Annotated in this window: 52 protein-coding genes, 1 tRNA gene, 1 pseudogene and 1 riboswitch; of the genes and pseudogenes, 29 read left to right on the top strand and 25 right to left on the bottom strand. The window is 64.6% G+C overall.

Features of this window, described 5'->3' with window-relative positions; all coding sequences use genetic code 11:
• The first annotated feature begins 146 nt into the window (after positions 1 to 146).
• Both ACVIGB_RS28410 and ACVIGB_RS28405 read left to right on the top strand, forming a co-directional pair.
• A complete protein-coding gene (locus ACVIGB_RS28410; RefSeq protein ID WP_456720158.1) occupies positions 147 to 500 on the top strand; it encodes a DUF3307 domain-containing protein in 354 nt (117 codons plus the stop codon).
• A gap of 271 nt (positions 501 to 771) precedes the next feature.
• The gene (locus ACVIGB_RS28405; RefSeq protein ID WP_092119531.1) at positions 772 to 1,179 is read left to right on the top strand and encodes a hypothetical protein; all 408 of its coding nucleotides are present in this window, start codon (positions 772 to 774) and stop codon (positions 1,177 to 1,179) included.
• A 7-nt stretch (positions 1,180 to 1,186) separates the two neighbouring features.
• Here the strand turns inward: ACVIGB_RS28405 and ACVIGB_RS28400 are convergent, their stop codons facing one another.
• Together ACVIGB_RS28400 and ACVIGB_RS28395 are read right to left on the bottom strand one after the other, a co-directional pair.
• Entirely contained in the window at positions 1,187 to 1,522 is a 336-nt protein-coding gene (locus ACVIGB_RS28400) for a YkgJ family cysteine cluster protein (RefSeq protein WP_092119528.1), read from the bottom strand.
• Positions 1,522 to 2,220 (bottom strand): helix-turn-helix transcriptional regulator, encoded by a 699-nt coding sequence (locus ACVIGB_RS28395; RefSeq protein WP_028336549.1) that lies wholly within the window; start codon positions 2,218 to 2,220, stop codon positions 1,522 to 1,524. Before ACVIGB_RS28395 ends, ACVIGB_RS28400 begins: the two co-directional genes overlap by 1 nt.
• A gap of 193 nt (positions 2,221 to 2,413) precedes the next feature.
• On the opposite strand from ACVIGB_RS28395, the gene ACVIGB_RS28390 reads away from it, so the two are divergent.
• Together ACVIGB_RS28390 and ACVIGB_RS28385 are read left to right on the top strand one after the other, a co-directional pair.
• Positions 2,414 to 2,647, top strand: coding sequence for a hypothetical protein (locus ACVIGB_RS28390; protein WP_092119522.1), 234 nt, complete (start codon positions 2,414 to 2,416; stop codon positions 2,645 to 2,647).
• Between the two features lie 64 nt (positions 2,648 to 2,711).
• Complete coding sequence (locus ACVIGB_RS28385) at positions 2,712 to 3,443, top strand: glutathione S-transferase family protein (RefSeq protein ID WP_092119519.1); 732 nt, start codon at positions 2,712 to 2,714, stop codon at positions 3,441 to 3,443.
• On the opposite strand, the gene ACVIGB_RS28380 is transcribed toward ACVIGB_RS28385, so the two are convergent.
• On the bottom strand, positions 3,440 to 4,075 hold the full coding sequence (locus ACVIGB_RS28380; protein WP_456720159.1) for a pyridoxamine 5'-phosphate oxidase family protein: 636 nt from the start codon (positions 4,073 to 4,075) through the stop codon (positions 3,440 to 3,442). The genes ACVIGB_RS28385 and ACVIGB_RS28380 overlap by 4 nt on opposite strands.
• A gap of 119 nt (positions 4,076 to 4,194) precedes the next feature.
• Between ACVIGB_RS28380 and ACVIGB_RS28375 the strand changes: the two genes are divergently transcribed.
• On the top strand, positions 4,195 to 5,088 hold the full coding sequence (locus tag ACVIGB_RS28375; RefSeq protein ID WP_456720160.1) for a LysR family transcriptional regulator: 894 nt from the start codon (positions 4,195 to 4,197) through the stop codon (positions 5,086 to 5,088).
• A gap of 10 nt (positions 5,089 to 5,098) precedes the next feature.
• On the opposite strand, the gene ACVIGB_RS28370 is transcribed toward ACVIGB_RS28375, so the two are convergent.
• Together ACVIGB_RS28370 and pobA are read right to left on the bottom strand one after the other, a co-directional pair.
• Entirely contained in the window at positions 5,099 to 5,566 is a 468-nt protein-coding gene (locus tag ACVIGB_RS28370) for a PaaI family thioesterase (RefSeq protein ID WP_456720161.1), read from the bottom strand.
• A gap of 287 nt (positions 5,567 to 5,853) precedes the next feature.
• Entirely contained in the window at positions 5,854 to 7,023 is a 1,170-nt protein-coding gene (gene pobA, locus ACVIGB_RS28365; RefSeq protein WP_456720162.1) for a 4-hydroxybenzoate 3-monooxygenase, read from the bottom strand.
• A gap of 268 nt (positions 7,024 to 7,291) precedes the next feature.
• Here pobA and ACVIGB_RS28360 point away from each other — a divergent pair, with 268 nt between their 5' ends.
• The 9 genes from ACVIGB_RS28360 to ACVIGB_RS28320 all read left to right on the top strand — a co-directional run bounded on the left by ACVIGB_RS28360 (position 7,292) and on the right by ACVIGB_RS28320 (position 16,472).
• Positions 7,292 to 8,317 (top strand): TRAP transporter substrate-binding protein, encoded by a 1,026-nt coding sequence (locus ACVIGB_RS28360; protein WP_092126278.1) that lies wholly within the window; start codon positions 7,292 to 7,294, stop codon positions 8,315 to 8,317.
• Between the two features lie 182 nt (positions 8,318 to 8,499).
• Positions 8,500 to 9,009: a TRAP transporter small permease gene (locus tag ACVIGB_RS28355; RefSeq protein ID WP_092126276.1), complete on the top strand. Its 510-nt coding sequence runs from the start codon at positions 8,500 to 8,502 to the stop codon at positions 9,007 to 9,009.
• An 18-nt stretch (positions 9,010 to 9,027) separates the two neighbouring features.
• Entirely contained in the window at positions 9,028 to 10,332 is a 1,305-nt protein-coding gene (locus ACVIGB_RS28350; protein WP_456725058.1) for a TRAP transporter large permease, read from the top strand.
• A gap of 66 nt (positions 10,333 to 10,398) precedes the next feature.
• Positions 10,399 to 10,860: a DUF3237 domain-containing protein gene (locus ACVIGB_RS28345; protein WP_456720163.1), complete on the top strand. Its 462-nt coding sequence runs from the start codon at positions 10,399 to 10,401 to the stop codon at positions 10,858 to 10,860.
• Between the two features lie 429 nt (positions 10,861 to 11,289).
• Complete coding sequence (locus ACVIGB_RS28340; RefSeq protein WP_092119504.1) at positions 11,290 to 12,084, top strand: crotonase/enoyl-CoA hydratase family protein; 795 nt, start codon at positions 11,290 to 11,292, stop codon at positions 12,082 to 12,084.
• Positions 12,081 to 13,952: a feruloyl-CoA synthase gene (locus ACVIGB_RS28335; protein ID WP_456720164.1), complete on the top strand. Its 1,872-nt coding sequence runs from the start codon at positions 12,081 to 12,083 to the stop codon at positions 13,950 to 13,952. The genes ACVIGB_RS28340 and ACVIGB_RS28335 overlap by 4 nt, the downstream gene beginning before the upstream one ends.
• Before the next feature lie 20 nt (positions 13,953 to 13,972).
• Complete coding sequence (locus tag ACVIGB_RS28330; RefSeq protein ID WP_456720165.1) at positions 13,973 to 14,734, top strand: SDR family NAD(P)-dependent oxidoreductase; 762 nt, start codon at positions 13,973 to 13,975, stop codon at positions 14,732 to 14,734.
• 63 nt (positions 14,735 to 14,797) lie between these two features.
• Complete coding sequence (locus ACVIGB_RS28325) at positions 14,798 to 15,217, top strand: acyl-CoA thioesterase (RefSeq protein WP_092119496.1); 420 nt, start codon at positions 14,798 to 14,800, stop codon at positions 15,215 to 15,217.
• 103 nt (positions 15,218 to 15,320) lie between these two features.
• A complete protein-coding gene (locus ACVIGB_RS28320; protein WP_456720166.1) occupies positions 15,321 to 16,472 on the top strand; it encodes an ABC transporter substrate-binding protein in 1,152 nt (383 codons plus the stop codon).
• Positions 16,473 to 16,547: 75 nt separating this feature from the next.
• On the opposite strand, the gene ACVIGB_RS28315 is transcribed toward ACVIGB_RS28320, so the two are convergent.
• Genes ACVIGB_RS28315 through ACVIGB_RS28305 form a run of 3 tightly spaced genes read right to left on the bottom strand, consistent with a single transcriptional unit; the run spans position 16,548 to position 20,091 of the window.
• Positions 16,548 to 17,279, bottom strand: a complete 732-nt coding sequence (locus ACVIGB_RS28315) for an ABC transporter ATP-binding protein (protein ID WP_456720167.1) — start codon at positions 17,277 to 17,279, stop codon at positions 16,548 to 16,550.
• Entirely contained in the window at positions 17,276 to 19,045 is a 1,770-nt protein-coding gene (locus tag ACVIGB_RS28310; RefSeq protein ID WP_456720168.1) for a branched-chain amino acid ABC transporter ATP-binding protein/permease, read from the bottom strand. The genes ACVIGB_RS28315 and ACVIGB_RS28310 overlap by 4 nt, the downstream gene beginning before the upstream one ends.
• Positions 19,046 to 19,050: 5 nt before the next feature.
• Complete coding sequence (locus ACVIGB_RS28305) at positions 19,051 to 20,091, bottom strand: branched-chain amino acid ABC transporter permease (RefSeq protein WP_456720169.1); 1,041 nt, start codon at positions 20,089 to 20,091, stop codon at positions 19,051 to 19,053.
• A 180-nt stretch (positions 20,092 to 20,271) separates the two neighbouring features.
• Here ACVIGB_RS28305 and ACVIGB_RS28300 point away from each other — a divergent pair, with 180 nt between their 5' ends.
• Positions 20,272 to 20,790, top strand: coding sequence for a MarR family winged helix-turn-helix transcriptional regulator (locus tag ACVIGB_RS28300; protein ID WP_097676731.1), 519 nt, complete (start codon positions 20,272 to 20,274; stop codon positions 20,788 to 20,790).
• A 108-nt stretch (positions 20,791 to 20,898) separates the two neighbouring features.
• On the opposite strand, the gene ACVIGB_RS28295 is transcribed toward ACVIGB_RS28300, so the two are convergent.
• The 11 genes from ACVIGB_RS28295 to ACVIGB_RS28245 form a co-directional block, all read right to left on the bottom strand.
• Positions 20,899 to 22,182: a glycerate kinase type-2 family protein gene (locus ACVIGB_RS28295; RefSeq protein ID WP_456720170.1), complete on the bottom strand. Its 1,284-nt coding sequence runs from the start codon at positions 22,180 to 22,182 to the stop codon at positions 20,899 to 20,901.
• A 206-nt stretch (positions 22,183 to 22,388) separates the two neighbouring features.
• Positions 22,389 to 23,621 carry an ABC transporter substrate-binding protein gene (locus ACVIGB_RS28290; protein WP_456720171.1) on the bottom strand — a complete coding sequence of 411 codons (1,233 nt, stop codon included), beginning with the start codon at positions 23,619 to 23,621 and terminating at the stop codon, positions 22,389 to 22,391.
• Between the two features lie 186 nt (positions 23,622 to 23,807).
• The gene (locus ACVIGB_RS28285; protein WP_456720172.1) at positions 23,808 to 25,034 is read right to left on the bottom strand and encodes an ABC transporter substrate-binding protein; all 1,227 of its coding nucleotides are present in this window, start codon (positions 25,032 to 25,034) and stop codon (positions 23,808 to 23,810) included.
• A gap of 160 nt (positions 25,035 to 25,194) precedes the next feature.
• On the bottom strand, positions 25,195 to 26,424 hold the full coding sequence (locus tag ACVIGB_RS28280; RefSeq protein ID WP_092119469.1) for an ABC transporter substrate-binding protein: 1,230 nt from the start codon (positions 26,422 to 26,424) through the stop codon (positions 25,195 to 25,197).
• A 226-nt stretch (positions 26,425 to 26,650) separates the two neighbouring features.
• On the bottom strand, positions 26,651 to 27,877 hold the full coding sequence (locus ACVIGB_RS28275; protein ID WP_456720173.1) for an ABC transporter substrate-binding protein: 1,227 nt from the start codon (positions 27,875 to 27,877) through the stop codon (positions 26,651 to 26,653).
• 118 nt (positions 27,878 to 27,995) lie between these two features.
• Positions 27,996 to 29,225 (bottom strand): ABC transporter substrate-binding protein, encoded by a 1,230-nt coding sequence (locus tag ACVIGB_RS28270; RefSeq protein WP_092119463.1) that lies wholly within the window; start codon positions 29,223 to 29,225, stop codon positions 27,996 to 27,998.
• A gap of 29 nt (positions 29,226 to 29,254) precedes the next feature.
• Complete coding sequence (locus ACVIGB_RS28265; protein WP_092119460.1) at positions 29,255 to 30,271, bottom strand: branched-chain amino acid ABC transporter permease; 1,017 nt, start codon at positions 30,269 to 30,271, stop codon at positions 29,255 to 29,257.
• A 2-nt stretch (positions 30,272 to 30,273) separates the two neighbouring features.
• Positions 30,274 to 31,152 (bottom strand): branched-chain amino acid ABC transporter permease, encoded by an 879-nt coding sequence (locus ACVIGB_RS28260; RefSeq protein WP_021076976.1) that lies wholly within the window; start codon positions 31,150 to 31,152, stop codon positions 30,274 to 30,276.
• Between the two features lie 12 nt (positions 31,153 to 31,164).
• A complete protein-coding gene (locus tag ACVIGB_RS28255; protein WP_092119454.1) occupies positions 31,165 to 31,878 on the bottom strand; it encodes an ABC transporter ATP-binding protein in 714 nt (237 codons plus the stop codon).
• Positions 31,875 to 32,672, bottom strand: a complete 798-nt coding sequence (locus tag ACVIGB_RS28250; RefSeq protein WP_050406254.1) for an ABC transporter ATP-binding protein — start codon at positions 32,670 to 32,672, stop codon at positions 31,875 to 31,877. Before ACVIGB_RS28250 ends, ACVIGB_RS28255 begins: the two co-directional genes overlap by 4 nt.
• A 69-nt stretch (positions 32,673 to 32,741) precedes the next feature.
• Entirely contained in the window at positions 32,742 to 33,608 is an 867-nt protein-coding gene (locus tag ACVIGB_RS28245; protein WP_092119451.1) for an IclR family transcriptional regulator, read from the bottom strand.
• A gap of 169 nt (positions 33,609 to 33,777) precedes the next feature.
• Here ACVIGB_RS28245 and ACVIGB_RS28240 point away from each other — a divergent pair, with 169 nt between their 5' ends.
• The 5 genes and pseudogenes from ACVIGB_RS28240 (at position 33,778) to ACVIGB_RS28220 (ending at position 41,359) form a co-directional block, all read left to right on the top strand.
• Positions 33,778 to 35,874: a 3-hydroxyacyl-CoA dehydrogenase NAD-binding domain-containing protein gene (locus ACVIGB_RS28240; RefSeq protein ID WP_456720174.1), complete on the top strand. Its 2,097-nt coding sequence runs from the start codon at positions 33,778 to 33,780 to the stop codon at positions 35,872 to 35,874.
• A 176-nt stretch (positions 35,875 to 36,050) separates the two neighbouring features.
• Positions 36,051 to 37,737 (top strand): annotated as a pseudogene (pimA, locus tag ACVIGB_RS28235) (dicarboxylate--CoA ligase PimA).
• Between the two features lie 180 nt (positions 37,738 to 37,917).
• Entirely contained in the window at positions 37,918 to 39,108 is a 1,191-nt protein-coding gene (gene pimC / locus ACVIGB_RS28230; RefSeq protein ID WP_092119442.1) for a pimeloyl-CoA dehydrogenase large subunit, read from the top strand.
• A gap of 193 nt (positions 39,109 to 39,301) precedes the next feature.
• Positions 39,302 to 40,447 carry a pimeloyl-CoA dehydrogenase small subunit gene (gene pimD, locus ACVIGB_RS28225; protein ID WP_456749242.1) on the top strand — a complete coding sequence of 382 codons (1,146 nt, stop codon included), beginning with the start codon at positions 39,302 to 39,304 and terminating at the stop codon, positions 40,445 to 40,447.
• A gap of 138 nt (positions 40,448 to 40,585) precedes the next feature.
• Positions 40,586 to 41,359, top strand: a complete 774-nt coding sequence (locus ACVIGB_RS28220; protein WP_092119436.1) for an SDR family NAD(P)-dependent oxidoreductase — start codon at positions 40,586 to 40,588, stop codon at positions 41,357 to 41,359.
• A 175-nt stretch (positions 41,360 to 41,534) separates the two neighbouring features.
• Here the strand turns inward: ACVIGB_RS28220 and ACVIGB_RS28215 are convergent, their stop codons facing one another.
• Complete coding sequence (locus tag ACVIGB_RS28215; RefSeq protein ID WP_456720176.1) at positions 41,535 to 42,743, bottom strand: O-succinylhomoserine sulfhydrylase; 1,209 nt, start codon at positions 42,741 to 42,743, stop codon at positions 41,535 to 41,537.
• 76 nt (positions 42,744 to 42,819) lie between these two features.
• Positions 42,820 to 42,899: riboswitch (SAM riboswitch) on the bottom strand.
• 133 nt (positions 42,900 to 43,032) lie between these two features.
• On the opposite strand from ACVIGB_RS28215, the gene ACVIGB_RS28210 reads away from it, so the two are divergent.
• The 3 genes from ACVIGB_RS28210 to ACVIGB_RS28200 all read left to right on the top strand — a co-directional run bounded on the left by ACVIGB_RS28210 (position 43,033) and on the right by ACVIGB_RS28200 (position 46,889).
• Complete coding sequence (locus tag ACVIGB_RS28210; protein WP_171947862.1) at positions 43,033 to 44,139, top strand: 2'-deoxycytidine 5'-triphosphate deaminase; 1,107 nt, start codon at positions 43,033 to 43,035, stop codon at positions 44,137 to 44,139.
• A 139-nt stretch (positions 44,140 to 44,278) separates the two neighbouring features.
• Positions 44,279 to 45,328 carry a hypothetical protein gene (locus ACVIGB_RS28205; RefSeq protein WP_456720177.1) on the top strand — a complete coding sequence of 350 codons (1,050 nt, stop codon included), beginning with the start codon at positions 44,279 to 44,281 and terminating at the stop codon, positions 45,326 to 45,328.
• Between the two features lie 118 nt (positions 45,329 to 45,446).
• Positions 45,447 to 46,889, top strand: coding sequence for an MATE family efflux transporter (locus ACVIGB_RS28200; protein WP_456720178.1), 1,443 nt, complete (start codon positions 45,447 to 45,449; stop codon positions 46,887 to 46,889).
• A gap of 18 nt (positions 46,890 to 46,907) precedes the next feature.
• On the opposite strand, the gene ACVIGB_RS28195 is transcribed toward ACVIGB_RS28200, so the two are convergent.
• From ACVIGB_RS28195 to ACVIGB_RS28185, 3 genes are read right to left on the bottom strand one after another with little or no spacing between them, the layout of a single operon-like run.
• Positions 46,908 to 47,324, bottom strand: a complete 417-nt coding sequence (locus ACVIGB_RS28195; RefSeq protein WP_456720179.1) for an SRPBCC family protein — start codon at positions 47,322 to 47,324, stop codon at positions 46,908 to 46,910.
• Positions 47,325 to 47,360: 36 nt separating this feature from the next.
• A complete protein-coding gene (locus ACVIGB_RS28190; RefSeq protein WP_176528760.1) occupies positions 47,361 to 47,720 on the bottom strand; it encodes a VOC family protein in 360 nt (119 codons plus the stop codon).
• 56 nt (positions 47,721 to 47,776) lie between these two features.
• The gene (locus ACVIGB_RS28185; RefSeq protein ID WP_456720180.1) at positions 47,777 to 48,616 is read right to left on the bottom strand and encodes a helix-turn-helix domain-containing protein; all 840 of its coding nucleotides are present in this window, start codon (positions 48,614 to 48,616) and stop codon (positions 47,777 to 47,779) included.
• A 260-nt stretch (positions 48,617 to 48,876) separates the two neighbouring features.
• Between ACVIGB_RS28185 and ACVIGB_RS28180 the strand changes: the two genes are divergently transcribed.
• From ACVIGB_RS28180 to ACVIGB_RS28165, 4 genes are all read left to right on the top strand, one after another.
• On the top strand, positions 48,877 to 50,397 hold the full coding sequence (locus ACVIGB_RS28180; RefSeq protein ID WP_456720181.1) for a 4-amino-4-deoxy-L-arabinose transferase: 1,521 nt from the start codon (positions 48,877 to 48,879) through the stop codon (positions 50,395 to 50,397).
• 108 nt (positions 50,398 to 50,505) lie between these two features.
• A tRNA-Gly gene (locus tag ACVIGB_RS28175) sits at positions 50,506 to 50,579 on the top strand.
• A gap of 75 nt (positions 50,580 to 50,654) precedes the next feature.
• Positions 50,655 to 50,906, top strand: coding sequence for a DUF3551 domain-containing protein (locus ACVIGB_RS28170; RefSeq protein ID WP_212319774.1), 252 nt, complete (start codon positions 50,655 to 50,657; stop codon positions 50,904 to 50,906).
• A gap of 42 nt (positions 50,907 to 50,948) precedes the next feature.
• Positions 50,949 to 51,119, top strand: coding sequence for a hypothetical protein (locus ACVIGB_RS28165; RefSeq protein ID WP_456720182.1), 171 nt, complete (start codon positions 50,949 to 50,951; stop codon positions 51,117 to 51,119).
• A gap of 209 nt (positions 51,120 to 51,328) precedes the next feature.
• On the opposite strand, the gene ACVIGB_RS28160 is transcribed toward ACVIGB_RS28165, so the two are convergent.
• On the bottom strand, positions 51,329 to 52,348 hold the full coding sequence (locus tag ACVIGB_RS28160; protein WP_456720183.1) for an LLM class flavin-dependent oxidoreductase: 1,020 nt from the start codon (positions 52,346 to 52,348) through the stop codon (positions 51,329 to 51,331).
• Positions 52,349 to 52,595: 247 nt separating this feature from the next.
• Here ACVIGB_RS28160 and ACVIGB_RS28155 point away from each other — a divergent pair, with 247 nt between their 5' ends.
• Both ACVIGB_RS28155 and ACVIGB_RS28150 read left to right on the top strand, forming a co-directional pair.
• On the top strand, positions 52,596 to 53,762 hold the full coding sequence (locus ACVIGB_RS28155) for an NADH:flavin oxidoreductase/NADH oxidase (protein ID WP_456720184.1): 1,167 nt from the start codon (positions 52,596 to 52,598) through the stop codon (positions 53,760 to 53,762).
• Between the two features lie 38 nt (positions 53,763 to 53,800).
• A complete protein-coding gene (locus ACVIGB_RS28150) occupies positions 53,801 to 54,730 on the top strand; it encodes a dihydrodipicolinate synthase family protein (RefSeq protein ID WP_456720185.1) in 930 nt (309 codons plus the stop codon).
• 6 nt (positions 54,731 to 54,736) lie between these two features.
• Here the strand turns inward: ACVIGB_RS28150 and ACVIGB_RS28145 are convergent, their stop codons facing one another.
• On the bottom strand, positions 54,737 to 55,906 hold the full coding sequence (locus ACVIGB_RS28145; protein WP_456720186.1) for a cytochrome P450: 1,170 nt from the start codon (positions 55,904 to 55,906) through the stop codon (positions 54,737 to 54,739).

Genomic DNA, 55,906 nt, shown 5'->3' with positions numbered 1-55,906 from the left:
ATAAATGACACAAGCTCCGCTTTGCGGAATTGCGCTGACGGCCTGACCCGGATTTCTTGCAATCACATTCATCGAAGTAAAAGGGCGTCAGCTTGTTGTTTCCTTCCATGTCATCGTCGGTGTCGGTTGGTGCCCTGGTGGGATGGATGTTGCTTCTCACCGTAAAGCACATCATCGCTGACTTCATGCTGCAGAACGCCTGGATGGCGATCGGCAAGGATCAGAAGACCGGCTGGGCCATGCCGCTGCTCGCGCATTGCCTGGTCCATCTCGCGGTCGCGCTGGCGCTGATCCTGGTGGTGGCGCCGCGGTTCTGGTACGTCGCCTTCGTCGACTTCGTGATCCACATCATCGTCGATCGCTGCAAGGGCATCTGCGCCTCGCATTTCGGCGTGACGCTGGAGTCCGGCCATCCCTGGTTCTGGACCCTGATCGGGGTCGACCAGGCGCTGCACCACCTCACCGGATTCGCGCTGTCGATCTACATGGCCGCGAACTAAGCGGCGCGCGGACGCCTCCTCCCACATTTCAGACCACGATCGGGCCGCAAGAGCCGCTTCCGTTCCGATGGAATCGGAATGGGGCTCTGGATTCTTGTTTTGACGCGCTCTCCTCACGCGAACCGGTAGCCACTTCGCTTGAAGATGCTCCAGCGGCGGGCGGATGTGATTCGCGTGCAACGGGCAAGGGCCCCCGGAGGCGACCGGAGGCCGTGGTTAACCTTTCGTTAGAGGATTGCGCGGCATCTTCCCGATCGAGGGGGATTTGCAAATGTTTTCAAGCCGCGACGCGTTCGAGAACGATGCCTGCCCAGTTGCGGACGACCTGCTCGGCCAGATGTACCGCGCCAGTCCGAACGGGCTTTCGCTGCTGGTTGCCAATGTCGCGCCCGACGTCAGGGCGATGCTCGCGCTGTTCTGCTATCGCCGCAGCCATCTGCATGCACTCGCGGTGGCGATTGCGTCGAGCTGCAGTGAGTGGGAGCTGGTCAATTCGGGCGGCCGCGTCGGGTCGACGCTGTACGCACTGTCGCGTGAGCCGGCCCGTGTTGCGACCGTATCGCATGGCGGCCGTAAGCCGATCACGCTGTCGACCAAGCCGCTGTCGACCTTCGCGCCTGTTGTCGATGACGAACTCGACGACGAGGACGTCAGCGAGACGGTGACTGTTACGGCTTAAGCGGCGCTCAATCCGGCTGCGCGCTCGGGATGAGCGGCAGCCCGTGCCGGCGCCGCGCCATCGCGCATTCCGCGTCGCCCGGCAGACAGGTACGGCACACCTCCGGCCGCACCGCATAGACCTCGCAGCGCGTTGCTTCGCCCACCCGGCCTGACAGCGCCGAGCAGCGGTCGCCCTCGCAGCGCATCCCTGATTGTCGCGCGTTGACGAATTGCGCTGGGATCAGATCGAGCTGCGCGTCGTCTTCCACGGTGAAGCGCGGCCAGTTCTCCGAATAGCTGCAGCAGGCGCCGCAGGACTGGCAGGGGCTCGCGTCCGTCGCGTCGATCGCGTTGCCGGTCATCAGGTGTCCCTCGGTGCTTCCCACACCAGGCTGCGCCGCCAGCGCGCCCTGAGCAGGTCGCGCCGCTCCGGATATTTCTCGTCGTGATAAACAGCGGTGACCACGCGGTCGGTGCGGAAGCTGCGGAAATCCTTGCGCAGCTCGCACCAGGCGGCGAGCAGCCGCACCGCCTCGTGATAGCCGACCGCGATCGGCCAGATCGTGCGCTCAGAGTCGCGGCCATGCTCGTCGCGATAGTTGAGCGTGATCTTCTTGCCTTCGTGGATCTGGCTGCGGGTCCTGACCATGTCGATGCGGTCGGGCTCCCGGTTCCAGGCGGAGCGGGCGCGGCTCGCCGGCTCGAGCACGAACGGCCGCAGGCGGTCGGGCACGGTCTCGGCGATCTTGGCCATCAGGTCCTCGGCCGCGCGTGCCAATGCCGGATCGGCGTGACCCACCACCCATTGCGCGCCGAGCACGCAGGCCTCGATCTCGTCGGGTGTCAGCATCAAGGGCGGCAGGTCAAAGCCCTTCTCCAGGATGTAGCCCATGCCGGCCTCGCCGCGGATCGGCACCCGCTGCTCGATCAGGCTGGCGATGTCGCGATAGATGGTCCGCTTCGATGTCTCGAGTTCGGCTGCGATTGCATCCGCGGTCAAAGGCTTACGGGTGCGGCGGAGCACCTGGATGATCTGAAACAGCCGGTCCGCGCGTCTCATGGCAATTCTCTTGGTCGCTCTCTTGGCGGGTGTCTTGGCAGTGTTTTGGCAGCTGTCTTGACGAGTGTCTTGACGGGTCTCGCGGTCTCTCGGCGCGTCGGTTTTTCGCGCCCCCTGGCACTGCTGCTGACAGCATGTTGGCAGCAGGTGGGGGCTATATCAGGACAACACCTCAAGTGAAGGGAATTTGTCCATGACGAATCTTGATGAACTCGGTTTCCGGCAGGCGCAGAGCTTTGCGCTGGAACAAATGGTCACGGTCTACTCCACCTCCGGCGACCTGCGCTGGGCCCTGGTCGCGCTGGTCGCACAATCGATCACCGCAGCCTGGTCCTACGGGCGGGCACGGCTGGTCAAGCGCGTTCGCGAGGCGGTTCGCCGCCTCGCGCCCGTCGGCCCGCTCGACAGTGAATGCCACTACTGCTGACACCATGCTGGCAGCAGGGGGCGGCTAGCTTCAATTCACGACCACAGGCGATCGGGAGCTTCATATGATTACGCTTTTTGGCTTTGGCACGGGCTTCGGCTTGCCGGAAATCAGCCCCTTCGTGACCAAGACCGAGGTTCAGCTCAAGATGGCCGGGCTCGACTATCGCAAGGAAAAGGCGATGCCGCCGGCGTCTCCCAAGGGGCAATTGCCCTTCATCGCCGATGACGGCGAGACGATCGCCGATTCGACCTTCATCCGCGCCCATATCGAGGGCAAATATGGCTTCGATTTCGACGCGCCGCTGAGTCTGCAGGCGCGCGCGCAGGCCTGGGCCTTCGAGCGCATGATCGAGCATCACATCTACTGGGCGCTGGTCGGCGCGCGCTGGGTTGACGACACCAATTTCGCCAAGGGGCCCGCGCATTTCTTCGACGGCGCGCCCGATCATCTGCGCGACAAGCTGCGTGAGGACGCCCAGTTCCGCGTCGCCGAGAACTATCTGTTGAGCGGGCTTGGCCGACACGGCCCCGACGAGGACGTCGATCTCGCGCTCCGCTCGCTGTTTGCGCTGTCGGTGCAACTCGGCGACAAGCCGTACCTGATGGGCAACGCGCCGTGCGGCACCGACGCCACCGCGTTCGGCGCGCTCGCGGGAATCCTGACGCCGTTCTTCGATTCGCCGCTGCGCGAGCGCACCGAAAAATTCGACAATCTCACCGCCTATGTCGGCCGGATGATGCAGCAATACTATCCGGAGTTCGCCTGGGCGCCGTTGCGGCAGCAGGCGGCCTAACCGGCTGGCGCAGGAGCGGGCTCGCCCTTCAACGCGGCGAGCTCCGCCTCGAGCTTGGCGATGCGCTGGTCGCGTGAGGCGAGCGCGCTGGCCACATCGGCCGCATCGAACTTCTGCGGGATGTGCTGCGGGCAGTTGGTGTCCCACGCCGCGACCTTGAACAGGATCACCTGCTCGGGCCGCGCGCGATAGCCCTGCGGCATCAGCGAACGTGTCAGCGCCGGATCGTCTTCCACGACCCGCGCCTCGCCCCAGATCTTCACCCGCTGCCGATGCGCGTAATTCATCACGAAGATATAGGCCTTCGGGTTCTCCGAGAGATTGCCCTGGGTGATGAACTGCCGGTTGCCGCTGTAGTCGGCGAACGCGATGGTGTGCTTGTCGAGCACCTTGATGAAGCCCTTCGGCCCGCCGCGATGCTGGATATAGGGCTGACCGCCGGCCGAGGCGGTGGCGAGATAGAAGCTGTTGGTGTTGGCAAGGAAGGCCGCCAGGTTCTCGTCGACCTCGGTCTGCCAGCCGCCATGGGCCTCGACTTCGGCATAGGTCGCGCGCGAACCTTTGCGGGTCTGGATCTCCTTCACCGCCGGGGTGAACCCGACATCGCTCGAATAGCTGCCAACCTCTGACATCTCAGCCTCCCGCCCACGGGCGACAAAGCGGCCGTCCTCGGCCCCTAAGATGGGTATTTCCGGATCGTAGGCAATCTGGTGCATTGACACTTCACTGTTGCCGATTATGCAATAGTGCCATGGACCGGATCGACGCCATGCAGGCCTTCATCGCGGTGGCGGACCTCGAGGGGTTTGCCCCCGCCGCCCGCAAGCTCGGCCTGTCTCCGTCAGCCATCACGCGGCTGATCGCGGCGCTGGAGGAGCGGCTCGGTGCGCGGCTGCTGCAGCGGACCACGCGGCAGGTGACGCTGACCGACGCCGGCTCGCGCTACCTGGAGCGGGCGCGGCGGATCCTTGCCGACGTCGAGGAGGCCGAGGACGCGGTAGAGAGCGAGCGCACCCGCCCCGAAGGCCGCTTGGTGATCTCGGCGCCGTTCGGCTTCGGGCGGCTCCATGTCAGCCCGGTCGTGACCGCCTACCTCAAACGCTATCCCGACGTCGGCGTCGACCTGCGGCTGTCGGATCGCCGGATCAACCTGGTCGAGGACGGCGTCGACCTCGCGGTCAGGCTCGGGCACCTGCCGGATTCGAACCTGGTGGCGCGGCATGTCGGCCAGATGCGCCGCATCGTGGTGGCTTCGGCCGGCTATCTCAAGCTTCGCGGCGAGCCGAAGCGGCCGGCGGACCTCACCGCCCATGACACCATCCAGTTCGGCGCGATGACCGCGACGCCGGATTGGCGCTTCATGGAGGATGGCCAGGAGATCCGCATCACACCGACGCCGCGCTTCACCAGCAACAGCTCGGACGCTGCCATCCAGTACGCCGAGCAGGACGGCGGACTGACGCGCGTGATGGCCTACCAGGCCGCCGAGTCGCTCAAGGCGCGGCGGCTCAGGATCGTGCTCGCCGAATTCGAGCAGCCGCCGGTGCCGATCCATGTCGTCTACCCGACATCCCGGCTGTTGTCGGCCAAGGTGCGAACCTTCATCGATCTCGTCACCGAGATTACCGACTGGCACTTCGGCTAGCGCGAGACGCTTAGCTAACTGGCGCCTTCTTCGGCACCACGCGGAACGTGCCGCTGGCGCGCGCGATCGTCACGCCGTCGGCCTTGATCAGGCTCTGTGCGAAGCAGATCGTGCTGCCGGTCTTGATCACATCGCTCTCGATTGCGAGCCACTGCCCGACATTGGCGGAGCCGACGAAATCGACCGTGAGCGAGATCGTCACATACGAGGTGGTCCAGCCGGTCGCCTGGCCGCAGCTATAGCCCATCGCGTTGTCGGAGAGTGCCGCGATCAGCCCGCCATGGATCAGGCCGCGGCCGTTGGTGTGCGGCCTCGCCAGCCGCAGACCGATGATGATGGCCCGCTCGGTCTTCTTCTGGTACAGCGGCTCCCAGGGCTCGGTGAGCGGGCTCTTGCGGAACAGCGGCTCGAAGCCCTCGGGGACATCTTGGGAGTTTTCTTGGGGAATGTCCGGGGCGATCTGCGTATCGGGGGTCATCTCTGGCTCGCGTATGGCGTTGCGTTGACGCCATTGAACGCGATGTCGACCGCGATTTCACCGCCTACAAAGTTTTAAACGGGATTTGCAGGGGGTGTTTGAAACTGGCTCGGGCCTGTCGCCACATCCCTCGCTGTCATCGCCCGGCTTGACCGGGCGATCCAGTATTCCAGAGACCGCACGGCATAAATCGAGAGGCCGCGGCGTACTGGATACCCCGCATGCGCGGGGTGTGACAGCTGAGGGCATAACGCGAGGTTGCTCGACGAAAAAAAACAGCGACCTATCTAGAACGGCAGCCCCACATAGTTCTCCGACAGCGAGGTCGACGCCGCCTTCGAACTGACGAGATAGTCGAGCTCGGCGATCTGGATGCGCGCGGCGAATTCGCCCTCGTCGGGGAATTTGTGCAGCATCGAGGTCATCCACCAGGAGAAGCGTACCGCCTTCCAGACCCGCGCCAGCGCTTTCGCCGAATAGAAGTCGAGGCCATCAGAGGATTTCTCGTCGTAATATTCGCGCAGCGCCTGCGATAAATAATGCACGTCGCTGGCCGCAAGGTTCAGCCCCTTGGCGCCGGTCGGCGGCACGATGTGCGAGGCGTCGCCGGCGAGGAACATGCGGCCGAACCGCATCGGTTCGGCGACGAAGCTGCGCAAGGGCGCGATGCTCTTTTCGATCGAGGGGCCGGTGATGATTTCGTCGGCGGCCTTCTGGTCGAGGCGCCGCTTCAACTCATCCCAGAACCGCTCGTCCGGCCATTGATCGACATGATCGTCGAGCGGGCACTGCACGTAATAGCGGCTGCGATGGGTCGAGCGCATCGTGCAGAGCGCAAAGCCGCGCTCATGGTTGTTGTAGATCAACTCCGGCGAGACCGGCGGCGTCTCCGAGAGGATGCCGAGCCAGCCGAACGGATACACCCGTTCATAGCTGGTGATCGCCGACGCCGGCACGCTGGCGCGGCTGACGCCGTGGAAGCCGTCGCAGCCGGCGATGAAATCGCAGGCGATCTCGTGCGTGACGCCGTCCTTGACGTAGGTGACGTGCGGATGATCGGTGTCGAAATCATGCGGTTTGACGTCGGCGGCAGAGTAGACCGTGGTCAGGCCGGCCGCCTTGCGGGCGTTCATCAGATCGAGCGTGACCTCGGTCTGGCCGTAGATGGTCACGGTCTTGCCGGTCGCCGCATGCATGTCGATGCGGTGCCGCGCGCCGCCGAAGGCCAGCTCGACGCCGTGATGAACCAGGCCTTCCTGGTGCAGCCGGGCGCCGGCGCCGACGCTGTCGAGCAGCGACACGGTGCCTTCCTCGAGCAGGCCGGCGCGGATCCGCCCCAGCACATAGTCCGGGGTCTGCCGCTCGAGAATGACGTTGTCTACGCCGAAAGTATGAAGTAGTTGCCCAAGCAACAGTCCGGCCGGACCTGCGCCTATGATTGCTACTTTTGTCCGCAACACCTGCTCCTCCCGATCGGATAGGCTTTCAGCAGGCGCCCGCGCCGGGGCGGTCGCCATCAACTTGCCAAGGCAACTATATCATATAACAGTTTTGGCAAGGCGGATTTGCACGGGACCTGCGTTCGCCGCAGCGCAAGATGCCGGAAGGGCCGGGTGCGACGAGGCGTCCTCCCTGCGGATTTCATCTTGAATATCCGCGCGAATTAGATAACATGTTAAGTAATGAGATCGGGCACGAAGCCCGTCCTGGAGAGGAGGAGAGGTGATGAGGAAGAGTTTGTTGGCGCTGCTGATGGCAGCCGCCGCCATCGTGCCGGCCGCAGGTCCTTCGCAGGCGCAGGACAAGACCGTCAATCTCAAAGTGTCGCTCTGGGTGCCGCCGGCGCATCCGCTGGTGCCGGCGACGCAGGCCTGGGCCGCCGATATCGAGAAGGCATCGGGCGGCACCATCAAAGTCACCGTGTTTCCGTCCGAGCAGCTCGGCAAGGCGTTCGACCATTACGACATGGCGCGCGACGGCATCGCCGACGTCACCTATGTCAATCCCGGCTATCAGCCCGGCCGCTTCCCGATCGCGGCCGCGGGCCAGCTCCCGTTCGTGTTCTCGGACGGCAAGAAGGGCACGCTGGCGCTGAACGAGTGGTACCACAAATACGCGCCGACCGAGATGAAGGACACCAAGCTCTGCTTCGCCTTCATTCACGATCCGGGCGCGCTGCACGGCAAGAAGAAGATCGTGCTGCCGAGCGATCTCTCCGGCGTGAAGGTGCGGCCCGCGCAGAGCACCATCGGCGAGATGGTGAAGATGTTCGGCGGCACCAATGTGCAGGCCTCCGCGCCGGAATCGCGCGACGCGATCGAGCGCGGCGTCGCCGACGAGATCACCTTCCCCTGGGGATCGATCTTCCTGTTCGGCATCGACAAGGTGGTAAAGTACCACATGGATGTGCCGCTCTACACGACGGTGTTCACCTACAACATCAACCTCGCCAAATATAATGCGATGTCGGACGCCCAGAAGAAGGTGATCGACGATCATTGCACGCCGGAATGGGCCTCCAAGGTCACCGATCCCTGGACCGATTTCGAAGCCAACGGCCGCACCAAGATGAAGGCGCTGCAGGGCCACGAGGTCTATCCGCTGACGGCGGATCAGCTCGCCGAGTGGAAGAAGGCGGTCAAGCCGCTGCGCGACAGCTGGGCCGAGGCGGTGAAGAAGGCCGGCGGCGATGCCGAGAAGATCGAGGCCGATCTGCAGGCCACGCTGAAGAAGTACGAAGCGGGGATCTGATCCCGTCATTCCGGGGCGCGCGTCAGCGCGAACCCGGAATCTCGCGCCGCAATCTCCAGATTCCGGGTTCGCTCGCGTTGCGAGCATCCCGGAATGACGGTTCCTGACAGCGATAGTCCGACATCATGGCTGCCAATTCCGAAGTTTCCCAGGACGGCGCGATCACCGGTCCACCCGAGCCGGTGCGCAAGAATTTCATGGACCGCTTCATCGATTCGATCGAATGGGTTGCGGCCTTCTTCGTCGGCGTCGTCGCGCTCAACACCTTCACCGCGGTGTTCATGCGCAAATTCTTCTCGGTGACGATCCCCGACTACTACAATTTCGGCCAGTTCCTGCTCGGCATCCTGATCTTCTGGGGCATCGCGGCGACGAGCTATCGCGGCACCCACATCACCGTGGATCTGGTCTGGGCCAATGCGTCGCCGCGCTATCAGCGCTGGATCGATATCTTCGCGACGCTGGTGCTGCTGTTCGTGGTGACGGTGCAAACCTACACGCTGGTCGACAAGGTGATCGACACCAGGAACAGCCACATCGTCACCATGGATCTCGGCGTTCCGGTCTGGCCGTTCTTCCTGGTGTCGTGGCTCGGTGACGTCTCCGCGGTGCTGCTGATTGCGATCCGGACCTACCGCCTGATCTTCCATCCGGAAGATATCCATGATGCCAAGATCAAGACTGCGGAGTAGACGGCCATGAGTCTCGATTTGAGTCCCGAGGCCGTCGCCGTCATCGGCTTTGTGAGCCTGTTCGCGCTGATGCTGTTGCGTGTCCCCGTCGGCATGGCGATGGGCCTCGTCGGCATCACCGGCTTTGGCTATCTCACCGGCTTCGCCCCGGCGCTGAAGCTGGTCGGCCAGACCACGATGCGCACGGTGACGGATTATTCCTTCGGCGTGATCCCGATGTTCCTCTTGATGGGCGCCTTCGTGTCGGTTTCGGGCATCAGCCGTGAACTGTTCCGCGCCGCAAACACCTTTGTCGGCCACTGGAAGGGCGGGCTCGGCATCGCGACCATCGCCGCCTGCGGCGGCTTTGCGGCGATCTCGGGCTCCTCGGTTGCGACCGCCGCGACCTTCTCGGCGGTGGCCTATCCCGAGATGCGCCGCTTCGGCTATCCGCAATCGTTCTCGACCGGCGTGATCGCGGTCGGCGGCACGCTCGGGGCGATGCTGCCGCCATCCACGGTGCTCGCGGTGTACGGCATCATCACCCAGCAGGACATCGGCAAGCTGTTCATCGCCGGCGTGGTGCCGGGCCTGCTCGCGATCCTGATGCACATGATCACGATCGGCATCATCGGGGTGACGCGGCCGGGCTTCCTGCCGGCAGGCAAGAAGGCGTCGTGGCATGAGCGCGCCATGGCGATGCGCGACGTCTGGTCGCCGCTGCTGCTGTTCCTGTTCGTGATCGGCGGCCTCTATGGCGGCTTCTTCGTCCCGACCGAAGCGGGCGCGGTCGGCGCGGTCGGTGCCTTCATCATCGGCATCCTCAGAGGCAAGCTGACCAAAGACGGCATCCTGCAATCGCTGCTGCAGGCGACGCGCACCGCGGCGGCGGTGTTCACGGTGCTGATCGGCGCGCTGTGCTTCGGCTATTTCCTCACCATCACCCAGACGCCGCAGAACGTCACTGAGTTCCTCACCGGGCTCGGCATCGGTCCTTATGGCGTGCTGGCGCTGATCCTCCTGATGTATCTGGTGCTCGGCTGCCTGATGGACGCGATGGCGATGGTGATCCTCACCGTGCCGATCGTGTTCCCGGTCGTGACCGCGCTCGGTTTCGACCCGATCTGGTTCGGCATCATCATCGTCATGACGGTGGAGCTCGGGCTGATCCATCCGCCGGTCGGCATGAACGTGTTCGTGATCAAGAGCGTGATCAAGGACGTCAACATGTCGACGATCTTCGTCGGCGTGCTGCCGTTTGTGATCACCGACCTGATCCGGCTGGTGATCCTGATCCTGTTCCCGCTGCTCGCGACCTGGCTGCCGCAGCGCATGATAGGTTAGGCATGATCCCGGAAAAGTGGGACCCGGTTTTCCGAAAAGGATCATGCCTCAATAAATAGGTTTTCCATGGTGCCCGAGCTTCAGACCAGATACGTCTTCACCATCACTGCCCGGATCGCCGAGGTCACGTCCGCCGGCGACATCGGCACCGGCGTCCGCCGCATCATTCCGATCATCGGTGGCGAGGTGAGGGGCGAGACCGTCAACGGCAAGGTGCTGCCCTTCGGCGCCGACTTCCAGATCATCCGGCCCAGCGAGCTGATCGAGCTGGAGGCAAAATATGCCTTCGAGACCGACGACGGCGCCGTCGTCTATGTCGAGAACAAGGGCATCCGCTTCGGGCCGGTCGATCTGCTCGAGAAGCTCAAGCGCGGCGAACCGGTCGACCCGAAGCTGATCTATTTCCGCACCGTTCCGAAATTCGAAACCGGCGCCGAAAAGTACCGCTGGCTGATGGAGCACATCTTCATCGGCTCCGCCGCTCGCCACGCCGACCGCGTCGTGATCGACGTGCATCAGGTGTTGTGAGCGCGAGCCGCGGGCCAAGGGCATTTTCTCGTCACTCCATGGCTCGCGCCAAGTGGCGCGCCCTCAGGTGCGCAATTGCGCACCGGGGAATGACGAGGGGAAGGCGGCGCGCGCCTGGGCGAAACGCCAAGCAAACCTCGGACAAACCATGTCGCGAGAATGCGGAAGTACGACTCACAGGCCGTGCAACACATTCGGTGTCGTCCCGACCTTGAGCCGGGACCCATAACCACGATTGTGAATTGGATCGCAGAGCTGTGGCCACAGCTCATCTCAACAACACGACCCTGTGGTTATGGGTCCCTGCTTTCGCAGGGACGACGGGTGGAGGGAGTTGCGCGTACCAACTCTATCCTCATCATGTCCCGTCTTGACTCCTGTGAGGATAGTTATAAAACATAACTATTCTGAATAGGAAACAATAACGCCATGGGAAACGCTGCCGACGCGGGTGATGCCTCGCTGCTCAGGATCGAGACGCGAGGGGCGGTGCTGACCGTCGGGCTCAACCGGCCCGCCAAGCGCAATGCGCTCAACGACGGCATCATCCTGGCGCTGCGGGACTGCTTTTCCGCGATTCCCGACGCAGTCGGCGCCGTCGTCATCCATGGCGTCGGCGATCACTTCTCATCCGGCCTCGATCTCTCCGAACTGACCGAACGCGACGCCACCGAGGGGCTGGTGCATTCCCAGATGTGGCATCGCGTGTTCGACCGCATCCAGTATTGCCGCGTGCCGGTGATCGCGGCGCTGAAGGGCGCCGTGATCGGCGGTGGGCTGGAGCTTGCCTGCGCCGCGCATATCCGGGTCGCCGAGCCGTCGGCCTATTTCGCGCTGCCCGAGGGCCAGCGCGGCATCTTCGTGGGCGGCGGCGGATCGGTGCGGCTGCCGCGCCTGATCGGCGTGCCCAGGATGGCGGACATGATGCTGACCGGCCGGGTCTATTCGGCGACCGAGGGCGCGGCCTACGGCTTCTCGCAATATCTCACCGAGGCCGACGGCGCGCTGCCGAAAGCGCTGGAGCTTGCGGAGCGCGTCGCCGCCAATGCGCCGCTGACAAACTTCGCGGTGTTGCAGGCGCTGCCGATGATCGCCGAGGCCAATCCGCAGACCGGCCTCTTGATGGAATCGCTGATGGCGACGGTGGCGCAGAGCGACAAGGAGGCCAAGAAGCGCATCCGTGCCTTCCTGGATCGCAAGACCGCCAAGGTGAAGCCGACATGAACGCCACGCCGTCTGCGTCCACTGCGAGTGCGCATCCGCTGCGCCCGATCTCGTTCGGCAATCCCGACGTCACCGTCGAGCGCCGCGACGATGGCACGATCTATCTTCGGCCGAAGCTCAAGTTCGCCGACTTTCCCGCTCGTCTCACCGACCGCCTGCATCACTGGGCAAACGCCGAGCCGAACCGGGTGTTCATGGCCGAGCGCGCAGCCGGCGGCGGCTGGCGCCAGATCACCTACGCGCAATTGCTGGTGACGACCCGACGCGTTGCGTCCGCGCTGATCGCGCGCGGGCTGTCGGCCGAGCGGCCGATCATGATCCTGTCCGGCAATTCGATCGATCACGCACTGATCGCGCTCGGTGCGCTCTATGCCGGCATTCCGTTCTGTCCGGTGTCGCCGGCCTATTCGCTGGTGTCGCGCGACTACGGCAAGCTCAGCTTCGTCATCAGGCTGCTGACGCCGGGCCTCGTCTGTGTCGATGACGGCGACAAATTTACCGACGCCCTGCGCGCCAATGTCGGACCCGATGTCGAGATCGCCGCGAGCCGCGGCGCCGTACCCAGCCGCGAGGTGACGCGGCTCGCCGATCTGATGGCAACGCCGGAGGATCCGCGGCTCGACGCGACCCACGCCGCCATCGGTCCGGATACGATCGCAAAGTTCCTGCTGACGTCGGGTTCGACCGGCAATCCCAAGGCCGTCATCAACACCCAGCGCATGATCTGCGCCAACCAGGTAATGCTGCGCGAGACATTGGCGTTCCTGAAGGACGAGCCGCCTGTGATCGTCGACTGGCTGCCGTGGAATCACACCTTCGGCGGCAACCACAATGTCGGGCTGACGCTCTATAACGGCGGCTCGATGTATCTCGATGAGGGCAAGCCGATGCCCGGCGGCATCGAGGAGACCGTGCGCAACCTGCGCGAGATCTCGCCGACGGTCTATTTCAACGTGCCCAAGGGCTATGAATCGCTGCTGCCCTATCTGCGCGACGATGCCGGGCTGCGGGCGAAATTCTTCGAGCGGCTGCATGCGATGTTCTTCTCGGGCGCCGCGCTGTCGCCGTTCATCTGGAACAGCCTCGATGCGCTCGCCGTGCAGGAGACGGGCTATCGCGTGCCCATGCTGACCGGGCTCGGCGCCACCGAGACCTCGCCGTTCTTCATGTCGGTGCGGCCCGATACCAGCCGTTCCGGCCATGTCGGGCTTCCGGTGTCGGGCAATGACGCGAAGCTGGTGCCCAACAACGGCAAGCTCGAGGTGCGTGCCAAAGGCCCGAACGTGACGCCCGGCTACTGGCGGCAGCCCGAGCTGACCGCCAAGGCGTTCGACGAGGAAGGTTTCTACAAGTTCGGCGACGCGCTGAAGCCAGCCAACGCCGGCGATCTCGATGCCGGGTTCGATTTCGATGGTCGCATCGCCGAGGATTTCAAGCTGGCGAGCGGCACCTGGGTCAGCGTCGGTCCGTTGCGGGCGCGCTTCGTCGGCACCTGCGCGCCGCTGGTGCGCGACGTCGTGATCGCGGGGCTCAACCGCGACGAGCTGGCGGCGATCGTGATCCTCGATCTCGATGGCTGTCGCCTGATCAATCCGGCGCTTGGCGCTGGCGACATCGCGGCTGCGGCCAGCGATCCGCTGGTGCGTGCTGCCTTCCGCGAACGTTTCGCGCGGGTCCTTGCGAGCGCCACGGGTTCGTCGAACCGGATCGCGCGGGCGATCCTGCTCGACACGCCGCTGTCGATCGATCGCGGCGAGGTCACCGACAAGGGCTCGATCAACCAGCGCGCGGTGCTGGAGCATCGCACTGACATCATCGAAGCGCTCTATGCGCCGGTGCCGCCGGCATCGGTGATCAAACTCGTCTGACCATTCAAGGAGAGAATGCCATGCAGTTGAAGGACCAGGCCGCCATCGTCACCGGCGGCGCATCGGGATTGGGCGCGGCGACCGCGCGCCGTCTGGCTGCGCAGGGCGCCAAGGTCGCGGTCTGCGACCTCAACGCCAAGCTCGCCGAGACCGTCGCCGCCGAGATCGGCGGCATTGCGGTGATCTGCGACGTGGCCGATGCGGCCGCTGCCGAAGCCGCGGTCGCTGCTGCCGCCAAGGCGCACGGTCCGGCCCGCGTGCTGGTGAACTGTGCAGGCATCGGGGTGGCTAAGCGCGTGATCGGCCGCGAAGGGCCGATGGCGCTCGCTGACTTCGACAAGGTGATCAAGGTCAATCTGATCGGCTCCTTCAACATGCTGCGGCTTGCGACCGCCGATATGGCGAAGCTCGAGCCGCTCGCGACCGGCGAGCGCGGCGTCGTGATCTCGACGGCCTCGGTCGCGGCCTATGACGGCCAGATCGGGCAGGCGGCCTATTCGGCCTCCAAGGGCGGCATCGTCGCGATGACCTTGCCGATCGCGCGCGAGCTCGCGCAGTTCGGCATCCGTGTGTTGACCATCGCGCCCGGCCTGTTCATGACCCCCTTGCTGGCCGGACTGCCGCAGGAAGCCCAGGACTCGCTCGCCGCCGCGATCCCGTTCCCGCGCCGGCTGGGGCAGGCCGACGAGTTCGCGTCGCTGGCGCTGCACATGATCGATAATCCCTATCTGAACGGCGAAGTGGTGCGGCTCGATGCCGCGCTCCGGATGGCGCCACGCTGACGCATGATCCGGAGGAGCGTGAACCGCGCCTCCGGATCGATCCCGCTCAATCGAGGACAGACCATGTTCGTCAACCGGCGCGACGTGCAGATCCAGTGGGGCGATTGCGACCCCGCCAACATCGTCTACTATCCGCGCTACTTCGCGATGTTCGACGACTCGACCTCGATCATGTTCGAAGCGGCCGGTTGCTCGAAGCAGGACCTCGTCCACAAATATGGCCTGGTCGGCATTCCCATGGTCGACACGCGGGCCAAATTCCACATCCCGTCGACCCATGGCGACTGGATTACCATCGAGAGCCGGATCGAGAGCATCAAGCGATCGAGCTTCGAAGTGGTGCACCGCGTGTTCAAGGGCGAGGCGTTGGCCATCGAGGCGTTCGAGACAAGGGTGCTGGTCGGCCGCCATCCGGACGATCCCGCCAGGCTGAAATCGGCGCCATTTCCGCAGGAGATCATCGACCGCTTCCTGAAGGGCTGACTTGTTCAGGGCTGACTTGCGGCCCCTCATGACCTAAAGAAGGGGCTGAATTGGCCCGCAAAACTGGTTTAAACCCAAAAAACATATCCGCAGGGAGGAATGAATGAGGAAGGCCACTCTCGCCGCAGCAGTGCTCGCAGCTGCTGTCGCGCTGCCGGGCGCGTCAGCGCTGGCGCAGACCAATGAAATCACCATCGGCATCTCGATCTCGACCACCGGCCCCGCCGCGGCGCTCGGCATCCCCGAACGCAACGCGCTCGATTTCGTGCCGAAGGAGATCGGCGGCGTACCGCTGAAGCTGATCGTGCTCGACGACGCCGGCGATCCAACGGCTGCGACCACCAATACGCGGCGCTTCGTCACCGAGTCCAAGGCCGACATCATCATGGGCTCCTGCATCACGCCGACGACGATCGCGGTGTCGACGGTCGCCAACGAGGCCGGCATCCCGCATCTCGGCCTCGCGCCGTTCCCGATCAATGACGCCCGCGCAAAGTGGTCGGTCGACCTGCCGCAGTCGATTCCGATCATGGGCAAGGTGCTCTACGAGCACATGAAGGCGCACAACATCAAGACCGTCGGCTATATCGGCTATTCGGATTCCTACGGCGATCTCTGGGTCAACGACTTCAAGGCGCAGGCCGTGCCGATGGGCCTGACCATGACCGATGAGGAGCGCTTCGCGCGTCCGGATACGTCGGTCGCGGGCCAGGTGCTGAAGCTCGTCGCCGCCAATCCCGACGCCATCCTGGTCGGCGCCTCCGGCACCGCCGCGGCGCTGCCGCAGTCCGCGCTGCGCGAGCGTGGCTACAAGGGCCTGATCTACCAGACCCACGGTGCCGCCACGATGGACTTCATCCGCATCGCAGGAGCGTCCGCGGAAGGCGTCATCATGTCGGCCGGCCCGGTGATGTCGCCGGAAACCCAAGCCGACAGCGCGCTGACCAAGAAGCCGGGCCTGACGCTGAACGCGGCCTATGAAGCCAAGTACGGCGCCAACAGCCGCAGCCAGTTCGCCGGCCATTCCTTCGACGCCTTCGAGGTGCTGAAGCGCATCATCCCGACGGCGCTGAAGACCGCCAAGCCCGGCACGCCGGAATTCCGCGAGGCGATCCGCCAGGCGTTCATCTCCGAGAAGGAGATCGTCGCGAGCCAGGGCGTCTACAACTGGACCGAAAAGGATCGCTACGGCCTCGACGACCGCTCGCGCATCCTGCTGACGGTCAAGGACGGCAAATACATCCCGGCGATGTGAGCTGGTCGCGATCTGCGGAAACGAAGAGCCGGTCCCGATGAGGGGCCGGCTTCTTCATAAGCGGGGCGATGGCGCCTAGATCGCGCTCTCGCCTTCGATCTGGAAGCCGAGATAGCTCGCGGCGACGCCCTTGTTGGCGGCGATCTCCTTCGCGGAGCCGCTAAGCACGAACTCGCCGAGCTCCATCACATAGGCGCGGTCGGCGATCTGCAGCGCGGCCTGGGCGTTCTGCTCGACCAGCAGCACCGAGACGCCGGCTGCGCGGAGCTCGCCGACGATGCGGAAGATGTCGGCGACGATGATCGGGGCGAGGCCGAGGCTCGGCTCGTCCAGCATCAGCAATTTCGGCGCGCCCATCAGCGCGCGGCCCATCGCAAGCATCTGCTGCTCGCCGCCGGACAGTGTGCCGGCGAGCTGCTTGCGGCGCTCCTTGAGCCGTGGAAACAACGTGTAGACCCGCTCCAGCGAGCGGGCCGCGGTTGCCTTCGCGATCCGGAAGGCGCCGAGCTCGAGATTGTCCTCGACATTCATGGTGCCGAACAATTCGCGATGCTCGGGCACCAGGCTCAGGCCCGTCGCGACGCGGTCCTCGATATCGAGCGGCGCCATGTCGACGCCGGCAAAGGTGGTGCGGCCCCGCAGCGGCAGCACGCCCATGATGGCGTTGAGCAGCGTGGTCTTGCCGGCGCCGTTGGCGCCGATGATGGTGACGATCTCGTTCTCTCCAACGTCGAGCGAGACGCCGCGCACGGCCTCGACCTTGCCGTAGGCGATATGGACGTCGGCAACCGTCAGCAGCGCACTCATGCGGCGGCTCCGAGATAGGCTTTGATCACGTCGGGGTTGCGCTTGATCGCGGCCGGCGTGCCCTCGGCGATCTTGGTGCCGAAATCGAGCACCACGATGCGGTCGGCGAGATCCATCACGAACCCCATGTCATGCTCGACCAGCAGCACCGACATGCCACCGTCGCGCAATTGCCGGAGCAGCGCGGCCAGCCGCTGCTTCTCCATGTGGCGCAGGCCGGCCGCCGGTTCGTCCAGCAGCAACAGCATCGGATCGACGCACAGCGCCCGCGCGATCTCGACGATGCGCTGCTGCCCGAGCGACAGCGAACCGGCGAGCTGGTCGATCTGGTCGGACAGGCCGACGCGCGCGATCTGCCGCGCGGCTTCCGCCAGCAGTTTCGTCTCATCAGCGCGGTCGAGCCGCAGCATGCTGGAGATCGCTCCGGAATTGCCGCGCAGATGCGCGCCGATCGCGACGTTCTCCAGCACGGTCATGTCGGGCACCAGCTTGACGTGTTGAAACGTGCGGGCGACGCCGAGCTTGACCACCTCCTGCGGCGGAGCGTTCGCGACCTCGTTGCCGAGCACGGATATCTTGCCGCTGGTTGCGCCCAGGACGCCGGTGATCAGGTTGAAGGTCGTGCTCTTGCCGGCGCCGTTGGGGCCGATCAGCGCGACGATCTCGCGGGCGTTGACGTCGAACGAGACGTCGTTCACCGCGAGCACGCCGCCGAACTGCTTGCGCGCCTTGTCGATGTGCAGCAGGACCGGAGACGTTCCCGCCGCCCGCTCACGGTGTTCCAGCTTCACCGACGTGTCCGGCGTCTTGCGGGTCGGCTTGAACGGCAGCCGCGACATCAGCCAGGGCCAGACGCCCTGCGGTGCGAGCTGCAGCAGCAGCACCAGCATGATGCCGAACACGATGGTCTCGAGCTGGCTCTGGCCGCCGAAGATGTAGGGCAGGTAGCTCTGCAGCACCTCTTTCAGGATCACGACGATGCCGGCGCCGAGCACGCCGCCCCAGACGTAACCGGCGCCGCCGACGACGGCGATGAACAGATACTCGATGCCGGCCTGGGCGCCGAACGGCGTCGGGTTGGCGGCGCGCTGGAAATGCGCATAGAGCCAGCCGGACAGGCCGGCCAGCACCGCCGCATAGATGAACACCAGCAGCTTGGCGCGCGGCGTCTGCACGCCGAACGCTTCGGCCGCGATATGGCCGCGCCGCAGCGCGCGGATGGCGCGGCCGGTGCGGGAATCCAGCAGGTTCATGGTCAGGAGCGCGGAGAGCAGCACCGCGACCCAGATTGCGTAATAGATCGTGTCCGGGCTCAGCATCTTGAACGAGCCGATCGAGAGCGGCGGGATGCCCGAAATGCCGTCGTTGCGGCCGAGGAATTCGAGCTTGCTGAACAGATAAAACAGGCCGATGCCCCAGGCGATGGTGCCGAGCGGCAGATAGTGGCCTGACAGCCGCACCGTGACGACGCCGAGCAGCACCGCGGCAATGCCGCTGACCACGAGCGAAGCCGGCAGCGTCAGCCACGGCGAGACGCCGTAGGCGGTGGTCAGCACCGCCGTGGTGTAGGCGCCGAAGCCGCAGAACGCGGCCTGTCCGAACGAGGTGAGGCCGCCGACGCCGGTGAGCAGCACCAGCCCCATCGCGACCAGCGCGGCGAGGCCGATATTGTCGAGCAGCACGATCCAGAACGGCGGGATGCCCGGGAGAAGCGGGATCACCGCCATCACGAGCGCGAAGATGATGAGAGGGAGCCGCTGTGTCATCGCGCTCAGTCCTTCTCTTCCTCGACCTGGGGCGCTGCGAGCGAGCGCAGCACCAGGACGGGAAGGATCAGCGTGAACACGATGACTTCCTTGAAATTACTCGCGTAGAACGACGAGAAGGCCTCGACGATGCCGACCACGATGGCCGCGACCGCGGTCAGGGGATAGCTGACCAGGCCGCCGATGATGGCGGCGATAAAACCCTTCAGGCCGATCAGGAAGCCGGTGTCGTAATAGAGCGTCGTGATCGGCACGATCAGGATGCCGGAAATCGCGCCGATCACGGAGGCGAGCAGGAATGCGATCTGGCCCGACAGCGTGGTGCGGATGCCGACCAGGCGGGCGCCGAGGCGATTGACCGCGGTGGCGCGCAGCGCCTTGCCGGTCTTGGTGTAGCCGAAGAACAGCCACAGCCCCACGATGAAGCCGACCGTCAGGCCGTAGACGGCGAGGCTCTGGCCGGTGAAGCGCAGCGGACCTGCGGTCACTGCGGCATTCGACAGCGCCGGGGCGCGCAGGCCTTCGGCGCCGAAGAACACCAGGCCTAAGCCTTGCAGCGCCAGATGGCAGCCGACCGAGGCGATCAGGAGCACCAGCACGGAAGTGTGCGCGATCGGCTGGAAGGCGATGCGATAGAGAAACAGCCCGATCGCCGCCACGATCAAGAGGGCCAGCGCAATGTTGACGGCGATCGGCGTGTTGGGACCAACCAGCGCATAGACGAGGCCGAGCAGCGCAACGGGAAAGACGATATTGAGCGCGACTGAGCGGATCACCAGCCGGGCATGCAGCGCCTTGCGGGCGAAGAACAGATCGAGCGCGAACGCGACAAGGCCCATCGCGACGGCAAGGCGCACGGTGCCGGGCACCTGGCCGGTCGCCAGCATGGCGTAGCTCAGCGCGCCGTAGGTGACGAATTCGCCCTGCGGGATCAGGATCACCCGCGTCACCGCGAACACCAGCACCAGGGCCAGCCCGAGCAGTGCGTAGATCGCGCCATTGGTGATGCCGTCCTGCAGCAGGAACAGCATGATCGTTGTGTTCAAGGCCGAGCGCTCCCCCTCAAGCGTCGGACCGCCGCAGCCGGCTGTGCCGGTCGGGTCGGCCGATATCGGCTGTTGATAGCCGTCGATATTTGATATAGTGCATAACGATTATTAGATATAATCTCAAGGTCCCCGAGCGTCCCGCGGGGTTTTTTGTACCGGGATTGCGAGCCTGGAGCGATGACTGTTTCCAAAACCGCCTCCGATGCCGTCAGATCGTCGCGTGCCCTGCGCAGGGAACCGGTCGATCCTGCCGGGGACGACAGCATGCTGCAACTCGGCGAACTGTCCGGACTGCTCGGCTATTCGTTGAAGCGTGCGCAGCTCAAGGTGTTCGAGGATTTCCTGCGCTGCGTCGCGCCGCTGCAGCTGACGCCGGCGCAGTTCTCGGTGCTGCTGCTGCTCGACAAGAATCCGGGCCGCAACCAGACCGAGATCGCCAACACGCTCGGCATCCTCAGGCCGAATTTCGTCGCCATGCTCGACGCACTGGAGAGCCGCGACCTTTGCGCGCGGATGCGCTCCACCAATGACCGCCGCTCCCACATCCTGGTCCTGACCGACAAGGGCCGCGCCGTGCTGGCGCGCGCCAAGAAACTGGTCGCCAACAAGCACGAGGCGCGGCTGATCGAGGTGCTCGGCCCGGCCAACCACGCCGCGCTGCTGGAGATGCTGGCCAAGCTCGCGCAGGAGTTTTGAGGCCGACGGCAGCGGCACCGTCATTGCGAGCGAAGCGAAGCAATCCATTCCTCTGCTCGGGGAAGAATGGATTGCTTCGTCGCTACGCTCCTCGCAATGACGCGTGGATCAATCCACCAAAATCACGCGCACGTCGTTGACATTGGTCAGCGTCGGGCCGGTCAGCAACAAATCGCCGGTCTGTGCGAAGAAGCCCGTGGCGTCGTTGTTCTCGAGGTAGGCCCTCGGATCGAGGCCGATCGTCTTCATCTTCGCGAATGTCGCCTGGTCGATCACGGCACCCGCAGGGTCGCTCGCGCTGCCGGCGCCGCCATCGGCGCCGTCGGTGTCGGCGGCGAGCGCTGCGATGTCGGGCGTGTCCTTGAGCAGGTCGGCCAGCGCCAGTGCGTATTCCTGGTTGGGGCCGCCGCGGCCATTGCCGCGCACCGTCACCGTGAGCTCGCCGCCGGAGATGATCGCGACGCGCTTGCCCTCGCCGCGGGCCTTCAGCGCGAGCCGCGCGTGTCCGGCCGCGACGTCGCGGGCCTCGCCTTCGAGGTCGGCACCGAGCGCGATGGTCTCGTAGCCGGCGTCCTGCGCGACCTTCACTGCGGCGTCGATCGAGGCCTTGGGCTTTGCCAGCAGTTCGAACGTCGCGCGCGCAAAGGCGGGATCGCCCGGCTTGCAGCTCTCGTTCCTGGGATCGTCAAGCGCGCGGCGGACCGCGTCGTCGACGGAGAGGTTGTACTTGGCGACCAGCGCGCGGGCATCCGCCAGCGTGGTCGGATCCGGGACGGTCGGCCCCGAGGCGATCGCGGAGGGATCGTCATGCGGCACGTCGGAAATCGCCAGCGTGACGATCTCGGCGGCGTGCTGGCCGGCGCGCGCCAGCCGCCCCCCTTTGATGCGCGACAGATGCTTGCGGACGATGTTCATCTCGCCGATCGGCGCGCCGGAGCGCAGCAGCGCGCGGTTGACCTGCTGCTTCTGGGCGAAGCTCACGCCTTCGACGGGCGCGATCCAGTTCGCCGAGCCGCCGCCGGTCAGCAGCACCAGCAGGAGATCGTCGGGCGTGGCTTCCGCCGCCAGCCGCAGCGTATCGTCGGCCGCGCGCAGGCCGGCCTCATCGGGCACCGGGTGGCCGGCCTCGACCACCTTGATGCGGCGGGTCGGCACGCCATGGCCATGCCGGGTGGTGGCGATGCCGACCAGCCGCGACGGTTCGAGGCCGAGCGTGTCGAGATAGTGCCGTTCCGCCGCCGCGGCCATGGCGCCGGCACCCTTGCCGGCGGCGAGGCAGATCACGCGTCCCTTCGGCGCCGACCGAAGCCGCGATGCCAGCACGACATCGGGATGCGCAGCCGCCACCGCGGCATCGAAGATCGAACGCAGGAAGGGACGACGGTCGGTCATGGCTGTGCCTCTACGAGAGTCCAGACGTAGGTACTTTCCCTCTCCCGCTTGCGGGGGAGGGGCAGGGTGGGGGTGCTGCCACGAGTCGTATTGCGGAGAAAGCCCCCACCCGGATCGCATCTTTGATGCGATCCGACCTCCCCCGCAAGCGGGAGAGGTAAGGGAAGATCGAGGCCGCTTCGATCGAAGCAGTATCCATCCCGGCTCTAGTTTCCGGCGACTTCGCCGCTGATGACGTCGCCGAACAATTGCCAGCGCTCGCCCTTGAACTGCATCAGCTGCAATTGCTCGATCGGCTGGAAGTCGGCAGGCCCGGTCGACAGCGTCACGCCGGGCAGCAGGCCGCCCTGCGCAAACTGCTTCAGGCTCGCCGCCTGCTTCATCACATTGGCGCGGGTGAGGTCGTCGCCGCAGCGGCGCAGCACCTCGACCATCGTGGTCGCCATGTTGTAGCCGGTCATGGCCGAGGCATCGACGCGGTTGGTGTCGGGCATGTATTTGGCGAGCAGTTCGTCGAACGCCTTCATGCCGGCGTCGTCCTTCCACTGCGGATCGCTGGCGTCCTTGGCGTAGGCCGCCGAGATCACGCCCTGCGCATTGTCGAGCCCGGCGGGACGCATCACCGTCGCGGTGGAGGCCGAGACGTTGGAGACGATGGTCACCGGCTTCCAGTTCATCTCGCCGAGCTTCTTGATCGCCTGGGCGCCGAATTTCGGCGTGGTGAAGAAGATGATGACGTCGGGATTGGCGGATTTCAGCCGCACCACATGGGAATCGATGGTGGGTTCGGCGACTTCGTAGCTCTCCTTGGCGGCAATCCGCGCGGGATCGCTGGCGAAGCCGTCTTCCAGGCCCTTGAGGTAGTCCTTGCCCATGTCGTCGTTCTGGTAGAGCACCGCGACCTTGGCGGCGGGCTTCTCCTTGAGCAGATACTTCGCGTAGATCCGCGACTCGCTCTGGTAGCTCGGCAGCCAGCCCATGGTCCACGGGAACGCCTTCGGGTCGTTCCACTTGGTCGCGCCGGTGGCGACGAACAGCTGCGGCACCCTCTTGGCGTTGAGATATTTCTGGATCGCGGTGTTGGAGGCGGTACCGAGCGTGCCGAACAGGAACAGCACCTCGTCGCTCTCGACCAGCTTGCGCGCCTGCTCGACCGCCTTCGGCGGCGAATAGGCGTCGTCATAGGAGATGAAATTGATCTTGCGGCCGTTGATGCCGCCATCGTCGTTGACCTTCTTGAACACCGCGGCCATCGCCTTGCCGACCACGCCATAGGCAGACGCCGGGCCGCTATAGGGGACGATGTTGCCGACCTTGATCTCGGTATCGGTCGCACCGGTGTCGTACTTCTTCTGCGCCCATGCGGCATTGCCGGTCACGGCGGCGACGGCGAGGCCGAGCAGGGCGGTTGCAATACGGCGGCGGATCGGCTTCGGCATTTCCCGAAAACTCCTTGTTGTTGCCGGCGCGCGAGGGCGCCGGGTTCTCTTCGGTTCTTGCCGGTTTTCCTAGCGCATTGCCGGGCAAAGTGTAAGCAGGCATCGCCGGGACCGCCCCATGGCAAATGAAAAGCCCCCTGCGACGGTATCGCAGGGGGCCACTGTCGGTCGATTGTCGGCAGAAAATCAGCCGCCGACGTCGGCGCTGATGATGTCGCCGAACAGTTCCCATTTCTCGCCCTTGAACTTCATCAGCTGCAACTGGCTGATCGGGGCGAAATCGTTCGCGGCGGTGTTGATCTTGATGCCGGGCAGCAGCACTTCGGTGCGGAAGTCCTGCAGGCTCGCTGCCTGCTTCATGATGTTCTCGCGCGTGAGGTTGTCGCCGCACTGCTTGAGCACCTGGACCAGGGTCTGGGCCACGCCGTAGCCGGTCACGGTGCCGCCGTCGAGCTTGTCGCCTTCGGGGAAGTCCTTGGCCATGAAGGCGTAGAATTCCTTCATGCCGGGATCATTGTCCCATTGCTTGTCCGAGGGGTCCTTCAGATAGGCGGCAGAGATGATGCCCTGCGCGTTCTCGTAGCCGGCGGGCCTGATCACGCTGCCGACCGAGGCCGACACGTTGTTGAGGAAGTGGGTGGGCTTCCAGCCGACCTCGGTGACTTTCTTGATCGCCTGCGCGGCGAATTTCGGCGTCGCGATGTCGATGAACACGTCGGCGTTGCTGGCCTTCAGCTTGACGATGTGGTTGTCGATGGTCGGCTCGGAGGTCTCGAAGCTCTCTTCGGCGACGATCATGCTGGCGGCCTTCTGGCCGAGGCCGTCCTTCAATCCCTTCAGATAGTCCTTGCCGTAATCGTCATTCTGGAACAGCACCGCGATCTTGGCGTTCGGCATGTTCTTCAGGATGTACTTTGCGTAGATCTGGGTCTCGCTCTGGTAGTTGGGCTGCCAGCCCATGGTCCAGGGAAAGTCCTTCGGATCGTTCCACTTGGTGGCGCCGGTGGCGACGAACAGCTGCGGCACCTTCTTGGAATTCATGTACTTCTGGATCGCCGAGTTCGACGGCGTGCCGAGCGAGTTGAAGATCAGCAGCACCTCGTCGCTCTCGACCAGCTTGCGGGCCTGCTCCACGGCTTTCGGCGGCGAGTAGGCGTCATCATAGGAGATGAAGTTGATCTTGCGGCCGTTGATGCCGCCGGCATCGTTGATCTTCTTGAAATAGGCGGCCTCGGTGCGGCCGATGATGCCGTAGGCGGATGCGGGTCCGCTGTAGGGCATGATGTTGCCGATCTTGATCTCGGTGTCGCTGGCGCCGGTGTCGTATTTCTTCTGGGCAAGCGCAGCGCTGCTGGATGTCGCGACGAGCGCGAGCGCGGCCCCGAGGACCGCAAGTCTTGTGGTGGCGGACATCTATGTCTCTCTCCCTGTTGTCAGACGAATGTGTCGCGGCCCTCTTGTTCGAGGGCTCTGTTATTTGACTGCAATGATTAGCATTTCAGGCGGCCCGTCTCAATGAAAAGCCCCTGCGACAACGCCGCAGGGGCTCTCGTCTTTAGTCGACAATTCCGGGTTAACCACCGACGTCGCCGCTCAAAATGTCGCCAAAGCGCTCCCAGGTCTGGCCCTTGAAGCGGATCAATTGCAGTTGCGAGAGCGGCGCGAAATCGGTCGCCGAGGTGTTGACCTTGACACCCGGCAACAGGCCGCCGGGTTCGTAATCGCGGATGCTGGCCGCCTGCTTCATGACGTTCTCGCGGGTCAGGTCGTCGCCGCACGCCTTGAGCACATGCACCAGGCCCTGCGAGACGATGTAGGCGTACATCACGGAGGCATCGGCGCGGTTCGCTTCCGGATAGTATTTATCGAGGAACTCGTTCCAGGCGATCATTGCCTTGTCGGTCTTCCACTGCGGGTCGGTCGGGTCCTTGAAATATTGCGACGAGATGATGTCCTGGGCATTCTCGAAGCCCGCGGGCTTGATCACGCTGCCGATCGATCCGGAGACGTTGTTGAGGAAATGCAGCGGATGCCAGTTGAGTTCGGCGTTCTTCTTGATCGCCTGCGCCGCGAATTTCGGAGTCGTAATGTTGAAGAACACGTCGGCGCCGGAGGCCTTGAGCCTGACGATGTGGGAGTCGATGGTCGGCTCCGTCACCTCGTAGCTGTCCTCGGCGACGATCATCGATGCGGCCTTGGCGCCGAGCCCGTCCTTGAACCCCTTCAGATAGTCCTTGCCGTAATCGTCGTTCTGGTAGAGCACCGCGATCTTGGCGTCCGGCTTGTTCTTCAGGATGTACTTTGCGTAGATGATGGACTCGCTCTGGTAGTTGGGCTGCCAGCCCATCGTCCAGGGAAATTCCCTCGGGTCGTTCCACTTGGTGGCGCCGGTGGCGACGAACAGCTGCGGCACCTTCTTCTGGTTCATGTATTTCTGGATCGCCGAGTTCGGCGGCGTGCCGAGCGAATTGAAGATCAGCAGCACCTCGTCGCTCTCGACGAGCTTGCGCGCCTGCTCGACGGTCTTCGGCGGCGTGTAGGCGTCGTCATAGCTGATGAAGGTGACCTTGCGGCCGTTGATGCCACCCTCGGCATTGATCTTGCGGAAATAGGCCTCCTCGGTCTTGCCGATCACGCCATAGGCGGAAGCCGCTCCGCTGTAGGGCATGATGTTGCCGATCTTGATTTCACTGTCGGAGGCACCGATGTCGTATTTCTTCTGCGCGACGGAGGGACTCGCGGTCGCTGCGAGCAATGCGAGGGCGGCCGAAAAGGCCCCCAATCGCAAACGGATAGCAGGCATTTTGATCTCCCTTGGATCACGGTGAATGTGTCACGATTTTTGGAGTGGGAGCACTTTGCGGCTCCTTGCGGCATTGAATACCTTTCGCCTGGTGCCAGCAACAGAAAGCCCCCCGCGGCGCTGTCGCGGAGGGCGTCATTTAGTCCAACGCGTTGCGAGGAAAGTCCGCGCCGCGCAATCGCCTCGCGACACACGCGAAGCGTTTGCGTGGAGATCGTGCGCCGTCCTAGTTGCTGAGCCCGCTCGAGATGATGTCGCCGAACAGCTCCCACTTCTCGCCCTTGAAGCGCATCAGCTGCAACTGCTTGATCGGCGCGAAGTCGGTGGCCGAGGTGTTGACGCTGATGCCCGGCAGCAGCGTGCCGGGGACATAGTCCTTCAGGCTCGCGGCCTGCTTCATGATGTTGGCGCGGGTGAGATCGTCACCGCACATCTCCAGCACCTGCGCCATGGTCTGTGCGGCGGCGTAACCGTAGGAGGTGGCGCCGTCGAGCTTGTTGGCGTCGGGATAATCCTTCTTGAGGAAGGCAAGGAATTTCTCCATGCCGGGATCCTTGTCCCATCGCGGATCGGCGCCGTCCTTGAGATAGGACGCCGACAGGATGCCCTGCGAATTCTCGAAGCCGGCCGGCTGCATGACGCCGCCGACCGAGGCTGAGACATTGGCGACGAACTGCAAGGGCGTCCAAGCGATTTCGGCGGCCTTCTTGATCGCCTGCGCCGCGAATTTCGGTGACGTGATGCTGATGAAGGTGTCGGCGCCGGCGGCTTTCAGCTTGACGATGTGATTGTCGATCGCAGGCTCCGACGTCTCGTAAGCTTCTTCGGCGACGATCATCGAGGCCCTGTCGCCGAAGGCGTCCTTCAGGCCCTTGAGGTAGTCCTTGCCGAAGTCGTCGTTCTGGTAAAGCAGCGCAACCTTGGCATCGGGCTTGTGCTTCATGATGTATTTTGCGTAGACCCGCGCTTCGTCCTGGTAGGATGGCTGCCAGCCCATGGTCCATGGATAGTTCTTGGGGTCGTTCCACTTGGAGCCGCCGGAACCGACGAACAGTTGCGGCACCTGCTTCTCGTTCATGTATTTCCGGATCGCCGCGTTGGTTGAGGTGCCGACCGAGCCGAACACCAGCAGCACCTCGTCGTCCTCGACCAGCTTGCGCGTCTGCTCCACCGTCTTTGCCGGCGAGTAGCCGTCGTCGTAGGAGATGAACGTGACCTTGCGGCCGCGGATGCCGCCAGCCTCGTTGACCATCTTGAAGTAGGCCGCCTCGGTCCTGCCGATCACGCCATAGGCCGAGGCGGGACCGCTGTAGGGCACGGTGTTGCCGATCTTGATCTCGGTGTCGCTGGCCCCGGTGTCGTATTTCTTCTGCGCCAGCGCGACATTACAGCTCGTCAGGAGCAGAGCGAATGCGGACAAGAGCGCCGTCAGGGACGGACGTGCGGCAGTCATGGTTTCCCCACCTCGAGTTCTTAGTTTGCAGTATTCAATACGATCGGCGCGGGGCGTCAACAAAAAGCCCCCGCGACTGCTATCGCGGAGGCTGTTGTTTTATTCCCGCAGTGCAACGTCACTCAGAGGGGACGTCGCCGGAAATGATGTCACCGAACAGTTCCCACTTCTGACCCTTGAAGCGCTGCATCTGCAGCTGGGCGATCGGGGCGAAGTCGGTGGCCGAGGTGTTGATCTTGACGCCGGGCAGCAGGGTGTCCGGCGTAAAGTCCTTCAGGCTCGCCGCCTGCTTCATGACGTTGGCGCGGGTAAGGTCGTCGCCGCACATTTCCAGCACCTTGGCGAGCGTCTGCGCGGCGCCGTAGCCGTAGACGTAGCCGCCGTCGGTCTTGTCGGCGCCCGGCATGTACTTGTCGAGAAACTCGGACCACTTCTTCATGCCGGGGTCGTTATTCCACTGCGAGTCGGCGCCGTCCTTGGCGTAGGCAGCCGACAGCACGCCCTGGGCGTTGTCGAAGCCGGCCGGCTGCATCACGCTGCCGACCGAGGCCGACACGTTGGTGATGATCTGCAGCGGCTTCCAGCCGAGCTCGGCGGTCTTCTTGATGGTCTGCGCGCCGAACTTCGGCGTGGTGTAGATCAGCAGCACGTCCGGATTGGCGGCCTTGATCTTGACGATGTGGCCGTCGATCGACGGCTCGGACACCTCATAGCTCTCCTCCATGATGATGCTGGAGGCCGCTTTGGCGCCAAAACCGTCCTTGGTGCCCTTGAGGTAGTCTTTGCCGAAATCGTCGTTCTGATAGAGTATCGCGACCTTGGCGTCGGGCTTCTCCTTCATCAGCCACTTGGCATAGATCTGCGCTTCGCTCTGGTAGCTCGGCTGCCAGCCCATGGTCCATGGGAAGTTCTTCGGATCGTTCCACTTGGTGGCGCCGGTGGCGACGAACAGCTGCGGGATCTTCTTGGAATTCAGGTATTTCTGGATCGCGGTGTTGGACGGCGTGCCGAGCGGGTTGAAGACCAGCAGCACTTCGTCGCTCTCGACCAGCTTGCGCACCTGCTCGACCGCCTTCGGCGGCGAGTAGGCGTCGTCATAGCTGACGAAATTGACCTTGCGGCCGTTGATGCCGCCGCGGTCGTTGATCATCTTGAAGTAGGCTTCTTCGGTCTTGCCGATCACGCCGTAGGCGGAGGCCGGTCCCGAATAGGGGATGATGTTGCCGACCTTGATCTCGGTATCGCTTGCGCCGGTGTCGTATTTCTTTTGGGCGAATGCGGCAGTGGACGTCGCGGCAACAGCGACGATCGCCGCGGAAATCGCGGCGATCCGAACGGTAGAAAGCATAATGTCTCCTGGTTTGGTTCTAAAGATTCTTAGTTTTTCTTGAGCTTTGCGGCCAGTTGCTGGGCAACGATCGCAACCTGCCTGGCGCCGTGCGGCACGAGGAAGATGACGAGGAACAGCAACACGCCGAACACCGCACCCGAAAGGCCCTTCGAGATGCCTTCGGCGATGTTGGGCACGAAGATGATGAAGGCGGAACCTACGATCGAGCCGGGCAGCCAACCGACGCCGCCGACCACCATGCCGAGGAACAGCGAGATCGCGAGCTGGATGGTGTAGCCGTCAGGCGCCACGAACTGCACCGCGATCGCGCCGAGACCGCCGGCAACGCCGGTGATGCCGGCCGAGACGCCGAACGCCAGCGTCTTGTACAGCGCGACGTCGACGCCCATCGCGGAAGCCGCGATCTCGTTATCGCGGATCGCCATGAAGGCGCGGCCGGAGCGCGAGCGCAGCAGGTTTACCGAGGCGATGTAGATCGCGATCCCGACCGCCAGGGTGAAGTAATAAAGCCACATATCCTGCGACATTGGCAGCCCGAACGGGGCATCCGGCTTGGTGACGACGAGGCCCTGCACGCCGCCGGTCCAGTGCTCGAAATAGCCGAGCTTGAGCAGCTGCGGCATCGCGGTGGCGAGCGCGAAGGTCGCGAGCGCCAGATAGACGCCGGATAGCCGCAGCGCCGGCTGGCCGAACAGGAAGCCGAAGCCGAAGCAGACGATGCCGGCGACCGGCAGCGTCAGGGCATAGTTCATGCCCGCATGCTCCATCAGGATCGCCGACGTATAGGCGCCGACGGCGTAGAACGCGCTCTGGCCGAGCGAGAACTGGCCGCTTCCGCCGGTAAGGATATTGAGCGCCATCACCGCAAGCGCGTAGATCAGAAGCATCGTCATCTGGAAGATGATGAAGTTCTTCACGAACAGCGGGATCAGGATCAGCGCGGCGAGCACGACGAGCGAGGTGCCGTAGCCCAGTGTCATGGCACGCTTGGGAACGGCCTCGACGGCGGGGGCTTCTGTGACGATGTCTTCAACGGCGCTCATGATCAAACTCGCTTGACGATGGCGCGGCCGAACAGGCCTGCCGGTTTAACGACCAGGACGACGATGATCAGCGCGAGCGCGATCGGAAGTTTCAGTTCATTGCCGACGCCGGGGATGTAGGTGCCGACGAGGTTCTCGAAGATGCCGACCAGGAAGCCGCCCATCACGGCGCCGAACGGCGAGGTCAGGCCGCCGAGCACGGCTGCGGCGAATCCGTAGATCAGCACGCCGAGCATCATGTTCGGCTCGAGGAACACCACCGGCGCGATCATCATGCCGGCGATCGAGCCGATCGCGGACGCCATGCCCCAGCCCAGCGCGATCATCCAGGAGGTGTTGATGCCGACCAGCCGGGCCGATTCAGGCAGCGAGGCGGCCGCCCGCATCGCAAGGCCGACCCGGGTGAAGCGGAAGAAGAAGAACAACAGCAGCAGCATCAACAGCGTGATGCCGATCATGCCCGCCTGGTGGGTCGAGATCAGCTGGCTGCCGAGGAACGGCGAGGAGCCGAACGGCGTCGGATACTGCTTGATGGTGAAGTCCCAGATCAAGCCGGCGACGCTGTTGATGATCGCATACAGCGCGATGAAGCCGGCGACATTGGTCAGGATCGGGGCCTTGGCCAGCGGCTTGAACAGCAACCGCTCGATGACGATGCCGGCGGCAAACGAAAACGCGACGGTGAGCACGAAGGCGCCCCAATATGGCACACCCCATTGCATCAGCTGCCAGGACACGAAGGTCGAGAACATCGCCATTTCGCCCTGGGCGAAATTCAGGTGGTCGATGGCCTGGTAGATCATCACGACCGCGAGCGCCATGCAGGCATAGATCGCGCCCGTGGCGATGCCGGCCAGGACCTGGTTGGCAAAAAGCTCCATTGTGCCAGCTCCTCAGTAGCCGAGATAGGATTTGCGGACGTCTTCGTTGTTCGCGATGTCCTTGGCATTGCCCGACATCACGATCCGTCCGGTTTCGATCACATAGGCCTGGTCGGCGAGCTCGAGCGCGAGCTGCGCGTTCTGCTCGACCACCAGGATGGTCACCTTTTCCTCGCGATTGATCTTGCCGAGGATGCGGAACAGGTCGCGCACGATCAGCGGCGCGAGGCCGAATGACGGCTCGTCGAGCAGCATCAGGCGCGGCCGCAGCATCAGCGCGCGCGCCACCGCGAGCATCTGCTGCTCGCCGCCCGACAGCGTGCCGGCCTGCTGGGTGTAGCGCTGCTTCAGCACCGGGAAATGCTCGTACATCCGCTCGATGTCGGCGCCGATGGCGTTCTTGTCGGAACGGCTGATGGCGCCGAGCTGCAGATTCTCCTCCACCGTCATGTTGGTGAAGGTGCCGCGGCCCTGCGGCACATGGGCGATGCCGAGGCGGACCACGTTCTCGGTGGAACGGGTGCCGATCGGCTTGCCCTCGAACTCGATCGCACCGGTCGAGCGCACCATGTTGCAGATCGCTCGCAGCGTGGTGGTCTTGCCGGCGCCGTTGGCGCCGAGCAGGGTGGTCAGCGAACCCTCGTTGAGCGAGAAGCTGAGGCCGTGCAGGGCCTGGACCTGACCGTAATAGGCGCGCAGGTCCTTGACGTTGAGCATCGCGGTCATTGGTCCTTGCTCCCCAGATAGGCCTTGATGACGTCGGGGTCGGCCTGGACCTGGGCCGGCGTGCCTTCGGCCAGCTTGCGGCCGAAATTGAGCGCGACGACGTGGTCGGCGATCGACATCACGAGACCCATGTGATGCTCGACCAGCAACACCGTAATTTTACGGTCATCGCGGATTTTGCGGATCAAATCGCCGAGCACATAGACTTCCTCGTGATTGAGGCCGCCAGCCGGCTCGTCGAGCAGCAGGATCTTCGGATCCGCCGCCAAGGCGCGCGCCAGTTCGACGCGTTTCTGGGTGCCGAACGGAAGTCCCGAGACCACGGTGTGGGCGACGTCCTCGAGATCGAGATAGCCGAGGATGTCGTGCACCTTCTTGTTCATGTCGCTCTCGCCGCGGCGAACCCAGGCGAGGCGCAGCGAGTCGCTGACGATGTCGCTCGAGGTGCGGGCATGCGCGCCGACGCGGACATTGTCGATCACCGACAGATTGGGAAACAGCGCGACGTTCTGGAAGGTGCGGCCGATGCCGATCTCGGCAATCCGGTGCGGCGGCCGCGACAGGATGCTCTTGCCTTCCATCAGGATGTCGCCGGACGACGGCTGGTAGAGCCGCGACAGGCAATTGAACAGCGTCGTCTTGCCGGCGCCGTTCGGTCCGATCAGCCCGAGGATCTGCCCATGGCGCATGTCGAACGACACGCCATTCAGTGCGATGATGCCGCCGAACACGACGCTGACGTCGCGAACCGCGAGCAGAGGATCATTCCCCTGCGCGAGCTGTGCCTGCGTCATCTCGTCTCGCCCGCCATCTCTGAGCGGTGCGAGCGGCCCTGCGATGGATTTCGCCGGACGCGATGGAGGCTATCTGATCCCCTCGGCCAAACGTGCAACTTTCCCTCCTACTCTAGACTTTTTGGTTTGTTCTTTTTTGGATTGCGGCGCTATTCCACCGAGCGCCTGCTCGATGTTCCTTACCATCGCGACAAGGCGAGGTCCAATGTCGTTGAGCAATCTATCTTCCGTGAAGCGGAATGCCGGCGCGCCGCAATTGAAGGCGTAAGGACCGGTTCCGTCGTTCAGTCTCAATGCAACGCCAACCGCGGCGACGTCGTCCTGCCAGTCGCCGGTAGACATGGTGAAGCCGTACTTCGCCACCGTCTCGCCGGAGCGCTCGATGCCGTCGCGCATCTTGGCCCAGCGGCTGCCATAGTGATCCCGCAGCTCGCGTAATAGAGCCGCACGCTCTTCGGGTGGCAATGCCCAAATATAGGCACGGCCCATCGCGGTGGTCGCGATCGGCACCCGCGAGCCGACGTCGAGCTGCACGCCGAGCGCCAGGCCGTTCCGGCTCTGGCCGAAATAGATCATGCTGTGACGGTCGCGGCCGCCGACAGCGACCGCGCCGCCGGTCGCGCGCATCACTTCTTCTCGATACGGCTCGGACAAATGCCGAACGCCGAGATTGGCGAGCGCGGCGTAGCCGAGCGCCATCGCCGACGGCGCGAGCTGATACTTTTCGAATTTCGGTACAGGTGTAAGGTATCCCAGCTTGGTCAGCGTGTAGGTCAGCCGGGAAATGGTTGGCTTCGGTAACTTGGTGCGGGCTGCAATCTCCTGATTGCCGAGCAGCCCGTCATTGGGTTGAAATGCACGCAGGACATCCAGTCCGCGGGAAAGCGCGACGACGAAATTGCGATCGGTCGCTGCTTTCTTGCTGGCGCGCTTCATTCCCTGCCCTTGTCATGCTCGTTGACAAGGCTCGTGCTTCAAAATAACCCTCCGTGTCAAGATGTGGAATTAAATTTCGCAGTGCGAAATTGGTCTAATCTAGCCGCTCGACGCCAGTCGTGCAGCTACTCAACGCAAGTTCAAGAACAAGCATCCAGGGAGAGTCCCGGTGAGTGAAGTCGTCAAGCTCGAACGTCATGACAACATTGCCGTCGTCACGGTTAACAGTCCGCCTGTAAACGCGCTGAGCGCCGCCGTGCGCGGCGGCATCTTCGATTGCGTCAAGAGCGCGATCGATGACGCGCAGGTCCAGGGCATCGTGCTGACCTGCGCCGGCCGCACCTTCATCGCCGGCGCCGACATCACCGAATTCGGCAAGCCGCCGAAGCCGCCCGGGCTCGCCGACGTGCTGAGCCTGATGGAGAGCTCGCCGAAGCCGATCGTTGCCGCGATCCACGGCACCGCGCTCGGCGGTGGCCTCGAGGTCGCGCTGGCCTGCCACTATCGCGTCGCCACCAAGGACGCCAAGCTCGGTCTGCCCGAGGTGAAGCTCGGCCTGCTGCCGGGCGCCGGCGGCACCCAGCGCCTGCCGCGTGCGGTCGGTCCCGAGCTCGCGGTCAAGATGATCGTCGGCGGCGATCCGATCGGTGCGGATGCGGCGCTGAAGGCCGGCCTGATCGATGAGATCGTCGAGGGTCCGGCGTCGGGCGGTGAGGCATTTGCCCGCAAGGTGGTCGCCGAGAAGCGTCCGCTGCGCAAGCTGCGCGATGACGACAGCAAGCTCGCCGCGGCCAAGGCCGACCGTTCGATCTTCACCAATGCGGTCGCCGCGCTGACCAAGAAGTCGCGCGGCCTCGAGGCGCCGTTCGCAGCCGCCGACGCCGTCGGCGCTGCGATCGACCTGCCGTTCGACGAAGGCCTGAAGAAGGAGCGCGAGGGCTTCCTCAAGCTGATGAACGGCGAACAGTCCAAGGCGCAGCGTTACGCGTTCTTCGCCGAGCGCGAAGCTGCCAAGATCTCCGGCGTTCCCGAGGGCACCAAGGGCCGCAACGTGGCGCGCGTCGCCATCCTCGGCGCCGGCACCATGGGCGGCGGCATCGCGATGTCGTTCGCCAATGCCGGCATCCCGGTCACCCTGATCGAGACCGGCGAGGAGCAGCTCAAGCGCGGCTTGGGCATCATGCAGAAGAACTATGAGGCGACCGCCGCGCGCGGTGGCATCCCGGCGGACGCGCCCGCCAAGCGCATGGCGCTGATCAACGGCGTCGTCGGCATCGAGAACATCGGCGACGCCGATCTCGTGATCGAGGCGGTGTTCGAGACCATGGCGGTCAAGAAGGAAGTGTTCGGCAAGCTCGATCAGTACGCCAAGCCGGGCGCGGTGCTGGCCTCCAACACCTCCTATCTCAACATCGACGAGATCGCGCAGTCGACCAAGCGTCCGCAGGACGTGCTCGGCATGCACTTCTTCTCGCCGGCCAACGTCATGAAGTTGTGCGAGATCGTGCGCGCCGACAAGACCGCGCCGGATGCGCTGGTCACTGCCGTCTCGATCGCGCGCAAGATCGCCAAGGTGCCGGCCGTGGTCGGCGTCTGCGACGGCTTCGTCGGCAACCGCATGCTGGCGCAGCGCGGCAAGCAGTCCGAGAAGCTGTTGTTCGAAGGCGCGCTGCCGCAGCAGGTCGACGCTGTGGTCACCAAGTTCGGCATGCCGATGGGCCCGTTTGCGATGGGCGATCTCGCCGGTCTCGATATCGGCTGGCGCTCGCGCAAGGACCGCGGCATCAAGTCGGAGATCGCGGACGCGCTGTGCGAAGCCGGCCGCTTCGGCCAGAAGACCGGCAAGGGCTACTACAAGTATGAGCAGGGCTCGCGCGCGGCGCTGCCCGATCCGGAGGTCGAGAAGCTGATCGACGAGACGCTGGCGCGCCTCGGCCGCAAGAAGCGCGTCGTCAGCGACGACGAGATCCTCGAGCGCATGATGTACCCGATGATCAACGAAGGCGCGAAGATCCTCGCCGAGGGCATCGCGGCGCGTCCGTCTGACATCGACGTGGTATGGCTCTATGGCTATGGCTGGCCGATCTATCGCGGCGGCCCGATGTTCTGGGCCGACACCGTGGGCCTCAAGCACATCGCCGATCGCCTGGCCTTCTACGCCAAGGAGACCAACGATCCTTCGCTCGAGCCGGCGCCGCTGCTCAAGAAGCTCGCGGACGAAGGCAAGACCTTCGCCTCGCTCGCCGCCGCGTCGAAGGCGGCGTGATCTTTCTTGGCGCCACTGGCTCGGTGTTCGGGTTCCCTCTCCCCTTGTGGGAGAGGGTTAGGGAGAGGGGTGGCCGCATCGGCACTGCCCGCGTGAACCCCCTTCCCCAACCCCTCCCCACAAGGGGGAGGGGAGCCCACACGCCGATGCTCACCTAACAGGTGTTGAACGTTTCCATGACCTATCCCGGCGAACAATATTATCCCAAGGGCGTGCAATGGAGCGACGAGATCACGCGCGGCACGCTGCCGGACCTGCTCTCGAATGCCGCCGCCGAGTTCGGCGCGCGTCCGGTGCTCGAATTCCGCGACCAGCAGATCAGCTACAGCGAGCTTGAGGCGCTGGTCGAGACTGCAGCTGCCGCCTTCATGCGCGCGGGTTACGGCAAGGGCACCTCGGTCGCGCTGTTTCTCGGCAACTCGCCCGACCATCCGATCAACTTCTTCGGCGCGCTGAAGGCCGGAGCACGCGTCGTGCATCTGTCGCCGCTCGACGGCGAGATCGCGCTGTCGCACAAGCTCTCCGATTCAGGCGCACGGGTGCTGGTCACCAGCAACCTGTCGGCGCTGTTGCCGACCGCGCTGAAATTCCTCGCCAAGGGGCTGCTCGACCGTCTGATCGTTTGCGAGGACGATCATTGGGGCAAGGTCGGCACACAGCAAGCCGCGTTGCCCGACAATCCCGCAATCATCACGCACCGGCAGTTCATCGACGGCGCGGTCAAGCCGTCGCAATGGCCAGCCGTCGACGTCGAGGACGTCGCGCTGCTGCAATATACCGGCGGCACCACCGGTCTGCCCAAGGGCGCGATGCTCAGCCACGGCAATCTCACCGCGGCGGTGTCGATCTATGACGTCTGGGGCAAGCCGGGGCGGCTCGAACGCAACGGGATCGAGCGCGTCATCTGCGTGCTGCCGCTGTTTCATATCTATGCGCTGACCGTCGTGCTGCTGTCGGTGATCCGGCGCGGCCATCTGATCTCGCTGCATCAGCGCTTCGACGTCGAGGCCGTGATGCGCGACATCGAGGTCAAGCGCGCGACGGTGTTTCCCCGGCGTGCCGACGATGTGGATCGCGATCGCCTCGCTGCCCGACCTCGACAAGCGCGATCTGTCCTCGCTGGTCGTCGCCGGCTCCGGCGGCGCTCCGCTGCCGGTCGAGGTCGCAAAGATCTTCGAGCGCCGCGTCGGCATGAAACTGAAGAGCGGCTGGGGCATGACCGAGACCTGCTCGCCCGGCACCGGCCATCCCAAGGAAGGGCCGGAGAAGCCGGGCTCGATCGGACTGATGCTGCCCGGCATCGAGATGGACGTGGTGTCGCTGGAGGATTCCACCAAGCTGATGCCGGTCGGCGAGGTCGGCGAAATCCGCATCCGCGGCCCGAACGTCACCAAAGGCTACTGGAACAGGCCGGCGGAGACCGCGGAGGCCTTTGTCGGCGACCGCTTCCTGACCGGCGACATCGGCTACATGGATGCCGACGGCTATTTCTATCTGGTCGACCGCAAGAAGGACATGATCATCTCCGGTGGCTTCAACGTCTATCCGCAGATGATCGAGCAGGCGATCTACACGCATCCCGCCGTGCAGGAGGTGATCGTGATCGGCATCCCCGACGACTACCGCGGCGAGGCGGCAAAGGCCTTCATCAAGCTGCGCGACGGCGAGAAGGTGTTCTCGATCGACGATCTGCGCACATTCCTCACCGGCAAGGTCGGCAAGCACGAACTGCCGGCCGCCGTCGAGTTCGTCGACGAGCTGCCGCGCACCCCGGTCGGCAAGCTGTCGCGTCACGAATTGCGGCAGCAGCAGCCGAAGACGTCTCAAACCACGCAACAAACCGCATCAGGATCGCGCTCATGATGGACGATATGGTGCAATGAATCCGTCGTCCCGGCGAAAGCCGGGACCCATACGCCGCGGCCTATGTAAGAGGCACAGTGGCAGCCGGCTTTGCCAATTGCGATGGCCGGTGGTTATGGGTCCCTGCTTTCGCAGGGACGACCAGGAAAGAAGCAGTTGAACTTTTAAAAGGAGGATCCGATGGATCTCGCTTTCACCAAGGAAGAGATAGCGTTTCGCGAGGAGGTACGGGAGTTCTTCAAGAACAACGTGCCGCCGGATACAAGGCGCAAGCTGCAGGAAGGCCGCCATCTGTCGAAGGACGAGATGGTCACCTGGTGGCGCATCCTCAACAAGAAGGGTTGGGGCGTCACCCACTGGCCGAAGGAATATGGCGGCACCGGCTGGACCACCGTGCAGCACTACATCTTCAACGAAGAGCTGCAGTCCTATCCCGCGCCGCAGCCGCTCGCCTTCGGCGTCAGCATGGTCGGCCCTGTCATCTACACCTTCGGCAATGAGAAGCAGAAGAAGGAATATCTGCCGCGCATCGCCAATGTCGACGACTGGTGGTGCCAGGGCTTCTCGGAACCGGGCTCGGGTTCGGACCTCGCCTCGCTGAAGACCAAGGCCGAGCGCCGTGGCGACAAGTGGATCATCAACGGCCAGAAGACCTGGACCACGCTCGCCCAGCACGCCGACATGATCTTCTGCCTCTGCCGCACCGACAACAACGCGAAGAAGCAGATGGGCATCTCCTTCATCGTGTTCAGCATGAAGTCGAAGGGCGTCACCGTGCGCCCGATCCAGACCATTGACGGCGGCCACGAGGTCAACGAGGTGTTCTTCGACGACGTCGAGGTGCCTGTCGAGAACCTGATCGGTGAGGAGAACAAGGGCTGGGATTACGCCAAATTCCTGCTCGGCAATGAGCGCACCGGCATCGCCCGGGTCGGCGTCTCGAAGGAGCGGCTGCGCCGCATCCGCGCGCTGGCCTCCAAGGTCGAGTCCGGCGGCCGTCCGGTCATCGAGGATCCGGCGTTCCGCGAGAAGCTCACGGCCTGCGAGATCGAGCTGAAGGCGCTCGAGCTCACCCAGCTCCGCGTCGTCGCCGACGAAGGCAAGCACGGCAAGGGCAAGCCCAATCCGGCCTCCTCGGTGCTCAAGATCAAGGGCTCGGAAATCCAGCAGACCACGACCGAACTTCTGATGGAGATCATCGGTCCGTTCGCCGCGCCCTATGACGAGCACGGCGACGCCGGCTCGAACGAGAGCATGGATTGGACCGCGCAGATCGCGCCGAGCTATTTCAACAACCGCAAGGTTTCGATCTACGGCGGCTCCAACGAGATCCAGCGCAACATCATCAGCAAGGCGGTGCTGGGGCTTTGATCTTCTCCCTCTCCCCGTTCTTCGCGGGGAGAGGCCCCGGCTCTGTCATCGGTGTCATTCCGGGGCATCGCGAAGCGATGAGCCCGGAATCCATAACCACCATCGTGAGTATGGATTCCTGGCCTGGCCCTTCGGGCCATCCCGGAATGACACCGCGGAAGAGCATCAGCAATTTTGACGATAGGGAACGAACATGGATTTTGATCTGTCCGAGGAGCAGCGGCTTCTCAAGGAAAGCGTCGACGGGTTGCTGGCGGATGCCTACGACTTCGATGCGCGCAAGAAGTACATGAAGGAGAAGGGCGGCTGGAGCAAAGCGCTCTGGGGCAAGCTCGCCGAGCAGGGCCTGCTTGGTCTGCCCTTCGCCGAGACCGACGGCGGCTTCGGCGCCGGCGCGGTCGAGACCATGATCGTGATGGAAGCGCTCGGCAAGGCACTGGTGGTCGAGCCGTATCTCGCCACCGTCGTGATCGCCGGTGGTTTCCTGCGCCATGGCGGCTCGGCCGAGCAGAAGGCCAAGTACATCCCGGGCATCATCGACGGCAGCAAGACCTTCGGCTTTGCGCAGCTCGAGAAGAACTCGCGCTACGATCTGTTTGACGTCGTGACCACGGCGAAGAAGAAGGGCGACGGCTGGGTGATCGACGGTGAGAAGTTCGTCGTGCTCAATGGCGAGAACGCCGACACGCTGATCGTGACCGCGCGCACCAAGGGCGGCCAGCGCGACAAGGCCGGCATCGGCGTGTTCCTGGTTCCGGCGGACGCCAAGGGCGTCACCAGGAAGGGCTATCCCACCCAGGACGGCCTGCACGCAGCCGACATCACCTTCACCAATGTCGAGGTCGGTGCGGATGCTGCGATCGGCGATCCCGAGAACGGCCTGCCCCTGATCGAGCGCGTGGCGGACGAAGCCCGCATTGCGCTGTGCGCGGAAGCCGTCGGCGCGATGGACGAGTCGCTCAAGGAGACCGTCGAGTACATCAAGACCCGCAAGCAGTTCGGTGTTGCGATCGGCTCGTTCCAGAGCCTGCAGCATCGCGCGGCCGACATGTTCGTGGCGCTGGAGCAGGCCCGCAGCATGTCGATGTTTGCGACCATGGCGTCGGACTTCAGCGATGCCAAGGAGCGTTCGTCCGCGGTCGCGGCCGCCAAGGTGCAGGTCGGCAAGTCCTTGAAGTTCGTCGGCCAGCAGTCGATCCAGCTTCATGGCGGCATCGGCATGACCATGGAAGCCAAGATCGGCCATTACTTCAAGCGGCTGACCATGATCGAGAACACGCTCGGCGATACCGACTACCACCTCCGTCGCGTCAGCGAGGGTGGCGGGCTGTTGGCGTAAGCACACTGATGTCATTCCGGCGCGCCGCAGCGCGGCGAACCCGGAATCCATTTCACAACCAATGATGTGGCCTAATGGATTCCGGGTTCGCGACTGCGTCGCGCCCCGGAATGACGGCGCATCCGGGAGGCAACAACAATGAAGAACACCCCGTTCGATCTCACCGGCCAGGTCGCGGTCGTCACCGGCTCGAGCCGCGGCATCGGCCGCTCCTCGGCCGAACTGCTGGCTAAGCTCGGCGCCAAGGTCGTGATCTCCTCGCGCAAGGCGGACGCCTGCCAGGAAGTCGCCGACGGCATCAAGAAGGCCGGCGGCGATGCGCTCGTCATCCCCTGTAACATCGCGCGCCGCGCGGAGGTCGAGGGGCTCATTTCGGGCACGATCAAGCATTACGGCAAGATCGACATCCTGGTCTGCAATGCCGCGGTGAATCCGTATTACGGGCCGCTGCTCGACATCACGGACGAGGCCTTCGACAAGATCATGGGCTCCAACGTCAAGAGCAACATCTGGCTTTCCGCGCTGGCGATCCCGCAGATGGCCGAACGCGGCAAGGGCTCGGTCGTGATCATCTCCTCGATCGGCGGCCTGCGCGGCTCGACCGTGATCGGCGCCTACGGCATCTCCAAGGCGGCGGACTTTGCGCTGTGCCGCAGCCTCGCCGGCGAATGGGGACCGAAGGGCGTGCGCGTCAATTGCGTGGCGCCGGGTCTGGTGAAGACCGATTTCGCCCGCGCGCTGTGGGAGGATCCGGACAATCTGAAGCGTCGCACCGCGTCGACGCCGCTCCGCCGCATCGGCGAGCCCGACGAGATCGCGGGCGCAGTGGCCTATCTCGCCTCCGATGCCTCGACCTTCATGACCGGCCAGACCATCGTGGTCGACGGCGGCGTGACGACGGCTGCGACGTAAGGTTCACTTGCTTCGCCTCTCCCGCTTGCGGGCGAGGCCGACGCGCTCGGCAGCGCTCTTGCGCGCCTGAGCGCGGCGGGTGGGGGCTCTCTCCACGGAATGACTCGTGGAGAGAGCCCCCACCCCAACCCTCCCCCGCAAGCGGGAGAGTCCCGTCGGGGCTTCTTCGCCCGCCTCAAACCTGCTCGAGAGCGCGTTCAAAATCCTCGATCAAATCGTCGGGGTGCTCGAGCCCGGCCGAGAAGCGGATAAAACCTTCGCTGATGCCGAGCTCGGCGCGGGCCTCCGGCGCCAGGCGCTGATGCGTCGTGGTGGCGGGATGCGTGACCAGGCTCTTGGCATCGCCGAGATTGTTGGAGATGCGTGAGATCTTCAGCGCATTGAGGCAGCGGAAGGCGCCGGCCTTGCCGTCCTTGACCTCGAAGCCGACCAGCGTCGAACCGGCGCCCATCTGCTTCTTCACGGTCTCGGCCTGCGGATGATCGGGGCGGCCGGGATAGACCAGCCGCGTGATCTTCGGATGCTTCGCCAGCGCCTCGGCGATCTTCGCCGCGTTCTCGGTCTGCGCGCGGACCCGGATGCCGAGCGTCTCCAGCCCCTTCAACAGTACCCAGGCGTTGAACGGCGACAGCGACGGGCCGGTCTGGCGCATGAAATTATGGATATGCTCGGCGATGAAGGCCTCCGACGACAGGATGACGCCGCCGAGGCAGCGGCCCTGGCCGTCGATATGCTTGGTCGCGGAATAGACCACGACGTCGGCGCCGAGCGACAGCGGGCTCTGCCAGATCGGCGTCGCGAACACATTGTCGACGATCAGCCGGGCGCCGCCGCTATGCGCGATCTCCGCAATCGCGCCGATGTCGAGCACGTCGAGTGTCGGATTGGTCGGGCTCTCCAGGAAGAAGGTCTTGGTGTTCGGCCGCAATGCGCGCTGCCACTGGTCGAGATCGAGGCCGTCGACCAGCGTGGTCTCGATGCCGTAGCGCGGCAGCAGGTCCTGCACGACGTAGAGGCAGGAGCCGAACAGCGCCTTCGACGCCACCACGTGGTCGCCGGCCTTCAGCGGCGCGAGGATCGCGGTGGTCACCGCGGCCATGCCGGTCGCGGTCGAGCGCGCGGCTTCCGCGCCCTCGAGCTCGATCATGCGGCGCTCGAACATCGCAATGGTCGGATTGGAATAGCGCGAATAGATGAAGCCGGGATCCTGACCCTTGAAGCGCGCCTCGCATTGCTCGGCGGTGTCGTAGACGTAACCCTGGGTGAGAAACAGCGCTTCCGACGTCTCCCCGAATTGCGAGCGGAGGGTGCCGCCATGGACGAGGCGGGTTTCGGGACGAAAGCGGGCGGTATCTTTGGATTCAGAAGACTTGGATTCAGACATGTGACCTCCGACGTGGCCATTTCCCTCGGAAAATGGCCACAAAAAAACCGGCCTGGAGCAACCTCCACAAGCCGGGATCACACTGTCCCCGGCCTGTTTAGCGACTTATTTAACGTGGCTGCAAGCCGGCCGGCTCAAATCACCACGGGATAAGTGCAGCTGATATTCCCTCGCGCCCTTTCCGTCAAGACGGTCATCGGATAACCCGTAAAAGCCCATAATTTGGGGCTTGGTGGCCGCTCAGAGTATGATTTTGGGCCATCTCGAGGGATCGCCAAGGGACCGCATCGTGTCGTTCACGCTGGAAGACGAATCCAACGGAATTCTGCCCGACCGCATGATCGCGGAGATGGCGGAGGCCGGCCTCATTCTGCCCGCCTATGACTTTGTCGAGAGCCAGATCCAGCCGGCAAGCCTCGACCTGCGCCTCGGCGACATCGCCTACCGCGTCCGCGCCAGCTTCCTGCCGGGGCCCGATGCCACGGTCGCGGAGCGGATCGACCAGCTGAAGCTGCACGAGATCGATCTCTCCGACGGCGCGGTGCTGGAGACCAATTGCGTCTACATCGTCCCGCTGCTGGAGAGCCTGGCGCTGCCGCCGGAGATCGTGGCTGCGGCCAACCCGAAGAGCTCGACCGGACGGCTCGACGTCTTCACCCGCGTGATCGCCGACGGCACCCGCCGCTTCGACATGATCGGCGCCGGCTATCACGGTCCGCTCTATGCCGAGATCAGCCCGAAGACGTTTCCCGTGCTGCTGCGCGAGGGTTCGCGGCTCAGCCAGGTCCGCTTCCGGATCGGCGAAGCGACCTTGACCGCCGACGAGCTCGACGCGCTGCATGCCGCCGAGCGGCTGGTCGATGCCGACAATGCCGATCTCACCCATGGCGTCGCGCTGTCGGTTGATCTCTCCGGCGAGAACTCGGGCGGCTTCGTCGGCTATCGCGCCAAGCGCCACACCGGCGTGGTCGATGTCGATCGCCGCGGCGGCTATTCGGTCGAAGAATTCTGGGAGCCGATCAAGGCGCGGCCCGACGGCAGCCTCATTCTCGATCCCGGCGAGTTCTACATCCTGGCCTCGAAAGAGGCCGTGCAGGTGCCGCCGGACTACGCCGCGGAGATGGTGCCGTTCGATCCGCTGGTCGGCGAATTCCGCGTCCACTATGCCGGCTTCTTCGATCCCGGCTTCGGCTATGCCGGCGCCGGCGGCAAGGGTGCGCGCGCCGTGCTCGAAGTGCGCTCGCGCGAGGTACCGTTCATTCTCGAGCATGGCCAGATCGTCGGCCGCCTCGTCTATGAACGCATGCTCGAGCGCCCCGACGCGCTCTACGGCCAGCGCATCGGCTCGAACTACCAGGCGCAGGGCCTGAAGCTCTCCAAGCATTTCCGCGTTTAATTCCGTAGCCCGGATGAAGCGCAGCGAAATCCGGGACGGTGCATACGTGGATTGAGCCGTCCCGGATTGCGCTTCGCTGCATCCGGGCTACGATTGCGCATGCGAGCTCGACCTCGCCAACAAGAGCCAGGGAGCGAACATGACCGCAGGCGAAAGCGCACAAGAGGCGCAGTGGCGGAAGTGGCGCAGCGTTGCCGATCTCTATCACGCCTTCTTCACGGGGCTGATCCTCACCGTGGTCACGCGGCGCGGCACCGCCGACGCAGCCGAATTCGTCTTCCGCGTGTTTCGCCGCCAGCAGCAGGAGCGCTTCCTGCCCGGCTTGAAGAAGCTCGGCCTCGACGGCCTGCCGCCCGCGGTCGCGGCCGCGCGATATCACTATCTCTCCAACTGGATCGGCGGCGTGCATGTCGAATACATGTACGAGACCGACCGCAAGGCCTGGATCCGCTATCCGCCGCCGCGCTGGATCTGGAAGGGCACGGCGATCTGCGGCGTGCCCGGCGAGGTCTCGCGCGCGATGCTGCGCGGCTGGCACGCCAACAACGGTGTCGCGCTCGGCGATCTCAGGCTCGGCTTCGTCTGCACCAAGCAGAGCGTCGACGGCCAGGACGGGCTCGAGGGCTACTACTGCGAATACGATCATCCGCTCGAGCTCGACCAGCGCCTGGTGTTCGCGCGCCATCTCGAGGCGCCGCTGTTCGATTCCAGAACCGCGCCGGCATTGCCGGTCGACAGCTGGCCGAAACCGCGGCTGGAAAAGGCCTATCGCAACTACGCGATGGAATATGTGAAGACGGCCGCGCCCGTCATCGTGCAGGTGTTCGGCCCCGAGGATGCGAGCTATCTGCTGCATCTGACCGGCAAGCTCATTGGCATGCAGTATTACGACGAGGTCGCGCAGGCGCTCGGTGGCCGTCGTGGCCGTGCCGCGGAATTTGCCGCATTCCTGCGCGTGCTGTTCGAGTCGCAGCACGATGTCGCTGACATCAGCGAGTCCGAGGGCCAGTTCGAGATCCGCCAGCAGGGCTGGAAGCTGATGGCCGACGTGGCCGATTATCACCCGGCCTGCGCCAGCGTTCTGACGGGTCTGCTTGAGGGGCTGGCAGCTGGCTGCGGACGGCATATTCCGGTGCATCTGAAGCCGAATGGCGCCGCCGGCGCGCCGTTCGTCTGGTCGATCGGCTAGGTCAGAGGTTCACCTGCAATCACGCAGGCCCCCCTTGCGTCCCGCGCACGTGGAATCCCCGTTCGCCATGGTAGGGAAACACCATGGCGCGGCTCCCAGACTGCGCGCGGGAGTAGAAATGTCCGACCTCGGCCTCGCCGAAATACCTGTCGACGAACAAGAACGGCCGCTGCCGCCGCCGGTGACCAGGCCGGCGCGCAATGCGCTGCTCGACGGGCCGATTTTGCGCACGCTGTTGTGGCTGGCGTGGCCGAACGTGATCGCGCTCTCCGCAGGCACCTGCGTGGTGATCGCGGAGACCTCCTATATCGGCCGTCTCGGCGTCGAATCGCTGGCGGCGATGGCGCTGCTGTTTCCCTGCGTGATCCTGACCATGACGATGTCCGGTGGTGCGATGGGCGGCGGGGTCGCATCCGCGATCGCGCGCGCGCTTGGCGCCGGCGAGATCGAGCGGGCATCGACACTTGCAATGCATGCGCTGCTGATCGGATTGACGTTCGGTCTGACTTTCATGCTGGGCATGCTGACCTTCGGTCCGCGCCTGCTCGAATTGCTCGGCGGCCGCGGCAATGTGCTGGCGCAGGCGATCGCCTATTCGCAGATCTTCTTCGGCGGCGCGATCCTGCCCTGGCTGATGAACACCATGGCCGGCATCCTGCGCGGCACCGGCAACATGAAGCTGCCGTCGACCATGATCCTGTCCTCGGCGGTGTGGCAGATCATTCTCGGCGGCACGCTCGGGCTCGGCCTCGGGCCGGTGCCGCAATTCGGCATGCGCGGCGTCGCGGCGGGTTCGCTGATCGCCTATTCGATCAGCATCAGCGTGATGGGCTGGTATCTGTTCTCGGGCCGCGCCCGCGTGAAGCCGAAGCTCAAGGGACTGCGCGTGCAATGGGTGATGTTCATCGACATCCTCAAGGTCGGCGCGGTCTCCTGCTTCTCGCCACTGCAATCGGTTTTGACGATCTCGATCTTCACCCACATGCTGGCGCAGTTCGGCACCGCAGTGCTCGCCGGCTATGGCATCGGCGCGCGGCTCGAATTCATGCTGACCTCGGTCGCCTTCGCGGTCGGCATCGCCTCGGTGCCGATGATCGGTATGGCCGTCGGGGCCGAGCGCGTCGCGCGGGCGCGGCGCATCGCCTGGACCGCGGGCACGCTGTCGTTCCTCGCGGTCGGCGTGGTCGGCAGCTTCATCGCCGTCTTCCCAGACCTCTGGGTCAATCTGTTCACCAATGATCCGCATGTGCGGGCGACCAGCCATCAATACCTGTCGACCGCCGCGCCGATGTACGCCTTCATCGGTCTGGCGATGTCGATGTATTTCTCCTCGCAAGGTGCTGCGAAGGTGCTGGGTCCGGTGCTGGCGCAGACCGCGCGGCTGATCTTCATCGGCGCCGGCGGCTGGTGGCTGTCGACGCATGAGGCGAGTGCGCAAAACTTCTTCGCGCTCGCCGCCGCATCGATGGGCGTGCTCGGCGTGCTCTCCTGCCTCAGCGTGATCCTGACGCGCTGGGGCCGATCTGCACCGGTCGCCGAGGCGCAACCGGCGCTGTCGTAGGTCGTACGACCTGGAAGCTCACGCCGCGTTCTTGTTCCTGGCCGATTTGGCCTGTGCGGCCTGCATCGCGGCCGCGCCGAGGTCCATCTGCGCGTCCATATAGGGCGCGACCTCGTGCGGCAGCACATCGGCGATCCATACGACCCGGCAGCGCGCATCGCCTTCGGCAAATACCTGCACCGAGGCGGAATGCTGCTTCAACCGCTCGCTGGTGATCGCATAGACCAGCCGTTGTCGCTGGTCGTCGCAATCAACCAGCGTTTCGCTCGCCACGGTGCCGTTGGCGAAGGTGACGGTGCGGACGTCGCCGACGAGTTGCGTGTCGGTCACGAAGCCCGGCGCCAGCCGGGTATGCAGCGCGCCGAAATCGCGCAGTGCGTCCCAGACATGATCGGCCGGCGCGTCGATCGGAATGTCCTTGTGAATCGAAGCCATGGAATGTGGTCCTTTAATCAGGATGACGATTGAGGTTTAGGTCGACACTGCCTCGACATTGTTGCCGTCGGGGTCGAGCAGGAACGCCGCGTAGTAGGTCGGGCTGTAGTCCTTGCGATGGCCCGCCGCGCCGTTGTCCTTGCCGCCGGCGTTCAGGCCCTCGGTGTGGAATTTCTTGATCGCGTCATGGCTCGGGGCGCGGAACGCGATGTGGGCGCCGCCCTGGGTCTTGCCTTTGTGCAGATGCAGCCAGAGCGCCGGTTCGCCTTTCGGGCCGAAGCCTGCGCCGCTGTCGTCGCGCGAGCAGAGCACGAAGCCGAGCGGCGCCAGCACCGCGGTGTAGAAGCGCACGCTGGCGTCGAGGTCGGCGACGCGCAATCCGATGTGGTCGTACATGATGGGGTCTCCAGTCGCTGGGCGCGTCGATAGACGCGCGGACCGGAGCAACCCTGCTATTGCAGCGCAAGGCGTTCTTGGAGAATCTTGCGGTCGCCGCGAGAGGCCTGGCGGAACTTCAGCGGCGAGGCACCCGCGGCGCGGTGGAAGCTGCGCACGAAATTGGAGAGATCGCCGAAGCCGACGTCATAGGCGATATCGGTGACCGGGCTGTCGTCATCCACCAGCCGTCGCGCCGCATGGCGCAGCCGCGAACGCACGAGATATTGATGCGGGGTCACGCCGAGCACGGCGGAGAACAGCCGCAGGAAATGGAAGGTGCTTAGGCCGGCCTGCTCAGCGGCATCGTCGAGATCGATCTGATGGTGTGAATTGGCGTCGATCCACAGCGCCGCTTCAACGGCGCGGCGGCGGTCGCGCAGGCCGGCGGTCAGGGGCTTCGCCTTGCGGTCCGACACCAGCTCGACAAGGCGGCTGGTGAGGAGGTGGCCGATCTCGTCGAGGCCGACGTCGCTGTTGCCAGCTGCTGCCGTTTGGGCGAGCTCCGCGATCACCATCAATTCTGGCAGCGGCGGCACCGAGCCGACCTGCCAGACCGAGGTGCGGTCGCCGATCGTCTCGACCAGCTCCCGGTCCAGGAAGAAGGACAGGCATTCGTCGCCGACCACATGGTCGTGCGTGCAGGTGTATTCATCGCCGGGGTGGCCGACCAGGATCGAGCCTGCCACCAGCTCATGGAAGCGGCCGCGGCAATGGCAGCCGAAGCTGCCGCTGCGCACATAGGACACCGAATGGCAGGCGAACTGCTCGACGAACGGTTTGTCGCCGGGCTCCGCCGTGCAGCGAAACTCGTTCACCGTGATGCGATCGCGCTGCAACAGTGTGGTCTGGGTCATACCCCAGATTTAGGGGGGCGGCCGTGGCAGCGCAACGCCGGCAAGATCACCATTGCTGCCACGCATGATCGCAGCGGTACCCCACGATCGCCTCGATCTCCCCGGGGGCCGCATCTCGCCCGCATCTGGAATCTTGACGTTCGGTTAAGCATGTCACGGCTGGACTGTGCGGCCCGACGCATCCTCCGGTCACGCATCTTAAAGGCTTTGCCCGCTATCTGGTCGCCGGCATGCTGCTCCAAAAGACGATCGGCGGAACGATGACGAGCACGAGCGCCGAAGCCGCGCCCGGCAGCGCAGGCATAACCGGGCGCGCGAGCGGGCGTGTTCACCCGCTCTTCGCGTTGCTGCTGCTGGCGTTGGTGTTGCGCCTTGCGGCCGCGGTCTGGCCCAACGTGATCTATCCCGACGAGACCTTTCAGTATCTCGAGCCGGCGTGGCGGATGCTCGGCCATGACGGCATCTTGACGTGGGAATGGCGCGACGGCATTCGCGGCTGGTTCCTGCCGACATTGATGGCCGGGCCGGTTGCCCTCGGCGATGCGATTGCGCCTGGTGGCGCAGGTGCGTTCCTGGTGCCGCGTCTGATCGCCGCATGCGCGTCGCTGTCGATCGTGGTCAGCGCCTGGTTGCTTGGCGCGCGGGTCTCGCGCACCCATGCCGTCGTCACGGCCTTCGCGGCCGCGGCCTGGTTCGAATTGATCATGCTCGCGCCACACACATTGGGCGAGCCGCTGGCGACAGCACTCATCGTGCCGGCGGCGCTGCTGGTCACCGATCGTCCGTCACAGCGGCGTCTTGCGATCGGCGGTGCCTTGCTCGCCTTCGCCTTTGTCTGCCGCTTCCAGTTTGCGCCGGCGATCGCCGTGCTGGCCCTCGGGGCGTGCTGGGCACGCTTGCGAAACCTGGTTCCGCTGGTCGCCGGCGGGCTCGTTGCGATGCTGCTGGCCGCCGCGATGGACCTGGCGCATGGCAGCGTGCCGTTTGCCTGGCTGATCGCCAATATCAGGGAAAACCTTGTCCACGATCGCGCCATCGAATTCGGCGTGTCGCCGCCGTCGGCCTATCTCATCGACTTCCTGACCGTCTGGTCGGTGGCGATCCTGCTCCCGCTCGCTGCGATCTGGCGCGGCTGGCGGCACGCACCGCTGCTCGCGACCGTGGCGCTGGTCAACCTCGTCTTCCACAGCCTGATCGCGCACAAGGAATACCGCTTCATCTTCCTGTCGGTGGTGCTGTTCACCATCGTCGCGGCGCTGGGATCGGCCGATTGGGTCCGATGGCTGCGTGCGAAAGACACGTGGCGCCGCTGGGCATTGCCGATCGTCCTCGGCGGTTGGGCGCTGCTGTCGGTGGCGCTGGCTGGCACCAGCGAAGAGATGCGCGAGTACTGGACGCGCGGCGTCGGCGCTGCGCGGCTCGCGGCTGAGTTGCGCAGCGATCCGCAGATGTGCGGCCTTGCGCTTTACGACGTTCGTTTCCAGCAGTTGCCGGGGCGGGAACGACTGGTCGGCCCGGTGCCGCTCTATGCGCTGCAACCTGCCGATCCGCTCGCCGAGCTGATCCTGCCGCCGCTGCTGCTGCGGGCGACCAAGCCGGCCTTCAACCGGATCCTTGCGCGGCCCGAGGCCGCAGGCGATCTGCCGGCGGATTTTTCACGGCAAAGCTGTGCCCGCGTCGGCTTCAGCGATGCCTGCATCTATGCGCGCGGCGGAAGCTGCGACGCATCCGCGGCTGCGCCCTTTGTGATCAATGACGTGCTTGTGAGGATGGGCTGGTAGCGGGCGGCGACGCGGCGATCGGTGTCAATGCACGCTTGATCCTCTGCCTCGGCCCGGGCTATGGTCCGGCGGTCGCACCCACGGGGTCGACCTCAAGCAATTGAGATCGCGGGCGTAGTTCAATGGTAGAACGGCAGCTTCCCAAGCTGCATACGAGGGTTCGATTCCCTTCGCCCGCTCCAGCCCCAAAGCTAAATTGCACGGGGCGGTCTTGTCGGCGAGACAATATATTTCTCGGCAATAGCAGGAGACTAGACGTGAGGTTGCTTGGAGCGCTGCTGCTCGCGCTGGGCGCGCTTTGCACGACGAAGCCGGCATCGGCACAAATGTATGATCCTCGCTACCCGGTCTGCATGCGTGTTTACGGGGAACTGGTCGGCGATCGAATGGATTGTATCTTCATGTCGATGAAGGAGTGCCAGGCCAGCGCTGCGGGGAATCCGGCAACCTGCCTGGTTAATCCTTTTTATGCACCAAGACCGGTGCATCGCGGCGGGCCTGAACGATGACCCTTCCGCTCGTATCCGCGAGCGTTCATTTGAGATCAATGTATGGAATGGTGGACCTACGCGCTGTTTGCGATTGTTGTGATCGGATGCGTATTTGTCGTTCGCGCCCGCCGCGGCAGGAATTCGAGCGAGGATCAGGAGCTGAACCGGCGGATTGACGAGCATGTCGATCGCCTCGATCTCACGCGCCGCAATCGCGATCGGGATTCCTGACCTGGGCAATCCACAGACCGGCCTCGCGCGATGATCCCGGGATATTACGGCGGTCTGTTCACGCAACGTGCGCGCGTAACGCACTGTACTCGACCTGTTCTTCTCACAACACGCAGTTATGTTTCCGTAGTTCTCCGCGTTTGAGAACGGAGTTCCGCCGGAACGCGAGAGCGGCCGGCAAGTGGCCGAGGTTGCATCATCGGTGGTGATCAGCGCCATCCCATGGCGGGCGCGACGTGAGTCAAAATGCTCTCGATCACATGCGCGTTGTAGGCGACGCCGAGTTGATTGGGCACGGTCAGCAGCAGGGTATCGGCCTCCGCGATCGCCTCGTCCGTCTTGAGCTGCTCGATCAGCTTGTCCGGCTCGGCGGCGTAGCCGCGGCCGAAGATCGCGCGTGTCCGCTCGTCGATGAAGCCGATCTGGTCTTCATCCTGCCCGTTGCCGAAATAGGCGCGGTCGCGGTCGTCGACCAGCGCGAAAATGCTGCGGCTCACCGAGACCCGCGGCTCGCGGGTGTGGCCCGCTTCCTTCCAGGCGGCGCGGTAGGCCCGGATCTGCGCGGCCTGCTGGATGTGGAAGGCCTCTCCGGTCTCGTCGCTCTTCAGCGTCGAGCTCTGCAGGTTCATTCCGAGCTTCGCCGCCCAGACCGCGGTGGCGTTCGAACCGGCGCCCCACCAGATGCGCTCGCGCAAGCCTTCCGAGAGCGGTTCGAGCCGCAACAGGCCGGGCGGGTTGGGAAACATCGGCCGCGGATTCGGCTGCGCAAAGCCTTGTCCGCGCAGCATGTCGAGGAAGATCTCGGCATGACGGCGGCCCATGTCGGCGTCGGTCTCGCCTTCGCCAGGCTGATAGCCGAAATAGCGCCAGCCATCGATCACCTGTTCGGGCGAGCCGCGGCTGATGCCGAGTTGCAAACGTCCCCTCGCGATCAGGTCGGCCGCGCCGGCGTCCTCGATCATGTAGAGCGGGTTTTCGTAGCGCATGTCGATCACGGCGGTGCCGATTTCGATCCGGCTGGTCTTGGCGCCGACCGCCGCCAGCAGCGGGAAGGGCGAGGCCAGCTGGCGGGCGAAGTGATGGACGCGAAAATACGCGCCGTCTGCGCCGAGCTCTTCGGCGGCGACCGCGAGGTCGATGGATTGCAGCAGCACATCCGCGGCCGAGCGGGCCTGGGATTGCGGGGAGGGCGTCCAGTGCCCGAACGAGAGGAATCCGATTTTCTTCATGTCGGCAATGTAGGCATATCAGGCGCGAATTGCGAATGGTGGCGTGACCCGGCGATGACGGAAAATGTTTACCAACCGGGGAAAATTTCTGCACCAAGTGTTGCGGGTTTTGCGGATCGCGCCGCAGTGGATGCGCTGCATGCGCGCTGGTCTTGCCGCCTGCGCTGCGGCGCGGCTTGCGATCGGCTCGCGCGCCGCCTAGCTTTCGGCCACCATTTCTCCCGCCACCACGTTCCCGCAGGACCCGATGTCGCAGCCGTTTCTGTTTCAGCCGATCACGCTTCGCGGCGTGACCTCCCGAAACCGCATCCTGATTTCACCGATGTGCCAGTATTCGGCGACCGACGGCCTCGCCAATGACTGGCATCTCGTGCATCTCGGCAAGTTCGCCCAGGGCGGCGCCGGCCTCGTGATGGTCGAGGCCGCGGCGGTCACCGCCGAGGGCCGCATCACCCATGGCGATGTCGGCATCTGGAACGACGAGCAGATCGCGCCGCTCGAACGCATCGCCGCGTTCCTGAAGGACAACGGCGCGGTGCCCTCGATCCAGCTCGCGCATGCCGGCCGCAAGGCCAGCATGCAGCGCCCCTGGTACGGCAATGCCGCACTCGACGAGGCCGACCGCGCCCGCGGCGATCTGCCGTGGCGGACCGTGGCGCCGAGCGCGATCCCGATGGAGGAAGGCTGGCTGATGCCGCACGCGCTCGATGCGGCCGAGCTCGCCGCGTTGCGCGAGCAATGGCGGCGCGCCACCTTGCGCGCAGTGGAGGCTGGCTTCGAATTCGTCGAGGTGCATTGCGCGCATGGCTATCTCCTGCACGAATTCCTGTCGCCATTGTCGAACCGCCGCAGCGACGCCTATGGCGGCGACCGCGCCGGGCGGATGCGCTATCCGCTCGAGATCATCGAGACCGTGCGCGCCGCTTGGCCCGCGGAGCGGCCGCTGTCGGTGCGGATCTCCTCGGTCGATGGTGTCGAAGGCGGCCTGACGCTCGAGGATCAGATCGCATTCGCGCGCGAAGCCAAGGCGCGCGGTGTCGATCTGATCGATTGCTCGTCGGGCGGCCTGCTCGGCTCGGCAACCGCCGCGCGGATTCCGCGCGGCTATGGCTTCCAGGTGCGATATGCGGAGGAAATCCGCCGCGCCGCCGAGATCGCCACTATCGCGGTCGGACTGATCCTGCATCCGCAGCAGGCGGAAGATGTCCTGGCGGGCGGCCATGCCGATCTGGTCGCGATCGGGCGCGAGGCGCTGTTCGATCCGAACTGGCCGCTGCATGCCGAGCTTGCGCTTGGCCGCGGAAGCGGCGAGGTGTTCGCGTCCTGGCCGAAGCAGTATGGTTGGTGGCTGGAGCGGCGCGAGCCGGGCCTGCGCAGGCTCGAAGGTCCGCCGCTGCCGTTCCGCAAGGTGTGACGAATCAAGCTGCGACACATCACGGGGGAGGATTTGACATGACGAGTTCGGCACAGCGTCCCTATCGCGGCGTCTTCCCGGTGGCGCCGACCATCTTCGACGCCAGCGGCAATCTCGACCTCGACGGACAGCGGCGCTGCATCGATTTCATGATCGATGCCGGCTCGCACGGCATCTGCATTCTCGCCAACTTCTCCGAGCAGTTCGTGCTGACCGATGCCGAGCGCGAGACCGTGATGCATGCCGTGCTCGAGCACGTCGCGGGCCGCGTTCCCGTGATCGTCACCACCACGCATTTCTCCTCGGCGGTGTGCGCCGCGCGCAGCCGCGAGGCGGAGGCCGCCGGCGCCGCGATGGTCATGATCATGCCGCCCTATCACGGCGCGACCTTCCGCGTTGGCGAGCCGGGCATCTACGAGTTTTATCGGGTGGTGTCGGATGCGATCAACATCCCGATCATGATCCAGGATGCGCCGGTCGCGGGCACGCCGCTCTCGGTGGACTTCCTGGCGCGGATGGCGAAGGAGCTTGCCAATGTCAGGTACTTCAAGATCGAGGTGCCGATGGCCGCGGGCAAGCTGCGTGGCCTGATCGAGAAGGGCGGCAGCGTGATCGAGGGACCGTGGGACGGCGAGGAGGCGATCACGCTGATGGCCGATCTCGATGCCGGTGCCACCGGTGCGATGACCGGCGGCGGCTATCCCGACGGCATCCGCCAGATCATGGATCCGTTCTTCGCCGGCCGCCGCGACGAGGCCGTGCAGGCCTATGCGCGCTGGCTGCCGCTTATCAACTACGAGAACCGCCAATGCGGGCTGCAGGCCTGCAAGGTGCTGATGCGCGAGGGCGGTGTCATCAAGTCGGACATGGTGCGGCACCCGTTGCAACCGCTGCATCCGGCGACGCGCGCCGGCCTGATCGAGATCGCGCGCACGCTCGATCCGGTCGTGCTGCGCTGGGGGCGGTAGGAGCGCCTACGCGTCCCACGTCACCGGCAAATCCAGCAGGCCGCGGAACGCCCAGCCGCCGATCCGGGGCGGTTTGTCCGCGATCAGGCGCAGATTGTTCAGCCTGTCGAAGATCGCCGGCAGCGCGACGTCGGCGACCATGGCGCGCGAGGCCCAGGCGCCGGCGCAGAAATGCGGACCGGCGCCGAACGCGATGCTCTTGCTGGCGTCGCGGCGCACGTCGAATGCATCAGGCCTGTCGAAATGCTTCTCGTCCCGGTTCGCCGAGCCGAACATCAGGAACACGCGCTCGTTGGTCTCGAATGCGACATCCCTGATCGTCCAGGGCTTTGCGATCCGCCGCGGCGACATCCCGATCGGCGAGATCCAGCGCGCATATTCCTCGAACACCTGTAACCAGGGGATCGCGCCGCTCGTCGCCAGCGCCAGCTGATCCGGATGGGTCAGCAGCGCCCACACCGTGCCGGCGATCGCGTCGCGCGGCTCGTTCTGGCCCCCCGAGATCGCGAGCTTGATGTTGGCGCGCACGCTCTCCATCGGCATGTCGGTCTGCAGCAGCACGCCGAGCAGGCTGAGGTCGGGCGTCTTACGCAGCCTAGGGACCATGTCGTCGATCGCGGCGTCGATGCCCGAGGTCGCCGCATGGCAGCGTGCCTCGATCGCGGGATCGCCGGTGTAGTTGGCGATGCCGTCGATCATGCCCTGCGACCACGCATTCATGTCCTGGAAGCGCATGTTGGTGAGGCCGGTGATCGATTTCAGGCATTCGGCCGAGAATGGCAGCGCGAAGGCCTGCACGAAATCGACCACGCCGTCCGGCGTGAACTCGTCGAGGATGCGCGTCGCGTGTCCGGCGAATTGTGCGGTCCAGTGCGATCTGACGGTCTTCGGCGAGACCGCGGGGAAGATCGCCTTGCGCTCGTTCATGTGCGCATCGCCGTCCTTGCGCATCATGTTGTGGCCCATCAGCCTGTTCATCAGCCCCTCGGGCTGGTGTGACGAGAACACGTCGATCTGCTTCTCGGAGATGAAGATGTCGTCGCGGTTGCACAGCAGCGTGCTGCCGAGCTGCGGCACGAAGGCGATCGGCGCCTCCTTGCGCATGCGCGCCAGCGTCGGATAGGGGTCCTGCCAGAAGGCGGGGACATCGATGTCGAAATGGGGAGCAGTGCTCAC

The sequence above is a fragment of the Bradyrhizobium sp. USDA 4341 genome (assembly GCF_054063755.1).
This window is presented reverse-complemented; position numbering and strand designations above follow the sequence as displayed.

Coding starts and splice junctions, on each gene's coding strand:
- ACVIGB_RS28410 (WP_456720158.1), top strand. CDS start 147: ATGTTGCTTCTCACCGTAAAGCACATCATCGCTGACTTCATGCTGCAG.
- ACVIGB_RS28405 (WP_092119531.1), top strand. CDS start 772: ATGTTTTCAAGCCGCGACGCGTTCGAGAACGATGCCTGCCCAGTTGCG.
- ACVIGB_RS28400 (WP_092119528.1), bottom strand. CDS start 1,522: ATGACCGGCAACGCGATCGACGCGACGGACGCGAGCCCCTGCCAGTCC.
- ACVIGB_RS28395 (WP_028336549.1), bottom strand. CDS start 2,220: ATGAGACGCGCGGACCGGCTGTTTCAGATCATCCAGGTGCTCCGCCGC.
- ACVIGB_RS28390 (WP_092119522.1), top strand. CDS start 2,414: ATGACGAATCTTGATGAACTCGGTTTCCGGCAGGCGCAGAGCTTTGCG.
- ACVIGB_RS28385 (WP_092119519.1), top strand. CDS start 2,712: ATGATTACGCTTTTTGGCTTTGGCACGGGCTTCGGCTTGCCGGAAATC.
- ACVIGB_RS28380 (WP_456720159.1), bottom strand. CDS start 4,075: ATGTCAGAGGTTGGCAGCTATTCGAGCGATGTCGGGTTCACCCCGGCG.
- ACVIGB_RS28375 (WP_456720160.1), top strand. CDS start 4,195: ATGGACCGGATCGACGCCATGCAGGCCTTCATCGCGGTGGCGGACCTC.
- ACVIGB_RS28370 (WP_456720161.1), bottom strand. CDS start 5,566: ATGACCCCCGATACGCAGATCGCCCCGGACATTCCCCAAGAAAACTCC.
- ACVIGB_RS28360 (WP_092126278.1), top strand. CDS start 7,292: ATGAGGAAGAGTTTGTTGGCGCTGCTGATGGCAGCCGCCGCCATCGTG.
- ACVIGB_RS28345 (WP_456720163.1), top strand. CDS start 10,399: ATGGTGCCCGAGCTTCAGACCAGATACGTCTTCACCATCACTGCCCGG.
- ACVIGB_RS28340 (WP_092119504.1), top strand. CDS start 11,290: ATGGGAAACGCTGCCGACGCGGGTGATGCCTCGCTGCTCAGGATCGAG.
- ACVIGB_RS28335 (WP_456720164.1), top strand. CDS start 12,081: ATGAACGCCACGCCGTCTGCGTCCACTGCGAGTGCGCATCCGCTGCGC.
- ACVIGB_RS28330 (WP_456720165.1), top strand. CDS start 13,973: ATGCAGTTGAAGGACCAGGCCGCCATCGTCACCGGCGGCGCATCGGGA.
- ACVIGB_RS28325 (WP_092119496.1), top strand. CDS start 14,798: ATGTTCGTCAACCGGCGCGACGTGCAGATCCAGTGGGGCGATTGCGAC.
- ACVIGB_RS28320 (WP_456720166.1), top strand. CDS start 15,321: ATGAGGAAGGCCACTCTCGCCGCAGCAGTGCTCGCAGCTGCTGTCGCG.
- ACVIGB_RS28315 (WP_456720167.1), bottom strand. CDS start 17,279: ATGAGTGCGCTGCTGACGGTTGCCGACGTCCATATCGCCTACGGCAAG.
- ACVIGB_RS28310 (WP_456720168.1), bottom strand. CDS start 19,045: ATGACACAGCGGCTCCCTCTCATCATCTTCGCGCTCGTGATGGCGGTG.
- ACVIGB_RS28300 (WP_097676731.1), top strand. CDS start 20,272: ATGACTGTTTCCAAAACCGCCTCCGATGCCGTCAGATCGTCGCGTGCC.
- ACVIGB_RS28295 (WP_456720170.1), bottom strand. CDS start 22,182: ATGACCGACCGTCGTCCCTTCCTGCGTTCGATCTTCGATGCCGCGGTG.
- ACVIGB_RS28290 (WP_456720171.1), bottom strand. CDS start 23,621: ATGCCGAAGCCGATCCGCCGCCGTATTGCAACCGCCCTGCTCGGCCTC.
- ACVIGB_RS28285 (WP_456720172.1), bottom strand. CDS start 25,034: ATGTCCGCCACCACAAGACTTGCGGTCCTCGGGGCCGCGCTCGCGCTC.
- ACVIGB_RS28280 (WP_092119469.1), bottom strand. CDS start 26,424: ATGCCTGCTATCCGTTTGCGATTGGGGGCCTTTTCGGCCGCCCTCGCA.
- ACVIGB_RS28275 (WP_456720173.1), bottom strand. CDS start 27,877: ATGACTGCCGCACGTCCGTCCCTGACGGCGCTCTTGTCCGCATTCGCT.
- ACVIGB_RS28270 (WP_092119463.1), bottom strand. CDS start 29,225: ATGCTTTCTACCGTTCGGATCGCCGCGATTTCCGCGGCGATCGTCGCT.
- ACVIGB_RS28265 (WP_092119460.1), bottom strand. CDS start 30,271: ATGAGCGCCGTTGAAGACATCGTCACAGAAGCCCCCGCCGTCGAGGCC.
- ACVIGB_RS28260 (WP_021076976.1), bottom strand. CDS start 31,152: ATGGAGCTTTTTGCCAACCAGGTCCTGGCCGGCATCGCCACGGGCGCG.
- ACVIGB_RS28255 (WP_092119454.1), bottom strand. CDS start 31,878: ATGACCGCGATGCTCAACGTCAAGGACCTGCGCGCCTATTACGGTCAG.
- ACVIGB_RS28250 (WP_050406254.1), bottom strand. CDS start 32,672: ATGACGCAGGCACAGCTCGCGCAGGGGAATGATCCTCTGCTCGCGGTT.
- ACVIGB_RS28245 (WP_092119451.1), bottom strand. CDS start 33,608: ATGAAGCGCGCCAGCAAGAAAGCAGCGACCGATCGCAATTTCGTCGTC.
- pimC (WP_092119442.1), top strand. CDS start 37,918: ATGGATCTCGCTTTCACCAAGGAAGAGATAGCGTTTCGCGAGGAGGTA.
- pimD (WP_456749242.1), top strand. CDS start 39,302: ATGGATTTTGATCTGTCCGAGGAGCAGCGGCTTCTCAAGGAAAGCGTC.
- ACVIGB_RS28220 (WP_092119436.1), top strand. CDS start 40,586: ATGAAGAACACCCCGTTCGATCTCACCGGCCAGGTCGCGGTCGTCACC.
- ACVIGB_RS28215 (WP_456720176.1), bottom strand. CDS start 42,743: ATGTCTGAATCCAAGTCTTCTGAATCCAAAGATACCGCCCGCTTTCGT.
- ACVIGB_RS28205 (WP_456720177.1), top strand. CDS start 44,279: ATGACCGCAGGCGAAAGCGCACAAGAGGCGCAGTGGCGGAAGTGGCGC.
- ACVIGB_RS28200 (WP_456720178.1), top strand. CDS start 45,447: ATGTCCGACCTCGGCCTCGCCGAAATACCTGTCGACGAACAAGAACGG.
- ACVIGB_RS28195 (WP_456720179.1), bottom strand. CDS start 47,324: ATGGCTTCGATTCACAAGGACATTCCGATCGACGCGCCGGCCGATCAT.
- ACVIGB_RS28190 (WP_176528760.1), bottom strand. CDS start 47,720: ATGTACGACCACATCGGATTGCGCGTCGCCGACCTCGACGCCAGCGTG.
- ACVIGB_RS28185 (WP_456720180.1), bottom strand. CDS start 48,616: ATGACCCAGACCACACTGTTGCAGCGCGATCGCATCACGGTGAACGAG.
- ACVIGB_RS28180 (WP_456720181.1), top strand. CDS start 48,877: ATGACGAGCACGAGCGCCGAAGCCGCGCCCGGCAGCGCAGGCATAACC.
- ACVIGB_RS28165 (WP_456720182.1), top strand. CDS start 50,949: ATGGAATGGTGGACCTACGCGCTGTTTGCGATTGTTGTGATCGGATGC.
- ACVIGB_RS28160 (WP_456720183.1), bottom strand. CDS start 52,348: ATGAAGAAAATCGGATTCCTCTCGTTCGGGCACTGGACGCCCTCCCCG.
- ACVIGB_RS28155 (WP_456720184.1), top strand. CDS start 52,596: ATGTCGCAGCCGTTTCTGTTTCAGCCGATCACGCTTCGCGGCGTGACC.
- ACVIGB_RS28150 (WP_456720185.1), top strand. CDS start 53,801: ATGACGAGTTCGGCACAGCGTCCCTATCGCGGCGTCTTCCCGGTGGCG.